Source organism: Gimesia sp. (genome assembly GCF_040219335.1).
GTDB lineage: Bacteria > Planctomycetota > Planctomycetia > Planctomycetales > Planctomycetaceae > Gimesia.
In genome coordinates, this window is record NZ_JAVJSQ010000004.1 from 173,015 (window position 1) to 230,685 (window position 57,671).

General features: G+C 51.0%; 39 protein-coding genes and 1 tRNA gene (1 of these 40 cut by a window edge). 26 read left to right on the forward strand and 14 right to left on the reverse strand.

Annotated features, from left to right (window positions below; all coding sequences use genetic code 11):
* From RID21_RS01800 to RID21_RS01865, 14 genes are all read left to right on the forward strand, one after another.
* Positions 1–274, forward strand: partial view of a hypothetical protein gene (locus tag RID21_RS01800; RefSeq protein ID WP_149345758.1) — the 3' portion only. 8 nt of this gene lie to the left of the window's left edge; the window shows 274 of its 282 coding nt (coding positions 9–282); its start codon lies beyond the left edge, outside the window; it ends in the stop codon at positions 272–274.
* Between the two features lie 283 nt (positions 275–557).
* Positions 558–4,076, forward strand: coding sequence for a DNA polymerase III subunit alpha (gene dnaE, locus RID21_RS01805; protein WP_350186909.1), 3,519 nt, complete (start codon positions 558–560; stop codon positions 4,074–4,076).
* 134 nt (positions 4,077–4,210) lie between these two features.
* Entirely contained in the window at positions 4,211–4,813 is a 603-nt protein-coding gene (locus tag RID21_RS01810; RefSeq protein WP_350186910.1) for a hypothetical protein, read from the forward strand.
* 264 nt (positions 4,814–5,077) lie between these two features.
* Entirely contained in the window at positions 5,078–6,136 is a 1,059-nt protein-coding gene (bioB, locus tag RID21_RS01815) for a biotin synthase BioB (protein WP_145440413.1), read from the forward strand.
* Positions 6,137–6,316: 180 nt separating this feature from the next.
* Positions 6,317–8,473, forward strand: a complete 2,157-nt coding sequence (locus tag RID21_RS01820) for a terpene cyclase/mutase family protein (RefSeq protein WP_350186911.1) — start codon at positions 6,317–6,319, stop codon at positions 8,471–8,473.
* Positions 8,474–8,834: 361 nt separating this feature from the next.
* Positions 8,835–9,800 (forward strand): DUF1559 domain-containing protein, encoded by a 966-nt coding sequence (locus tag RID21_RS01825; protein ID WP_145183883.1) that lies wholly within the window; start codon positions 8,835–8,837, stop codon positions 9,798–9,800.
* Between the two features lie 368 nt (positions 9,801–10,168).
* Entirely contained in the window at positions 10,169–12,793 is a 2,625-nt protein-coding gene (locus tag RID21_RS01830; RefSeq protein ID WP_350186912.1) for a tetratricopeptide repeat protein, read from the forward strand.
* 33 nt (positions 12,794–12,826) lie between these two features.
* Positions 12,827–13,633 (forward strand): DUF4159 domain-containing protein, encoded by an 807-nt coding sequence (locus RID21_RS01835; protein ID WP_350186913.1) that lies wholly within the window; start codon positions 12,827–12,829, stop codon positions 13,631–13,633.
* Between the two features lie 45 nt (positions 13,634–13,678).
* A complete protein-coding gene (locus RID21_RS01840) occupies positions 13,679–14,704 on the forward strand; it encodes an AAA family ATPase (RefSeq protein WP_228030474.1) in 1,026 nt (341 codons plus the stop codon).
* Between the two features lie 11 nt (positions 14,705–14,715).
* Positions 14,716–15,633 (forward strand): DUF58 domain-containing protein, encoded by a 918-nt coding sequence (locus RID21_RS01845; RefSeq protein WP_350186914.1) that lies wholly within the window; start codon positions 14,716–14,718, stop codon positions 15,631–15,633.
* Positions 15,634–15,660: 27 nt separating this feature from the next.
* The gene (locus RID21_RS01850) at positions 15,661–17,772 is read left to right on the forward strand and encodes a vWA domain-containing protein (RefSeq protein WP_350186915.1); all 2,112 of its coding nucleotides are present in this window, start codon (positions 15,661–15,663) and stop codon (positions 17,770–17,772) included.
* Between the two features lie 2 nt (positions 17,773–17,774).
* A complete protein-coding gene (locus RID21_RS01855) occupies positions 17,775–21,566 on the forward strand; it encodes a hypothetical protein (RefSeq protein ID WP_350186916.1) in 3,792 nt (1,263 codons plus the stop codon).
* Positions 21,563–23,902, forward strand: a complete 2,340-nt coding sequence (locus RID21_RS01860; RefSeq protein ID WP_350186917.1) for a hypothetical protein — start codon at positions 21,563–21,565, stop codon at positions 23,900–23,902. Before RID21_RS01855 ends, RID21_RS01860 begins: the two co-directional genes overlap by 4 nt.
* The gene (locus RID21_RS01865; RefSeq protein ID WP_350186918.1) at positions 23,902–24,957 is read left to right on the forward strand and encodes a hypothetical protein; all 1,056 of its coding nucleotides are present in this window, start codon (positions 23,902–23,904) and stop codon (positions 24,955–24,957) included. The genes RID21_RS01860 and RID21_RS01865 overlap by 1 nt, the downstream gene beginning before the upstream one ends.
* 46 nt (positions 24,958–25,003) lie before the next feature.
* On the opposite strand, the gene RID21_RS01870 is transcribed toward RID21_RS01865, so the two are convergent.
* The 3 genes from RID21_RS01870 to RID21_RS01880 all read right to left on the reverse strand — a co-directional run bounded on the left by RID21_RS01870 (position 25,004) and on the right by RID21_RS01880 (position 29,631).
* Positions 25,004–25,843, reverse strand: coding sequence for a sigma-70 family RNA polymerase sigma factor (locus tag RID21_RS01870; protein ID WP_145040100.1), 840 nt, complete (start codon positions 25,841–25,843; stop codon positions 25,004–25,006).
* A 482-nt stretch (positions 25,844–26,325) separates the two neighbouring features.
* The gene (gene rpsA / locus RID21_RS01875) at positions 26,326–28,146 is read right to left on the reverse strand and encodes a 30S ribosomal protein S1 (RefSeq protein WP_350186919.1); all 1,821 of its coding nucleotides are present in this window, start codon (positions 28,144–28,146) and stop codon (positions 26,326–26,328) included.
* 456 nt (positions 28,147–28,602) lie between these two features.
* Complete coding sequence (locus tag RID21_RS01880; protein WP_350186920.1) at positions 28,603–29,631, reverse strand: aldose 1-epimerase family protein; 1,029 nt, start codon at positions 29,629–29,631, stop codon at positions 28,603–28,605.
* 382 nt (positions 29,632–30,013) lie between these two features.
* Between RID21_RS01880 and RID21_RS01885 the strand changes: the two genes are divergently transcribed.
* The 3 genes from RID21_RS01885 (at position 30,014) to RID21_RS01895 (ending at position 34,469) form a co-directional block, all read left to right on the forward strand.
* Positions 30,014–30,871 (forward strand): glycosyltransferase family 2 protein, encoded by an 858-nt coding sequence (locus RID21_RS01885; protein WP_350186921.1) that lies wholly within the window; start codon positions 30,014–30,016, stop codon positions 30,869–30,871.
* 289 nt (positions 30,872–31,160) lie between these two features.
* Entirely contained in the window at positions 31,161–33,155 is a 1,995-nt protein-coding gene (gene ftsH / locus RID21_RS01890) for an ATP-dependent zinc metalloprotease FtsH (protein WP_145183852.1), read from the forward strand.
* Positions 33,156–33,221: 66 nt separating this feature from the next.
* On the forward strand, positions 33,222–34,469 hold the full coding sequence (locus tag RID21_RS01895) for a DEAD/DEAH box helicase (RefSeq protein ID WP_350186922.1): 1,248 nt from the start codon (positions 33,222–33,224) through the stop codon (positions 34,467–34,469).
* Between the two features lie 6 nt (positions 34,470–34,475).
* On the opposite strand, the gene RID21_RS01900 is transcribed toward RID21_RS01895, so the two are convergent.
* The 4 genes from RID21_RS01900 to RID21_RS01915 form a co-directional block, all read right to left on the reverse strand.
* Positions 34,476–35,354 (reverse strand): alpha/beta fold hydrolase, encoded by an 879-nt coding sequence (locus RID21_RS01900; protein ID WP_350186923.1) that lies wholly within the window; start codon positions 35,352–35,354, stop codon positions 34,476–34,478.
* A gap of 70 nt (positions 35,355–35,424) precedes the next feature.
* A complete protein-coding gene (gene bioF / locus RID21_RS01905) occupies positions 35,425–36,615 on the reverse strand; it encodes an 8-amino-7-oxononanoate synthase (RefSeq protein WP_350186924.1) in 1,191 nt (396 codons plus the stop codon).
* 39 nt (positions 36,616–36,654) lie between these two features.
* Positions 36,655–37,794 carry a M24 family metallopeptidase gene (locus tag RID21_RS01910; protein ID WP_350186925.1) on the reverse strand — a complete coding sequence of 380 codons (1,140 nt, stop codon included), beginning with the start codon at positions 37,792–37,794 and terminating at the stop codon, positions 36,655–36,657.
* Positions 37,795–37,851: 57 nt separating this feature from the next.
* Entirely contained in the window at positions 37,852–38,904 is a 1,053-nt protein-coding gene (locus tag RID21_RS01915; RefSeq protein ID WP_350186926.1) for an FAD-dependent oxidoreductase, read from the reverse strand.
* Positions 38,905–39,544: 640 nt separating this feature from the next.
* On the opposite strand from RID21_RS01915, the gene panB reads away from it, so the two are divergent.
* Positions 39,545–40,360 (forward strand): 3-methyl-2-oxobutanoate hydroxymethyltransferase, encoded by an 816-nt coding sequence (gene panB, locus RID21_RS01920; RefSeq protein WP_350186927.1) that lies wholly within the window; start codon positions 39,545–39,547, stop codon positions 40,358–40,360.
* A 15-nt stretch (positions 40,361–40,375) separates the two neighbouring features.
* Here the strand turns inward: panB and RID21_RS01925 are convergent, their stop codons facing one another.
* From RID21_RS01925 to RID21_RS01935, 3 genes are all read right to left on the reverse strand, one after another.
* Positions 40,376–41,137 (reverse strand): polyprenol monophosphomannose synthase, encoded by a 762-nt coding sequence (locus tag RID21_RS01925; RefSeq protein WP_350186928.1) that lies wholly within the window; start codon positions 41,135–41,137, stop codon positions 40,376–40,378.
* 33 nt (positions 41,138–41,170) lie between these two features.
* Positions 41,171–42,553: a tetratricopeptide repeat protein gene (locus RID21_RS01930; RefSeq protein WP_350186929.1), complete on the reverse strand. Its 1,383-nt coding sequence runs from the start codon at positions 42,551–42,553 to the stop codon at positions 41,171–41,173.
* Positions 42,554–43,836: 1,283 nt separating this feature from the next.
* Complete coding sequence (locus RID21_RS01935) at positions 43,837–44,058, reverse strand: hypothetical protein (RefSeq protein ID WP_187782284.1); 222 nt, start codon at positions 44,056–44,058, stop codon at positions 43,837–43,839.
* 85 nt (positions 44,059–44,143) lie between these two features.
* On the opposite strand from RID21_RS01935, the gene RID21_RS01940 reads away from it, so the two are divergent.
* From RID21_RS01940 to RID21_RS01950, 3 genes are all read left to right on the forward strand, one after another.
* Complete coding sequence (locus RID21_RS01940) at positions 44,144–44,584, forward strand: HEAT repeat domain-containing protein (RefSeq protein WP_232102274.1); 441 nt, start codon at positions 44,144–44,146, stop codon at positions 44,582–44,584.
* Positions 44,585–45,052: 468 nt separating this feature from the next.
* Positions 45,053–45,571: a QcrA and Rieske domain-containing protein gene (locus RID21_RS01945; protein ID WP_145040068.1), complete on the forward strand. Its 519-nt coding sequence runs from the start codon at positions 45,053–45,055 to the stop codon at positions 45,569–45,571.
* Between the two features lie 76 nt (positions 45,572–45,647).
* Positions 45,648–47,645, forward strand: a complete 1,998-nt coding sequence (locus RID21_RS01950; protein ID WP_350186930.1) for a cytochrome b N-terminal domain-containing protein — start codon at positions 45,648–45,650, stop codon at positions 47,643–47,645.
* Positions 47,646–47,662: 17 nt separating this feature from the next.
* Here the strand turns inward: RID21_RS01950 and RID21_RS01955 are convergent, their stop codons facing one another.
* The 4 genes from RID21_RS01955 to RID21_RS01970 all read right to left on the reverse strand — a co-directional run bounded on the left by RID21_RS01955 (position 47,663) and on the right by RID21_RS01970 (position 53,431).
* Positions 47,663–48,130 (reverse strand): S41 family peptidase, encoded by a 468-nt coding sequence (locus tag RID21_RS01955; protein ID WP_350186931.1) that lies wholly within the window; start codon positions 48,128–48,130, stop codon positions 47,663–47,665.
* Between the two features lie 151 nt (positions 48,131–48,281).
* The gene (locus RID21_RS01960) at positions 48,282–51,332 is read right to left on the reverse strand and encodes a PVC-type heme-binding CxxCH protein (protein WP_350186932.1); all 3,051 of its coding nucleotides are present in this window, start codon (positions 51,330–51,332) and stop codon (positions 48,282–48,284) included.
* Between the two features lie 124 nt (positions 51,333–51,456).
* Positions 51,457–52,464: a DHH family phosphoesterase gene (locus RID21_RS01965; protein ID WP_350186933.1), complete on the reverse strand. Its 1,008-nt coding sequence runs from the start codon at positions 52,462–52,464 to the stop codon at positions 51,457–51,459.
* A gap of 79 nt (positions 52,465–52,543) precedes the next feature.
* Entirely contained in the window at positions 52,544–53,431 is an 888-nt protein-coding gene (locus RID21_RS01970) for a bifunctional riboflavin kinase/FAD synthetase (RefSeq protein ID WP_350187286.1), read from the reverse strand.
* Between the two features lie 368 nt (positions 53,432–53,799).
* Between RID21_RS01970 and RID21_RS01975 the strand changes: the two genes are divergently transcribed.
* The 5 genes from RID21_RS01975 to RID21_RS01995 all read left to right on the forward strand — a co-directional run bounded on the left by RID21_RS01975 (position 53,800) and on the right by RID21_RS01995 (position 57,661).
* Positions 53,800–55,296 (forward strand): Gfo/Idh/MocA family oxidoreductase, encoded by a 1,497-nt coding sequence (locus RID21_RS01975; protein ID WP_350186934.1) that lies wholly within the window; start codon positions 53,800–53,802, stop codon positions 55,294–55,296.
* 124 nt (positions 55,297–55,420) lie between these two features.
* On the forward strand, positions 55,421–56,419 hold the full coding sequence (locus RID21_RS01980) for a DUF6807 family protein (protein ID WP_350186935.1): 999 nt from the start codon (positions 55,421–55,423) through the stop codon (positions 56,417–56,419).
* Positions 56,419–56,802 carry a CoA-binding protein gene (locus RID21_RS01985; RefSeq protein ID WP_350186936.1) on the forward strand — a complete coding sequence of 128 codons (384 nt, stop codon included), beginning with the start codon at positions 56,419–56,421 and terminating at the stop codon, positions 56,800–56,802. Before RID21_RS01980 ends, RID21_RS01985 begins: the two co-directional genes overlap by 1 nt.
* A 117-nt stretch (positions 56,803–56,919) precedes the next feature.
* Positions 56,920–57,444: a UvrB/UvrC motif-containing protein gene (locus RID21_RS01990; RefSeq protein ID WP_155362764.1), complete on the forward strand. Its 525-nt coding sequence runs from the start codon at positions 56,920–56,922 to the stop codon at positions 57,442–57,444.
* Between the two features lie 135 nt (positions 57,445–57,579).
* Positions 57,580–57,661, forward strand: a tRNA-Leu gene (locus RID21_RS01995).
* The last annotated feature ends 10 nt before the right edge of the window (positions 57,662–57,671 follow it).

Below are 57,671 nucleotides of genomic sequence, written 5' to 3' on the forward strand. Positions count from 1 at the left end.
TGAACTGACGTCTGCCCCCGATCTGCCAGAGACAGAAACAAATCTCCCCCAGCGGAGTCGGCGGCGGTATATCATCAGCTATCTGATTCAACTGGCTATTTTCCTGACGATATACATCCTTTCCATCGGTCCCTTGTTCTGGCAATGGTTTGCTTCGTACCACTCAATGAGTTCCCCATTCTTCGCCGCATTCTATATGCCACTCTTACTGGCCTGTGACCTCTGTCCGCCCCTCGCAGATGGCGTAAACTGGTACATCAATCTCTGGATCTAAGCCACCTGACGATTCAAGCCAGTCAAGCTTGCAGCACCTTTCAGGAACTGGCCGCCTGAAAAGAGACGCCCTGAATTCTCAGGTTTCCAACATCAAAGCTTGTCCATATCAAAAACCCAAACCTCAGTAGCGTAAGGTAGATTGACAAACCCAATATTCCAAATACACTCGTTAACTGGAGCACTGTCGTGGAATTCTCCCCAGTGTCAGGCCTTAGATATCTCTCACTGCGCAAGCCAAAAACTGCCTGGACGGCAGCCATCATACGGGAGCACGGAAACTCATGAGCGACACACGTCCTTTTGCTCACCTGCATTGTCACACTCATTTCAGCATGCTGGATGGCGCCAGCCGCATTCCGGAAATGGTCAGCAAGATCAAAGAAGCAGGCATGAACTCGCTGGCAATCACCGACCACGGCAACCTGTACGGAGCGATGGACTTTTATAGCCATTGCCGGAGTCAGGAAGTCAATCCGATCCTGGGTCTGGAAGCCTATATTGCCCCCCGCAGCCGTTTCGAAAAGGGGGCTTCTCGGATGAAAGAGGCCAGTTTTCACCTGACCTTGCTGGCCCAGAATCGTCAGGGGTTCGAAAACCTGATCAAACTCTCATCCATGTCTTACCTTGAAGGCTTTTATTATAAGCCGCGAATCGACAAGGAGATCCTAGAAGCCCACAGCGACGGACTGATCCTGCTGACAGGCTGTGCCGCAGGCGAACTGTCGCACCATATCCTGGGAGAAGACTGGGAAGAGGCAGAAAAACTATGCGCCTGGTATGAAAAAGTATTCGGCGATCGCGTGTATATGGAGATCCAGAATGCCGGTCTGGAGATTCAGCGGCAGTGTATGGAAGGCACAGTCGAACTGGCCAACAAAATGGGTCTGCCCCTGGTTGCCACCAACGACGCGCATTATGTCGAACAGGAAGATGCTGTTGCCCAGGACGTACTGCTCTGCGTGAGTACGCGTGCGGTCGTAAGTGATGAAAAACGGATGAAAATGACAGGAGACCAGTTCTTCGTCCGTACTCAGGAAGAAATGTATAACGCGTTCCCCGGCTTTGAGGATGCGGTTGCCCGCACACAGGAGGTTGCCGAGCGGGTCGACATTCAGATGTCAGACAAAAAATTCTACCCGGTATTCCAGCCACCGGATGGCATGACAGACACGCAGTATCTGCGCAAACTCTGTGAAGAACGTCTGCCCCTCAAGTACGGTGATGAACTGAGCCAGGCGCACTGGGATCGTCTTAACAAGGAACTGGGCGTCATCGAGCAAATGGGTTACTCCAGTTACTTCCTGATCGTGTGGGACTTTGTCGTCTTCGCTGAAAGTGAGAAGATCCCTTGCACGGCCCGTGGTTCGGCCTGTGGAGCCATTGTAGCTTTCCTCCTGGGAATGTCGCAGGTCTGCCCCCTGAAGTACGATCTCCTTTTTGAACGATTTCTCGACCCCAGCCGTACCGAACCGCCCGATATCGATATCGACTTCTGTCGTGACCGCCGTCAGTTGGTGATCGATTACACCAAAAAGAAATACGGCGAACGTAGCGTGGCCCAGATCGGAACGTTTGGTACACTCAAGGCCAAAGCCGCGATCCGTGACGTAGGCCGTGCGCTGGGCGTCCCCTTGGCCCGCGTCAACGAAATTGCCAAGATGGTTCCCGACTCACTGGGGATCAAGATCAAGGATGCCATCAAGGAAAGCCCCGATCTGCAAGCCGCCTACGACCAGGATATGGAAGTAAAACAGCTGCTTGATCTCGCTATGCAGCTGGAAGGTCTCTGCCGCAGTGCAGGAACCCACGCTGCGGGTGTGGTGGTCGCCGACTTGCCGCTTTCTGAAGTCGTCCCTCTGCAGACAATCACCGGCAAAACGGACATTATCACCCAGTGGGATGGTCCTACCGTGGAATCGGTGGGGCTGCTCAAGATGGACTTCCTCGGTCTGCGAAACCTCACGATTTTGGACAAAGCCGTTCAGAACGTGAAGAAGCACTGTGGGATTGAAATCGATCCGCACCATCTCCCTCTGGACGATGAAGAAACGTTCGCCCTGCTGCAACGCGGAGAAACAAAGGGCATTTTCCAGTTGGAAAGTGGCGGAATGCGTGACCTGCTGACCAAGATGAGGCCGGACAAGTTCCAGGATATCATCGCTACCTCGGCTCTGTATCGTCCGGGTCCTCTGGAAGGGGGGATGGTGATGCAGTACGTCGATGTGAAACACAACCGGATTCCGATCCCCAAAGTTCATCCGATCGTGGATGAAATTCTGGAAGAAACCTATGGCGTGATGGTTTACCAGGAACAGGTGATGCGAATTCTGAACCGCGTCGGAGGGATTGAACTTTCCGCTGCGTATCGTTGTATTAAAGCGATCAGTAAGAAGAAGCTCAAAATCATCGCAGAGTTCAAAGACCAGTACATCGCAGGTGCCAAAGAACGGGACATGGATGAAAAACTGGCGATCGAACTTTTCGACATGATCGAAAAATTTGCCGGTTACGGTTTCAATAAATCACACTCCACTGCTTATGGGGGTGTCGCCTACGCGACTGCGTACCTCAAAGCACATTATCCCAAAGAATTTATGGCCGCATTACTTTCCTGTGGGATGGAGAGCCATGAGCGAATCAACGAGCACGTCGATGACTGCCGCAGAATGAAAATTGAAGTTCTGCCTCCGGACATCAACCGGTCCGATGTGGAATTCAGTGTCGATGGCGAAAAGATTCGCTTTGGCATGGGCGCCATTAAGGGGGTCGGAGAGCAGGCCCTCGAAGAAGTAGTGAAAGAGCGGGAAGAAAACGGTCAATACAGCAGCCTGTATAACCTGTGCGAACGTGTCGACCCCAAATCGTTAAACCGCAGCACCTTGGAAACACTAATCAAAGCTGGTGCCTTGAACAGCCTGGGCGGCAATCAGGCACAATTAATGTTGACTGTAGAAAGAGCAGTGCAGTCGGCTCTTAAGATTCATAAGGACAGGGCACGTGGGCAGAAAAGCCTGTTCGGTGATGAGCCTGCCAGTGATGAACCCGATTCTGCAGATGAGGCACTGTTGCCAGAAGCAGAAGACTGGTCGCGAGCACAGAAACTCGCCGCTGAAAAGGAAGTATTTGGTTTTTACCTGACTTCACATCCCCTGGCTGAAATGGGTGATGCCTTGACCAAATACGCGCAGAATAGAACGAATGAACTCGCGGAAATGGAAGACCGGGACGAAGTCATTCTGGCCGGTATGGTCTCCTCCATTAAAAATGCTGCCACCAAAAAACCCAGTAAGAACGGTCACACCCGGTACGTGAACTTTGACTTTGAAGATCCGCACGGCCTGGTACGCTGCATTATGTGGCCCGAACAGTTCGCTCGCTTCGGGGAAAAGGTTAAGATGGAAGCTATGGTGATCATCAAGGGAAAGATAGACAAACGGGGCAGGGAGCCCAACGTGATTGTGGACCAGTTACTGACCCTCAACGACGCCCGCAAGCAGTTTACCGACCGGTTGGCGATCAACTTCAAACGGGGAGTCCACACGCGACAGGATATGGTGAATGTACATGATGTTTTGACGCAGTTTCCGGGGCAAACCGAGGTCATTCTGGTCGTCGATTCCGTGGACCAGGAGAAGCCGGATACGAGCTTGAGGTACGTCTTGAACCCGCCCGGTAATCTTCGCGTGTCCTGCAGCGAGGAGTTCGAAAACCGCCTGAAAGCCACGATTGGTGAAAGTCATATCCACTTTCACACTCCAGTTGTCAAGAAAAAAGCGATTGGCGGAAGTATCGGTCGCTAAGCCCGTTGCAGCGACAAACCGTTTAAAAGTGCTGTTTTCGACTGATTTTTAAGAAATCCGGGGCTCCAGACGAACCGAAAATAAGATATAGTTGCGCTACCGGTACGGTAAATTTGCACATTCAGGAAGAAAAAATGGTTAAAAAAACATCGGGAATACTTTTGCTGGCGCTGACAGGACTCTCAGCACCGTTCTGGTTTTCTGCAACCAGGGCAAACCAGCAGACAAGAGAATCCCGTCAGCCACTGCAAACACGTCAGGCCGTTCTGCAGCAGATTCCACCTCGTGTAAAACCAGAGTCTGTGAGAGCGAATCCCCCCCAAAAGACTTTATCACAGGCTCAAAAATCGGACGTCATTACTGGCGAAATGATTTCACAGTTGACTCCCGAAGAGATCCTCACCCGGCTCGTTGGACGATGGGAGCAGACCAAAAGCACCAGCAGACAGATCCTTACCATCGAAGAGAACGGCAAGGCAACGATGATCGTCGAACCCCAGGGACTCTGGACTGCTGTTCTGGGAGACCGTGTCACGATCAATATCGAGTGGAGCCTCAATCAGGGAAAACTGACACTGCGAACCGTTGGCGGAAGTCCAGAGAATAAATTAGATTATATCAAACAACTCTGGGGAGAAGAATTTGTCCGGGAGATTCATAGCATTGAGGACAAAATGTTCACACTGCGGGATGACTCCGGCGATGTAAATCAGAAATGGATCCGCACTTCCTACTGATCAAAACTTCCGTTTATCCCTTCAGTTACGCTTCGATGCTACTCCGAAACTTGTACTCTCATCTAATTCGCCTATCATAGAGGCATATGGCTCCTGCCTCTGATCTTCCGAATTCAGGCTGGACGCTCAAGATTCACCTTCTGTTGCATTTTCTCTATACAGAAATCCACAAACCGTAATTCAGGCGGGTGAAGAAGCGTAATTAAGAGGCTGGCACTTCAGCCAGTGACACCAACGTTTTTTACTACTGAAAGATCTTTTTTAATGAGCACTCAGGTTCCCACATCTTCTTCTCGCTGGCAGTCGCTGGCGGACCAGGTTTTATCCGGTTATCAGCTGACCCGTGAAGAGGGTCTGGAAATCTTAAATTCATCTGACGATGAGCTCCTGGAACTGCTGGCAGCCACCTATCGGGTACGGCAGAAATACTTCGGGAAACAGGTTCAGCTCTATTACCTTAAAAACGCCAAGAGCGGACTTTGTCCAGAAGACTGCGGTTACTGCTCACAGGCCCGCGGGTCCAAGGCAGACATTCCCAAGTACCGTATGCTGAATGAAGAGAAGCTGCTTGAGGGCGCCAAGGCCGCCGATGAAGCCAAAGCAGGTACTTACTGTATCGTCGCCAGTGGACGTGGCCCCACCGACAAAGAAGTGGAGCACGTTGCAAGTGTGGTAGAGAAAATCAAATCAGAATACGATCTCCGCATCTGCTGCTGCCTGGGACTGCTTAATGAAGAACAGGCACAGCGTCTGTCGCAGGCCGGCGTGAACCGGATCAATCACAACCTGAACACCAGCCGCGAATACTACGACAAGATCTGCTCCACCCATACCTATCAAGATCGGCTGAATACCCTGAAAGTAGCACGTGAAGCCGGAATGGAGCTCTGCAGCGGACTGATTGTCGGCATGGGAGAAACGCTGGAAGACATTGTTGATGCCACGTTTGAGCTGCGTACCCTGGAAACCAAATCGATCCCGGTCAACTTCCTGAATTCCATCGAGGGCACGTCACTGGAAGCAGTAGATGAGCTCGACCCCCGTCACTGCCTTAAGGCACTCTGCCTGTTCCGCATGGTTCATCCCTCAACGGAAATCCGGATTGCAGGCGGACGCGAAGTAAACCTGCGTTCGATGCAGGCCATGGGGCTTTATGCTGCGAATTCCATGTTCGTCAGCGATTACCTCACAACCAAAGGGCAGGCCGCAGAAGCCGATTATGAAATGATTTCTGATCTCGGATTCGAAGTCATTGTATCGGGCCACGAAATGGACGCATCCTCTGAAGCCCCCGAACTGGCAGGACAAACCGAGTCCCGCTGAGCCCGCTTTATTATCGGTCCAGGAGGGTTTTGTGAATTTCACAAAGCCCTTATCTGGATTGAGGTTGTAAGAATAACGCTCCCAACGTATGATTCCGCCTTCGGATTGAGTGCACGGCGTACAGACCTGCTCAATCTGCGGGAATGGAATCCATCATCTTAGAGTCAGGGAGCACCTGAAATGAATTCAGGCAGACTGCGTGCCAGCGATCTTTCCAACAGCTCGGCAGCCGAAAACGAAACCACCCCCACCTTCAAGATTTTTCCGAGTACGGAAGCAGCCCCCTTTGATCACCCCGATCAACTGCTGAAGGGCATCGCCCGCTCACGCGACTATCTGCTCTCCCTGCAGGATCCCGACGGCTACTGGTGCGGCGAACTGGAAGGAGACTCGATTCTCGAATCAGAGTACATTCTACTCCTCGCATTCCTCGGCAAACAGCACTGCGAAGAAGCGATCCAGTGTGCCAACTACCTGTTGGATATCCAGATGCCTGAGGGGGGCTGGAACATGTACCCCGAAGGCCCCATTGAAATCAGTGCTGCAGTTAAAGCCTATTTTGCCCTGAAACTGACGGGCCATTCACCCGACGCCGAGTACATGCAGCGGGCTCGTAAAGCAATTCTGGCAGCAGGCGGGGTCGAAGCCGTCAACAGCTTCACACGGTTTTACCTGGCACTTCTGGGGGTGATCCCCTATTCAAAATGCCCTGCTGTCCCTCCCGAACTGATGCTGATTCCACGCTGGATGCCTTTCAACATTTTTGAAATGTCAGCCTGGTCCCGCACCATTCTGGTTCCTCTCAGTATTCTCTGGGAATATCGTCCCTCGGTCACTTTACCGGAAGAGCAGGGGATCAACGAACTCTTTACCGGTTCCCCAGAGAACTACCCTCGGAACGTTCCGAAATCAGAGGCACTCGATTCCCTCAAGAAAAAAACCTGGTTCGACTGGCACCGCTTCTTTCAAGTCGTCGACCAGGGTTTCAAACTGGTCGAAAACCTGGGGATCAAGCCTTTTCGTAAGCGGGCAGTCAATAAAGCCTATCAATGGATGCAGGAGCGATTCGATCACAGTGATGGACTCGGAGCCATTTTTCCTCCAATCATCTGGACAGTGATCGCTTTAAAATGTCTTGGAGAGGATGAAAGCAGTCCTGATATCCAGCGTGCCTTGAAAGAACTCAAAAAACTACAGATCAAAGACGGCGACCGCATCCGCCTGCAGCCCTGTAAATCCCCCGTCTGGGATACCGCCATCAGCACGATCGCACTTCGGGAAGCAGGCGTCTCCAATCGTCATCCGGCCATCCGCCAGAGCGTAAAATGGCTGCTCTCCCAGGAAGCCAGAATTCCGGGCGACTGGGTCAATTCAAGCAAATCCCAGACTCCCGGAGGCTGGTACTTTGAATTCAACAACGAGTTTTACCCCGATGTCGATGACACAACGATGGTCATCATGGCCCTGCGTCGTTGCCTGCCCAAAACCCTCAAACAGGATCAATGGCTGACTGACTTCCTGGTTAATCCTGAATGGAACCCCTACGAAGAAGACCTGGACACAGAAGCGATTGTCGCAGGCAGGAGTGAGTCCCGCGAACAGGCCTTTGCCGATCTGGAACTGTTACAACCGATGATTGGCGCCATCCGCAGAGGCGTGCACTGGGTCCTGGGAATGCAGAACAAAGATGGCGGTTGGGGCGCATTTGACCGGGACAACGACCGGGAATTGTTTACACAGGTTCCCTTCGCAGATCACAATGCGATGGTGGATCCGAGTACCGCCGATTTAACGGCCCGGGTCCTGGAAGCATTCGCCGATGTCCAACTACCCATCAGCCACCCCGCTACGCAACGCGCGATTCAGTACGTCTGGAGCGAGCAGGAAGACGATCACTGCTGGTACGGACGCTGGGGAATCAACTACCTTTATGGTACCTGGCAATCGATTGTCGGTCTGGTTGAGATTGGAGTCCCCTCCGACGACCCTCGAATTGTCCGTGCAGTGGGCTGGTTAAAGTCAAAACAGCAACCCAGTGGTGGTTGGGGTGAGACAGCTGACAGCTATGCCGATCCATCCTTACGCGGACAGGGAGAGGCTACGCCTTCTCAGACCGCCTGGGCTCTAATGGGCCTGATGGCAGCAGGAGAAATCGATTCCGCTGCAGTTCGCCGAGGTATTCACTACCTGCTGGAAACACAGAAGAATGACGGTAACTGGGACGAAGAACCATTTACCGGGACAGGCTTCCCCAAGGTCTTCTATCTCAAATACCACCTGTACCGCACCTATTTTCCGCTAATGGCATTGGCCCGATTTGAACGCCTGCGTCGTTGAAAAAAATTGCATGCCAATATTTGCATAAATATAGGGTTCACCCCTATGCACAGAACTCCACGTTCGTCAAAAAAACAAATTTCCTGACAAAATTCTGCAAAATAAATGCCTGAAAAACAGGGACTTGCGGCCTCAAATTGCACACTTGACCACTGCCGGAAAAATATTTCAATTTTTTCTTAAACTAAGAACAAGCAGTGCTTGTTTCCTCTTCATCGCAGGTATATTTTTCTACTGCGATTGCTATCCATCCAGACTGTGAAGTCTACCAATTTGCTCGCAGATGGATTGGCAGTTCGACTGCACAGGCAGTTCAAGCAGGCGCCCTCTAAACCCAACCCTAAGACAAACTGGAGTTAAGATGAAGAGTCGTAAAGGAACCTCAAAGCGTGGGTTCACATTGATTGAGTTACTCGTTGTGATTGCCATTATCGCAATCCTGATTGCATTGCTTCTGCCCGCCGTACAGCAGGCCCGTGAAGCAGCTCGTCGTTCTACCTGCAAGAACAACCTGAAGCAGATCGGCATCGCTATTCACAACTACGCCGATACTCACACTGTTTTCCCGCTCGGTTATGTCAACCAGACCAGCAGCTCAACTGACTTTACCTGGGCTTGGTCTACCTTCCTGCTGCCATTTGTCGATCAGGCACCACTCTACAATTCACTCAACCCGAATGGTGGCCTGCTTCTTCCCGCAGCGAACACTACCTACAACGGTCAGCCCGCTTTACAAACAGCAATTCCTGTTTACCGCTGCCCTTCGTCTGTCGTACCTGTGATCAACAACCAGCGTACTGACAGCGTTCCCAGTGGCTACGGCTCTCTCAGCTACCCTGGCGTTTCTGGCCACGTAGCAGCTCTGACCGGAACTCCGGTTACCACCTACCAGGACAAGGGAACATTTTACCCCCGTAGTAGCGTCCGATTCCGTGATTTCACTGACGGAACATCCAACACAATTCTGGTTGGCGAACGTGCCTTCCAGTTCACTGGAACTGTCACTCAGCAGCCATACGCTGCCATCTGGGCCGGCGGACGTACCAACAACATCGGTACCAGCGGAATCATCACCAGCCTGAAAGAAGACAGCCTGGGCGTTGTTTCTGATGCAACTCGTATCAACCTGAAATCAGGTCCTGCTCATCGTGGATTCAGCAGCCAGCACGTAGGTGGTTGCCACTTCCTGCTGGGTGATGGTACTGTTCGCTTCATCAGCGAAAACATCAACTCTTCTGACTACAATTCATCCAATGGCCCCGCAGCCATGGGAACTTATCAGAAACTGGCGATCATCAATGATGGACAGGTTCTGGGCGAATTCTAATCGCGATAGTATTAGTCACCGTTGAGGTTTCCTCAACAGCACTGTTCATAAACAGGCAGGCTCTCAACCCGAATCAGGGAAGCGAGACCTGCCTGTTTTTTTATGGTTTCTCCAGTGCAACACTGAACAGGAATTGCAGGAAATTCCCTCCCCAAAATATTTTCTTGTTGCACAACTGGGAAAAATCAGATATCGTTTTCTTCTGACTCTGCTGCTCATGAATGACACCTGACGATTACTGCGATAGTCCACGAGTGATATACTTCCATGTTCGGGAGAGGAACTGTTTCTGTTCCTGGGCATAAGTATTACGTTTCAATAGTCGCGAGTCGCTCCGCGAATTGAACTTTCCCAGGGAAGGGGCGCTTATGCAACGAGTGCATCGTTTCCGAGTCTGGCCTGACGTTTCGTTATCGCTGCTGGTTCAGCTTCGCTCACTGGCTCTTCGCACTCGCCCTCTCTCTACCCTCTGCTTTCTACTCTGGTCCCTGACAATCGCGACTGAATTATCAGCGTCGGAACAGGAAGACTGTGAGCAACTTCTCCTGACCGGCCAGTATCAGGCTTGTATTCAAACATCTGCCCTCGCCATTGAAAAAAAGGCGTACGGCTCCGAATGGCCGCTGATCAAAGCACAGGCTGAACTTGCCGTCGGGCAATACGCTGAAGCCCAGCAGACGATAAACGCTGGCTTAAAACGGTATTCCTGGAGCCTGCCCCTACGATATCTTGCCTGGCAGATCTACCACCTGAATAATGAGCATGAAGCTGCAGACGCGTTTCTGAACAGCATTCATGAACTCGCCAGCCGTTCTGCCTGGCGCTATACCGATGCTGACAGTCTGGTGGCGCTGGGACAGGCTTCCCTGCAACGGGGAATGGATCCTGGTCAGGTACTCGAAACTTTTTTTGATCGTGCCATCCAGGAATATCCCGACCAGCGAGCTGCCTGGCTTGCCAGTGGGAATCTCGCTTTAGCTAAGCACGATTATGCCCTGGCCAACGAAACTTTCACAGCGGGACTGAAACAGGTCCCCAAGGATCCAGATCTCCTCTTCGGACTTTCACAGGCATTAGCACGTTCCGACTCTCAACGCGCTGCCGTGCTCGCCGCCGAAGTTCTGGAAATCAATCCCCGCCACATTCCAGCACGAATGATGCAGGTTGGCCAGCTGATTGATTCGGAACAGTATGAGGCGGCCAAAACCGAACTGAATCAGATCCTTTCGATCAATCCTCATCTGGCTTCTGCCTGGGCCAGCCTGGCTGCGATCGCCCATTTTGAAAATCGTCCTTCAGATGAAACCGCCTATTACTGGCAGGCCTTAAGTCATCACGATCAAAACCCGCATGTGGACTACCTGATCGGCAAAACACTCTCGGAACATTATCGATTTTCAGAGGGTGCCACCTACCAGAAACAGGCTCTGGAGAAAGAGGAAAAATATCTGCCGGCCCGGATTCAACTCGCCCAGGACCAGTTAAGGCTGGGACAGGAAGTCAGTGGCTGGGAGCATGCTCAACAGGCACACAACCAGGACGGTTATGATACGACTATATTTAACCTGCTGGAGCTGAAAGACCAGTTGGCTCGCTTTAGAACACTGGAAGATGATTCCTTCATCATTCGCATGGAAGCCAGAGAAGCAGCGATATACGGTGAGCAGGTCAAAGCTCTGCTCCATGAAGCCAAACAGTCGCTCTCTCGGAAATATGGACTCAAACTCAACCAGAAAATCACCGTCGAAATCTTTCCCGATCCGGATGATTTCGCCGTGCGTACGTTTGGTATGCCCGCTGTCTCAGGCTATCTGGGAGTCTGTTTTGGCAAAGTCATTACCGCCAACAGTCCCGCTTCGCAGGCCGATCACCCTGCTAACTGGCAGTCTGTGCTCTGGCATGAATTCTGCCATGTCGTCACCCTGGAACTCACCCACAATAAAATGCCCCGCTGGATCAGCGAGGGTATCTCAGTGTATGAAGAACGTCAGAAGAATGCGTACTGGGGCGAGACCATGACTCCCCAATATCGCGAAATGATCCTGCAGGGAGAAACCACCCCCATCAGCCAGCTGAGTAGCGCATTCATGAACCCCAAAAGCAGTCTGCATATTCAGTTTGCGTATTACCAGTCATCCATGGTCGTGGAATACCTGGTGAGGAACTTCGGTCTGGAAACCGTACGTGACATTCTGGGTGACCTGCAGGCGGGCATCCCCATCAACGTTGCTATCGAACGTCGCACAAAGATACTGGGAGAACTGGAAGAAGAGTACGCTGCCTGGCTGAAACAGCAGGCACACGATTTCGCTCCACGAGCAGACTGGTCCGAACAGGACCTGCGACCGCTACTCAATGACGATACCAAACGCTTCGATGACTGGATTCGGGAACATCCTGACCATTTCCGAGGTCTGATGGCCTATGCAACGATTCTTTCAGAAGAAAACCGCACAGTTGAACTCGAAACCATCCTTAAAAAACTGGTGGAAATCTATCCTGAATATACCGGAGCAGATAACGCTGCCCAACAATTGGCCCAACTTTACCAGAATCAGAAACGTTTCGCAGAGGAACAACAGATTCTGGAAGAGCATGCCCGCATCAATCCTGACGCATTGGTAGTCTACCAGAGGTTGATCGAACTCTATCAGCAGCAGGAAGACTGGTCTGCCGTTTATCAAACGGCCCATCTGGCCCATGCCGTGAATCCCCTGAATCAGGATTCACAACTCTCACTTGCCACCGCCTGTACCAGACTGGACCGGCGGCAGGAAGCGATCCAGGCCTACCGGGCGATTCTGGCATTAGATCCCCATAATAAAGCTGAAATACACTACCAGATAGCCCGTCTGCTGAAATCAGAGAACCAGCAGCAGGCAAAACGACACACACTGATCGCGCTCGAACAGGCCCCCCGTTTTCGGGCTGCCCACCTTTTACTCCTGGAATTGACAACAGAGAACACCACCCCACGCTCGCAACGGAACTGACATGTAAACACAGAGGCTCGGGAGGAGCCTGCCATGAACAAAACCCTGATTTCACTGGCAGCCACAGGCATTATACTGATCGTCGCCACGATCTGTATTGGACAGTACCGCTCCCGCATCCCCATGGACCGGAATGGTGTTCCGGAATGGAAAGTTGATCCCGAGTTCCAGCATGACGTCTTCACGTTCGTCCGCATCCGCTACAACTCACACCGGGGCTGGCGCCGCTGGGCTACCGATTATCCAGACAGTGATCTGAACTTCTCCTACCGTCTACAGCAATTAACTTCGCTGAAAGTCGATCCTGAAGGTCGAATCCTCGAACTGACTGATGAGGAGCTTTTCCATTACCCGTTTATTTATCTGATTGAGCCCGGCTCCCTTGAATTTACGGAAGAAGAAGTCACCGCCCTGCGACGTTACCTGACCAACGGTGGCTTCATGATGGTGGACGATTTCTGGGGAGAAGCCGAGTGGGATAATTTTGCCTGGGAAATGAAACGTGTTTTTCCGGACCGCGAACTGGTCGACATCCCTCTTGAACATCCCATTTTCCATTGTGTGTATGACCTCAAAGAAAAACCACAGGTCCCCAGTATCGGCGTCGCCCAGTGGGGACGCTCTGAAGGAATTACCTGGGAACGGGAAGATGCCCGGGAAGTGCATTATCGCGGCCTGTTCGACGATAGCGGCCGATTGATGGCGGTTGTCTGTCACAATACCGATCTGGGTGATGGCTGGGAACGGGAAGGGGAGGACAAATGGTACTTCCGTGAGTTCTCGGAAAAGAAAGCTTATCCCCTGGGGATTAACATTGTGTTTTATGCCATGACCCACTGAATACAGCGTCTCTGCTTTGACAGTTTTTTTATCAGGAGTCGAAACGTGAATTTGAAACTTGTCTCCCCCGATGTCAGCGACACTGACGAGCGCATCTTTGAAATGCTGCAGAACAGTCGACAGCAGATTGACCGCGAAATTTCTAAAGCAGTCATTGGGCAAAAAGAAATTATCGACCAGCTCCTGATTGCACTGTTTGCCGGCGGACATTGCCTGATTACAGGTGCTCCGGGCCTGGCAAAAACTCTGCTGGTTAATTCCCTCGCCCAGGTCTTCAAACTGAAATCTCAGCGTATTCAGTTTACTCCCGACCTGATGCCCGCCGACATCACCGGGACGGAAATTCTGGCAGGTGATACATCTGAATCACGGGCAATGAAGTTCGTTAAAGGCCCCGTCTTCACCAATATTCTGCTCGCAGATGAAATCAACCGCACGCCTCCCAAAACACAGGCTGCTCTGCTGGAAGCGATGCAGGAAAAACAGGTCACCGTCACGGGGATCAGATACGAACTGGAAAAGCCCTTTTTCGTGCTGGCAACTCAGAACCCGATCGAAATGGAAGGCACATACCCTTTACCAGAAGCACAATTGGACCGCTTCATGTTTAATCTGGTCATCGATTACCTCTCTGAAGATGATGAGGTCGCCGTTGTGACCCAGACGACAGCCCGCAATTCTGAACCGATCGAACCACTGTTTACCGGAAATGATATCCAGCAGTTCCATGGTTTTGTGCGTGAAGTACCTGTTGCCGAAGAGATTGTCCGTTACGCGGTTCAACTTTGTGCGGCTTCCCGGCCACACCAGGAGAATACTCCGGAATTTATCAATGAGTGGGTCAACTGGGGTGCCGGATTACGTGCAGCCCAGAGTCTGATTCTGGGCGCCAAAGCCCGGGCCGTTCTGCGGGGCCGAGTTCATGTCACCCAGGAAGATATTGAGGCCCTGCTGGCACCAGTCCTGCGTCACCGAGTTCTGATCAACTATCGCGCAGAAGCCGAGGGGGTCACCGTGGAACAGGTTGTGCAGAAATTGATAGAGACTATTCCCGCCCCCGTCAAAGGATGAATTGAAGCTGCATGAACACAAATACCACAGCCCGCCGTAATCAGAGACTGATGTCTCAACGCATTGACCCTGCCTGTCTGATGCGGATCAAATCTCTCGAATTACGTGCAAAAACCGTTGTTGAAGGAACCTGGAAAGGACTGCATCGCAGCCCCTACCACGGGTTCTCCGTTGAATTCACCGAATACCGCGAATATACGCCCGGAGATGACCCGCGCCATATCGACTGGAAACTGGCAGCTCGCTCCAACGAACACTACATTAAACGATTTGAGGAAGAGACCAACCTCTGCTGCCATATGTTGCTCGACCTCAGCACCTCGATGCAGTTTCAGAGCCTGGGCTATACCAAAGCCGAATACGCCAAAACCCTGGTTGCAACATTTGCCTATTTTCTAGCCCAGCAGCGCGATGCCACCGGACTGATCATTTTTGACGAGCAGGTAGAAACGGTCATCCCCGCTCGCTTTACGCGAGGCCAGCTCAGACGAATCCTGATCGAACTGGAGCGTCCCCCGCAAGGTTCACACACCAATCTGATCTCTCCATTGAAACATGCAGTAGAAACCATCAATAAACGAGGGCTCGTAGTCCTGATATCTGATCTGATGAGCCCCCTGGATGAGTTAAATACCCACCTCGGCTATCTTCGCGCACAAGGACACGAAGTCGCATTATTCCAGATTCTGGACCCAGCAGAAATTCACCTTAATTTCCACGAAACAGCCATCTTCGAAGATCTGGAAACTGGTGAGCGTATCGCCCTCAATCCCAAAGCAGCCCGGGATAATTATCAGCAACAGTTACAGGAACATCAGGCGGCGATTCAGTCGTTCTGCCGCAAACAGGGAGTTCATTACCATCAGTTAACCACAGATATGCCCCTTGAGCTGGGGCTTTCTGAATTCCTTACCGATCGCGCTGCCTGACAGTGCTATCTAATTAGAGGACCTGAGTTGAGTTTTTTAACCCCACTTTATTTAGTTGGTATCATCGCCGTCGGACTGCCGATTCTGCTGCATCTGGTTCGTCATCAGCCTAAGAACGTCCTCTATTTCAGCTCTCTCCGCTTTCTGGAACACAAGCCCCACCAGACTAATCGCAAAAATAAAATCGAGCACTGGCTGTTACTCTCATTACGCGCTTTGGCCGTGATTCTCCTCGTCGCCGCATTCGCCCGCCCTTTTTTCAAGAACCAGGATCTGAAGCTCGCCTCAACACAGCCCCAGAGCCAGACCATTCTACTGGTTGACACCAGTGCCAGTATGCAGCGGGATTCCCTCTGGGAAAAAGCATTATCCCAGGCAAATGAGATCATCAAAGAGACGCCACCGAATCAAATCTCAGTTTTTACGTTTGACACACAGCTCAAAGCAGTCAAACCGTTACGACAGTCTCAAGAAACACATTCAGCGAGTTCTCTCGAAAAAAAACAGAATCTATTAGGGGAATTGACTCCCGGCTGGAAAGCAACTGATCTGGGAACGGCCCTGGCGGAACTGGCGGCACTCCTCCAGGAACAGGCAATCTCTGATCCAACCGGGAGCATCCTGCGTCACACAAAAGTCGAACTGATTACGGATTTCCAGGCAGGATCAAGAACCGAAGCGCTCTCTGAGTTTTCCTGGCCGAAGGAGTTAAGTGTGCGGTTGCACCAGCTAAAAGCTGACAACTTAGATAACGCCGGCCTGCAGTTACTCACGCTCGATGCTGAGTCTCAACCGACAATTCGAATTGTGAATGCAGCTAACTCTCAACAGGAAAAATTCACAATCGCCTATGAAGTACAGCCAGGTAAACTCGAAAAGAGTCAGCAGGTCTATGTCCCTCGAGGCCAGTCTCGAGTTGTCCGTATGGCCGCCTGGCAACAGCCAGCCTCTGTTCCCAGAATTGTGCTCAGTGGCGATCAACAGAATTTTGATAACCACCTTTATCTTCAGCCCCCGGTCCGGCCCAATCTGACCATTGTGCATTATGGGACTCCTGCCGAAAACTCGATTGAGTCTGCGAATTACTTTGCCCGACGGGCCTTTCCCAGTACCAGCCAGCGTTCCATTGATTTTCAAACAATCGGCCCTGATTCACCACCACTGCTGCTCACCGCAACAGAGATCCATTTGATGTTGATCAGTCGGCAACTGGCACCAGATGAAACAGAACAGGTCCAACGTTATCTGGAGCAGGGGGGAGTAGTCCTTCTCACGCTGCACGATGATCAGTCCACTGATTCGCTGAATCAGCTGGCGACGCATAACGCAGACACCACAGCACTGATAGAAACAGTCTCCCCCGAAATCAACGGTTATGCCTTACTCACCGATATCAATTTCGAGCATCCCCTGTTTCAGATTTTTCAGGCTCCGGAATTCTCAGACTTCACCCGACTGAAATTCTGGAATTATCGCGGGCTCAAACTGCCGGAACAGATTCCACATCGGGTACTGGCCCGCTTCGATCATCAGGCTCCCGCGATACTGGAAATAACACGAAACAAAGGAAAACTGCTCGTAATGAGCTTTGGCTGGACGCCTCAGGAAAGCCAGTTCGCGCTATCAACAAAATTCGTCCCCATGTTAAATGCAATCCTGACTCTGAATGACCGAGCCCAGAATACCCCGGCGCAGTTCACGATCGGCCAGAAAGTCAATCTCCCCGCAGATCAACAGACGCGTCTGATCAGCACGCCTGATCGCTCCCAGATCAAACTTGCTTCCGATCAGCAGGATTTCACAGAAACGATTCTGCCCGGACTGTATCAGGTTGAAAGTGATACCCAGTTGCCCCCGACCAGGCAGTTTGCAGTAAATCTGGATATTAACGAAAGCCAGACAGAGCCTCTCGCGCGAGAGAAGCTGGAAGCACTTGGAGTCCACTTTATGGACTCCGATCTAGAATCGCAGGAGCATACTTCTCCCGCCGAACTTCAGCGTCAGGCACAGTTGCGAGAACTGGAACAGAAACAGCAGCTTTGGCGCTGGTTGATTATAGTGGCTCTTGCGTTACTGGGCCTGGAAACGGTGCTGGCCAGATGGTTGACCGGCAAATCTTCTGCGACAGGAAAGGCGTAAACATGGGCCTGCCCGATCTATTAAAACAGCTGAATCAGGTCATTTTTCGCCAGCAGATCAGTCTGAAGCTTAAGCGACTGACACTACTCTGGCTGGTTGCAGGCTGCCTGACCCTGCTGACGGTACTCCTGCTTCCCCCCGTCTCAGCACCTGCCGAACAGTACTTGTTATTGGGGGTTTTACTGGGAATCCCAACCTGTATCGCTGTCGGTATGCTGGTCCATCGCTCACGCAACCGCTACTCACCAGCCAGTCGGCATGCAGTGGCAAAACTGATCGAAGAAACTTATCCTGATCTCGACACCAGCCTCCTCGCAACACTGGAGCTGGAAAAGCAAAACTGGAATGATTCACCCACTTTTCTGCAGAAGCGTCTGCTGGCCCAGGTCATTTCACACGGCACAAGCCATGACTGGAGGCAGGCGATTTCCAACCGCAGGCTGATTCTACAGAGCACCACACACTTAACCTGCTTTACTGCCTGGTTGCTCTGCTGCCTGAGTTGCTGGAATCTGCTCCGGGCCGCTCCCACTCCCCAAAAAGCCGCTGTCGCTCTCATCAACCAGGCTCAACTGGAATACAAAGTTGAAATTCAACCCGGCTCTACCGAGGTGGAAAAAGGGCATCCTTTGCTGATCACCGCACGTTTCTCGGGAAAAGTCCCCGAGACTGCAACTCTGCATTTCAAAACTGCCAGTGGGACCACCACAGAACTTCCGCTGACCAAACAGCTGGACGACCCTATTTTTGCGGTTCGAATTCCTTCTGTAACAGAAGATTTGAGCTATCGAGTGCACTCAGCAGACTGGAAGTCAGATGTTTCACAGATAAAAGTCTATGTCCTGCCCGAACTGGTTCAGCTTGACAGCACTATCACGCCGCCCGACTATACAGGTCAACCAACGCAGCGCAATGAAGACAGTCTCACACTGAGTGCAATTGTTGGTTCCAAAATTCAATTCCACGCCCGCTTTAATAAGCCTGTCAAAACAGCTGAACTTAGAACCGATAACGGCAATTCGTTGCACATGGGAATCGATTCAAATGGATTATCGGGCCGTATGACATTGCAGGCAGAACAGGACCAGACCTGGAACCTGCACCTGAACGACAGCGATGGTCGTTCAAACCGCACACCGCCATTTATCGATCTGGCCGTGATCCCCAATCTTCCACCTGAAATCAAAATCACATTTCCAGCTCGCGACACCCGTGTCTCCCCACTCGAAGAAGCAATGGTTCAAGGCACCGTAGTAGACGACTTCGGCCTGCAACAGGTAGGTCTGGTTTACTCGATTCCTGGCCAGGAACCTCAAACTGTAGTACTCCGTGAAAGCGATAAAGCAGCAGTCGATTTCACAGCTGAGCACATTCTCTCCCTGGAACGTCTGCACGTGCAGCCCGACACCCTGATTTCCTATTACCTGTTTGCTGAGGATCTCGAAGCAGAGGGTCGCACGCGCAAAGTCCTCAGTGACATGTATTTCATGGAAGTCCGTCACTTTGAAGAGATATTCCGGGAAGGACGATCTCCCAGCGGCGCCTCACAGGCAGGAAAAAGTGGTGGCAACGCACAACAGGCCGAGAAGCTGGCAGAACAACAAAAACAGATAATAAATGCAACCTGGAAAGTCATCCGCCGCGAGATCAAGTCAACCGTTTCTGAACAGTTTTCCCCAGATCTCGAGACGCTCTCGCAAGCACAACAGTCGCTGGTAGCAGAATTGCGCAAGCTTTCCGAAAAAATCAAATCCCAAAAATCAAAAGCACTGATTGACTCCATCTCGCAAAGCATGCAGGAGGCCGCTACCTGCCTGGACTCCGCCAGGGAGGCGCAGTCTGTATCGACACTTTCAACGGCTCTGGCTGCAGAACAGACCAGTTATCAGATGCTGCTGAAACTGCGTGCCCGGGAACATAAAGTCTCCAAGAGTAAAAACGGCGGAGGCAGCAAGGGGGGAGGCAGCAGCCGTTCGCAGACTCAACTGCAGCAACTGGAACTGACCAATAAAAAACAGCGTTATGAAACAGAAAATCAGGCTTCTCAGCCCGCTGCTGCTCAACCAGATCGGGAATCACTTCAGATTCTAAATCGTCTGCGGGAACTGGCTGAGCGTCAGAAAGATCTGAATGAACAGCTCAAGGAGTTGGCCAATAAACAGCGGTTTGCCAAAACAGACGCAGAACGGGAAGAAATCGAACGACAGCTCAAACGCCTGCGGGAACGACAACGCGAACTGTTGCGTCAGGCGGATGAAGTGGCCCAGCGGATGGATCAGGCCAAACAACCCGATTCAATGAAATCACGTCGCGAACTGGAACAGACCCGCCAGCATCTTCAACAAAGTGCCCAGTCATTAAAAGAGGGGCAGGTTTCCCGGGCTCTGAACTCAGGCACCCGGGCACAGCAGAAACTGAATCAGCTTAAAAATGACTTCCGCAAAAAAACAGCCAACCAGTTCGCCGATGCCATGCGTTCGCTGAACCTGCAGGCAGAACAGCTTGATCAGCAACAGCAGGCTATCAACCAAGCGATTAATGACCAGGAACGGAAACCGGGGCCGGGAGCACGGCGTTCCCTGCGAAGCCATCGGGGCAATTCGGAGTTGGCAGATCAGTTACAACAACAGGAAGACCGCCTCCAAGAAATCATGGAACAGATGAAGCAGGTTGTACAGGAATCGGAACAGGCAGAGCCGCTGCTCTCACGACATCTGTATGACGCAATTCGTAAAACGAGACCCTTTCGCCCCGAAGAGGCATTGAAAGATGCGGCCAATTTCCTGAAAGAGGGAAATGGTAATCAGGCTCGTGAAGCAGAAGAACGTGCTTCACGCGGCATAGAGACCATGAAACAGGGAATTCAGCTCGCCGCTGAGAGCGTACTTGGCAATGATCTGGAATCATTAAAACGCGCTCGCCAGGCACTCAAATCGCTTTCTTCTGAAATACAACAGGAACAGCAGCAGGCAAGCAATTCTCCCCAACAAAAACCACCAGGCACTGGTTCGGGAAAACCTGGTCCCCCATCTCCACAACAAGCAGGCCAGCGTCCCACTGCAGCAGGTTCTCAGGGACAAAGTAAACCGGGTGAGAATAGACAAGCCCAGAACAGCCTGGCACAGAATCAGCCGATGCCTGGAAAATCAGGTCAAAATCCGTCCACAGCCGAACAGTCAAAGTCCGGTCAGCCTCAATCAGGACAACCACAGCAGGGACAACCAGGACAAAGTCAACCTGGAAAAAGCCAGTCCAATTCATCAGGACAGCCTTCCAGTCAGGGGCAGGGGCGAGTTCAGCTGACATCGGCCCAGCCAGGCAAAGGAAACGGTTCTCAGGCTAACTCCCCCAACGATTCTCAAACTTCACCCGCTCCCAAATCTCTTAAGGGTCAACGGGGACAGTCTCAGGGAGGACCTGGTAGTGGCCAGGGAGGCCCCGGCAGCCCACCCCCTGGACCTTTGACGGGAAACCAGTTCCGCGAATGGTCAGACCGGATGCGGGACGTGGAAGAAATGGTGGGGGATCCCGAACTACGTAGTCGAGTCGCTCAAATTCGTGAACGCGCACAGAGTATGCGTGCAGAGTTTAAACGTCACTCCAAATCACCAGAGGGAGACTTGATCAATGCACAAATCCTGGAACCGCTGGCTGAAATTCAAACAATTCTGTCAAACGAAATCAGTAAACGAGGTGCGCAAACATCGCTGGCACCGATTGACCGTGACCCGGTACCAGAAAAGTACTCAGACCTGGTCCGACGCTATTATGAAGAACTAGGGAACGGAAAATGATCAGTCTGGCTGAAATTCAATTTGGTGCTCCGGGCTGGAGCCTTTTTGTACCAGTAGCCATCATCGCAGGACTGGGGCTGTTGGTCTATGCGTACCGTTCGCTGACAGTTCAACGTGCCCTGTCAGGGGGGGCAGCCGGGCTGAAACTTCTGGCGATTGCAATCCTGGCTATCACTCTGACGGAGCCACTCTGTAGTGGCACACGTATGGCCCCCGGCACGAATCTTTTCGCAGTTCTGGTTGATGACTCGCAAAGCCTCGCCATTCAGGACCCGAAAACGGGCAAACCCCGTAGCGAACAGTTGAAACAGTTACTAGTATCAGCGGATGAACAGCAAACAGACACTCAAGCCCGCTGGCTCATCGATCTGGAACAGAATTTTTCCGTACGCAAGTACTCGCTCGACTCCCATGCCCATGCCCGCTCTGATCTGACACACCTGAAATTTGAGGGAACGTCTTCGAATTTGGTAACCAGTCTCAATGAACTCAATCAGCGATACCAGAAACTGCCCCTCGCGGGAATCCTGGTGCTGACGGATGGAATTTCAGCCAGTGATACGAGTCAGTTGAAAACCAGTGTCCCCATCTATCCGGTTCCCATCGGTCATGTCGCTCGGTCAACCGATCTGGCAATTACTAATACTGCAGTCAGTTATTCTCCTTTCGAAGATGCTCCGATACGCATCCTGGCCGATCTTTCAGCCACGCAATGCCAGCAGAAACAACTTACCGCCCAACTAATAGATCCGGCTGGAAAAGTCGTTGAAACCATCACACGCGAAGTCAGTCAACCCGAGCAGCAGTTCCAGATTCGCTTCCAGGTCAAACCGGCAGAGACCGGCGTTGCCTTCTATCGGATTAAAACCAGTGTCAATATTCCAGAGGGAGGCGAACTGACGCTCGCTAATAACCAGCGCACACTGAAGGTCGACCGGGGACGGAAAGCACACCGGGTTCTTTATGTCTCAGGGCGTCCAAACTGGGAATTTAAATTTCTGCGGCGTGCGATTCAGGAAGATGAGCATATTCAGCTGGTAGGACTGATTCGCATTGCCCAAAAAGAAACAAAGTTTGATTTCCGCAGTCGAGACGGAGAAGAGGGCAATGCCCTGTATCGCGGCTTTGATGAGAAAAACGAAAAGGACCTGGAACGCTATGATCAACCGGTGTTTGTCCGGATTAACACACAAACGCCGAATGAACTGAAGGATGGTTTCCCCAAAACCGAAGCCGAGCTGTTTCAGTATGAAACCGTAATCATTGATGACCTTGAAGCAGCATTTTTTACTCACGATCAGATCGAACTGCTGACCCGCTTTGTTTCAGAACGGGGCGGGGGGCTGGTAATGCTGGGAGGCCAGGAATCGTTTCAACAGGGGGGCTATGACAAAACCGACTTTAAGCGACTGCTGCCAATCTACTTTTCTCACGCTCCCAACACACAGATTTCCAGCGATGTCCAGTTTCAACTGACACGAGATGGCTGGCTGCAACCTTGGTTGCGTCACTATAAACAGGAACAGGACGAACAGAAACGACTGGCAGAAATGCCGGCGTTCAAAACCATTAACCGGGTAGACACTACCAAACCAGGCGCGATCCTGGCAGCCGAAGCGAAAAGCACATCACGCTCCTCTACCCCCGCAATCGCTTCACAACGTTATGGATTGGGCCGCGTCACAGCGGTAATGATTGGGGATCTGTGGCGCTGGCGTCTCCAGGAAGATTCTCCAGATCCGCAACTCTATAAAGCCTGGCGTCAGCTTTTGCGCTGGATGACTACCGACGTTCTGGAACCAGTCTCGCTGCAGGTTGTAGAATCTGAAGATGCCTCATCGGGTACAAAAATCAAGATTCTGGTCCGCGATCCCGAATTTCAGAAACGCAGTGATTACCAGGTCGCTTTAAAAATCACAACTCTCGACGAAGAAACACTTGAACTCACAGCTGAACCGCTCGCCAATCAGCCAGGAGAATACCAGACATTGTATCTGCCGCAACAATCAGGAGGTTTTACTGCCACCGCCACAATCACGGCTCCCGATGGTAAAACTCAAACTGTCACCAGCGGCTGGGTAAATGCTCCCGAGATCAGAGAGTTTCGCTCGGCCCAGCCTGATCTGGCATTACTTGAGCAGTTGGCACATGATTCTCAAGGTGAGGTCGTTCCCGCTACCAAATTACGACAATTTGTCAATTCGCTGGATCAACGCAAGTTACCTGTGATGGAAGAGGCTGTTACACCACTTTGGCATCATCCGGGGGTGTTGCTGCTTGTCCTGGGATGTCTTTTTGGAGAATGGTCTCTCAGACGCTGGAAAGGATTACCCTGATGCGAAGTTTCAGAATCACCATTATTCTGGCGGCGTGCTCTCTGATCTGTGGGAATCCGCTAGTACACCTTGCTGCCGCAGAATCACCTGACAGACCAGAACGTTTTATCCTCGTGCTTGGGGCTGAAGGAACAGACGAATATGCCATTCAATTTGCTGACTGGGCTGAGAACTGGAAACAACTCGCGGTTGGAAAACAGGCCGAGTTGACTGTGATTGGAGAAAGCCTCGATGCCCGCAATTCTGATCGAACTTTGATCGAACGAGAACTGCTGCGTGCCCCGGAATCCTACAGTGCGACCTGGTTGATCCTGATCGGGCATGGTACGTTTGATGGGAAATCAGCTCGCTTTAATCTCCGCGGCCCCGACCTGACTGCGGAACAACTGCAAGTCTGTTGTGATCAGATTACACATCCACTCGCAGTGTTGAACTGTTTTTCGGCCAGTGGTCCTTTCCTGCAGGCACTCTCAGGGGAGAATCGTGTGGTAATCTCTGCTACCAAAAATGGATTTGAGTTCTACTTTTCCCATTTCGGTAAGTTTTTGTCCGCAGCGGCTTCCGAGCCAGAGTCAGATCTGGATCATGACGGACAGGTCTCACTCCTGGAAGCTTATCTGGCCGCTTGTCGTCAGACAGAAGCTCATTACCTGGAGCAGGGCCAACTGGCCACTGAGCATGCATTGCTGGACGATAACGGCGATCAGCGGGGCTCAAGAGCTGATCAATTTAAGGGGTTGGATCATCTCCTCGAGCCAGGAGCAACAGCCAGCCTGCCAGACGGACATCGAGCTCAGCAGTTTGCCGTCTGTGCATTGCGACCAGTTTCCCAGATCACTGGAACTCAAAAGCAACGCCGTGATGCACTGGAAATCAATATTCTGGAACTCAAACAGCGAAAGACAGAATTTGAATCCGAAGACGATTACTATCAACAGTTGGAACCATTAATGATTCAACTGGCTGAGATCTATCGGCAAGCGGAGCGGGGTAACACTCCCACCATTCATGACCCGCTGGTGGTCCCTGTCAAAGCAGAACAGACCGGCGAATAACCGGTCTGTTTGCATAGTAGATTCAATTTTGACAAGGTAAACAATATTACTCGCCACTGATTTCCTTGGCCAGTTTTTTGAGAGCTTCACTCTCAATCTGACGGACTCGCTCTCGCGTCAGTCCCAGTGCCTGCCCAATCTCTTTGAGGGTCTTCGGTTCCTCACCATCGAGCCCAAACCGCATCCGCAGGATGTTGGCTTCGCGATCTGGAATTTCCTTCAACAGCCTGAAAACATGTTTGAGGTTGTCATTTTCAACCAGTTCATCATCGGGCCCTTTGAGACGGTCATCGGGAATCATTTCTCCCAGCGACCAGCCGGCGTCCTGTTGTTCTGACTGCGGCGAGGAATTGTAAAGCTGAATTGCTTTCTTGACGATTTTCAGTTTCTTGGGAGGAAGATCCAGTTCACGTGCAACTTCCTCAGTCGTCGGAGTTCGGTCCAGCGTATCCTGAAGCTGGGCAGTTGCCCGCCGCCACTTGGTCAACAGTTCGACCATGTAGGCAGGAATACGGATCGTTTTCGCAGAATTGACCAGAGCCCGTTTTATTGACTGCTTGATCCAGTAACTGGCATAGGTACTGAAACGGGTCCCCATATCCGGGTCGAAGCCTTCGACTGCCCGCAGGAGCCCCAGGTTGCCCTCTTCGATCAGGTCCTGGAGTGGCAGGCCTTTGCCGGAATAAGCACGAGCAATATTCACCACCAGTCGCAGATTCGCACGAACCATCCGGTCGCGTGCCTCTTTATCACCATGTTCAATGCGATTCGACAGCTCTCTCTCTTCTTCGGCAGAGAGCAGGGCGGTTTCATTGATCTCTTTAAGATATGTTTCTAATGGATTCTGTACGGCTGAAGAGGAACGCCGTCGAGCAGTTTTCTGCATGGAAAACCTGTTATCTGTTTCTGGTGACAAATGGAAAGGCCGTTCGTTATCCCTGGCTTTCCATTCGATTTGCAACCGTTCGCGGGAACTCGTTTCCTCTCGACACGATAATTCAATCACAGTCAGTCGGTTAGATATACCGACACCCTGTAGAATTTCTATCGGCAGGCAACATCGCTTTTCTGAAACAGGACTCGAAAAGCAGCCCGGGAAAACACGGTTCTACGGAATCTGTAACGGTTAAATCGACTGGATAAGATTAGCGAGCTAAAACCCAGCTATCACAGTACTTTTTCACAAATAGCCCACACTGACATTGCATTCAGCAACTTTGATCCATGTATATCACCAGTCAAAAAACCTTACCTACTTAAGTATCTGATGGAGCAATTGATAAAGTCTCTACGAAAAAAAACGGCGATCATTCCTGATCGCCGCTCTATTAGCAACTGACAGTCAGTGACTGAAAGAGTTATACAAGTTTACTCTTCGCTGGAATCTTCTTCTTTAGAAGTTTCCGTACTCTCTGAAGGCATGGTGAACAGCGGAGCATCGCCACCGGTTCCCCCCATGAGTTCCTTACGGGGAGTGGAAGTAGCTTCGCTACTATCACCAGCAGCAGCTTCTTCTTCAATCGGTTCTTCGAGTTTACGACTCAGGCCGATTTTACGATCGTCTGTGTCGACACGCAGGATTTTTACATCCAGGGTTTCGCCGACTTTGACGATGTCTTCCGGATTTTCAACCTTGTGGTCTGCCAGTTCAGAGATATGGAGCAGGCCTTCCAGTTCGTCTTCCAGCTCAACAAAGACACCGAAATTGGTGATCTTGGTAACCACACCCTGTACGATTGCACCTGGCTGGTATTTCTGGGGAATGTCGGTTTCCCAGGGATCTGAAGAAAGCTGCTTCAGGCCCAGAGCAATCCGCTTGCGCTCTTCGTCAACAGAAATTACCAGACACTCGATTTCATCGCCTTTCTTCATTACTTCACTGGCGTGTGAAATCTTACGGGTCCAGGACATGTCGCTCACGTGCAACAGACCGTCGACACCTTCTTCCAGTTCGATGAATGCACCGTAGTTGGTAAGGTTGCGAACAGTCCCTTTGACCTTGGCACCTTCGGGGTATTTCTTGGTGACTTCGTCCCAGGGATTGGACTGAGTCTGCTTCATACCCAGAGAGATTTCCTGCTTGTCTTTGTTGACGCCCAGAACCACAACTTCGACTTCGTCGCCAATATTGACCAGTTCGCTGGGGTGGTTGATGCGTTTGGTCCAGGACATTTCACTGATGTGGACCAGACCTTCAATGCCGTCTTCCAGCTTCACAAAGGCACCGTAAGACATGACATTGACAACTGTTCCAGTAACCTTGGTTCCCACGGGGTATTTGGATTCGACCAGTTCCCAGGGGCTCGGTGATTTCTGTTTGAGGCCCAAAGCGATCTTTTCTTTGTCGCGATCAACACTCAGGATCATGACTTCGATTTCGTCATCAATCTTAACGATCTCAGTCGGATGATTGATACGGCCCCAGCTCATGTCAGTAATGTGCAGTAGACCATCGATTCCACCCAGATCGACGAAGGCACCAAAGTCGGCGATGTTTTTGACAACCCCTTTGACGATCTGACCTTCTTCGATTTTGCTGAGCAGGTCCTGTTTGAGCTTTTCGCGTTTTTCTTCGATGAGCTTACGACGTGAAACTACGATGTTACGACGGGCTTCGTCGATTTTCAGGATTACACACTCAATTGTACGACCAATGTAGTTGGCGATATCAGAGGGACGACGAATATCAACCTGGCTGGCTGGCAGGAAGACGTTCACGCCGATGTTGATCAGCAAACCACCTTTGATTTTGCGAACCACAGTACCTGAAACCACATCGCCTTCGGCGTGGGTTGCGATGACTTTTTCCCATTCGCGAATCCGGTCGGCTTTGCGTTTGGAGAGCATGGTCAGGCCGAACTCATCTTCGACCTCTTCGAGCAGTACCTGTACTTTATCACCGGCCTTGGGAGGCTCTTCCTCTTCGGACCATTCGTCGATATGTACAACACCTTCGCTCTTGAATCCGATATCAACGAGAACCTCTTCACCGTCGACACTCAAGACTACCCCGTCGATGATCTGATTCACATCATAGGCAATGGAAACCGATGCGTAGACATCATCCAGCACCCAATCATTCTCATCACCTTCTTCACCCGCTTCAACTTCGGGCATGACCTCGGCGAATGCCGCATCCAGGTCTTCGTCAGAAATACCAAACTCTCGAATTAAGTTACGATCAACCATACTAAAAAAAATCCAACTACACTTTTGATTTCGAAATTCATATTACGACTGGAAGTCATGGTTTTCTGATGTCAGCGGAAACAGAGCAAGGTTCTATTTCACAAGCTTAAAAGCGTCTCTTTATTGACATCATCGCATCATATTTGACAGATGCGGGCCTCTACAGGGCTGTCAACTTGCCTTCAAACCGGAACCGACAATCTAAAAAAAAAGCGAAGAGATCAGAGAATCTCCCGCAACGTTCCAGTGAATACCAACTTCTCCAAAACCATCTGTCTGACTTCATGGTCAATGCCCAACGCATTAATCAAGGCACAAAGCAGATCAGTCCGGCAAATATATCAGAAGGTTTTCATTTAATTCCAGCCATATAGGAGGCAGAAAGTAATGAAATCGCTGATTTCTTCGATTTTTCACCAAAATTGAGCCGGAATTCAATTTCACCCTGATTTAATGTCAGGAAAACCGGGGATGTGGCGACTCGTGTATCACAGACGGACTCTGTTGACTTAGTTTCGTGATTTTCTGGCGGATGGCATCAACCGAATCTGAATTATTCAAAATGGAGATTTTGAACTCTGTCTCGTAACTCTCACCGGGCTGTAACGCCTTAAGCCGCCCCTGTTCCCGTTCGGTTGCACGGAAATTAGGGTAATTGATGCCAGGTTCCAGGCCAGTCACGTAGCCAGCGGCTTCGGGTTGAGTATTTTTCCAGAGTGTAAAACAGGGTAGTTTCGCCTGCACAAACTCAACCAGAACCCCTATTCCACCCTCTCTACCAGACAGCAGAGCAGGGGTAAGCCCCTGTTCGTCGGCGACGGGTTGAAAATAGTAGGCTTGCTCGGCATAACCTGGAGTCGGCCCCAGATAGGTTTGATATTCCGTAACACCTTCTGCAGCGCGAGGATCGCGTGGAGCCATTTCTTCGAAAGGGATCGAAAATTGAGCTCCCTCTTCCAGAAAAGGTGCCCCCACATTGATGTGATAAAGCAGTTCGGATTCTGCTTCACTGGCACCAACATTGATAACCCGGTCTTTGATTGTAAATGATTCAGAGCCTAATTGAGTCTTCAGGGTCGATTCCAGCTGCAACTGGCTGCCAAACAGCATGCCTTCTGTCATGCGTCCGGTAATTCGTATCCATCCCCCGTCTGCAGGATCCAGTTCGACTGAGACATAATGGGCAGGAGTATTCGCGATACGACCATGTAGAGTCAGTTCCGACTCAAGCGGGTTGCCACCATCATCTGTTCCAGGGGGGCCCATGGAAATCAGCCCGCATCGACAAATCAGTTCATTGAATCCACTTAGCCAGCCCAGGCCTCCTCGTTCAGAGAGGTTGACCAATGCAGGATTGACCGGGGCTTTGACAGGGGAATTCCACCCGAGAGGTAGTTCATCGAACATCCCGTTCCAGATGCCCATGCCCCTGGTAGGGATGATATTGAGCTTTAAACGCCCGTTATTAACTTCAATCAGATCCACTCCCTCAGATGGACCTCCATGCAATGGTCGTTTGTCGACAGACCATTCTGATTTCTTTGAAAACTCAGGGTGACTCTCTGAATTCAGAAAAACCTTCTCGATCCAGGTTTGAGAACTCACGTCAGTGAACAAAATCTGAGTTGGTTTCATTGGGGCGCCTCAATGCTGTGGGATCAGAAAATCGATACTTTCGTCATTACCGTCGCAATAATGAATTTCAGCCTGACGGTATGGATAATGTAAACCGCTCCATTTCACATATCCACCAGTGAATACGAAAACGAAACAGAAACTACTCTTGCAGATGCTATTTACGACTTATAATACAGAATAGAACTGATTAATCTCAAACCGACAACCCTTCTACGACTAAAAGTTGATCATGGAACCATCGTCTATCGCACGTTTTCCACAGTCTGATGAGCACGGCTACCCTTACACGACCGAATGGTACGACTCACTGAAATCGTCCCTGGGTGAAGCGGGCTGCCGTCAGTTAGGCTTCTATCCGATCCCGCCAGATTTTCTACTGTCGGTCGTGATCCCGATTTTCAATGAACAAAAGACGGTCGAGAACCTGATCAGCCAGGTCAAGGCAGTGCCCATTCGTAAGGAACTGGTACTCGTCGATGATGGCAGCACAGATGGCACTCGCGATATTCTCAAACGTCTCGAAGAACAGGCGCAGTCGGAACAGGATGCGTATAACGAAATCCGTGTCATTTTTCACGAGGTCAATCAGGGGAAGGGGGCAGCCGTCCGTACCGGTTTCCTGGAAGCGCAGGGGGATGTAATGCTGATCCAGGATGCTGACCTGGAATACGATCCCTCTGAGTACCCTCGTTTGCTACAGCCTATCATCGAAGGTCGTGCCGATGTCGTTTATGGCAGCCGATTTCTGGGAGATCAGCCGCATCGCGTTCTCTACTATTGGCACTACCTGGGAAACAGGTTTTTGACGACCCTCTCAAACTGTTTCACTAACCTCAACCTGACCGACATGGAGACCTGCTATAAGTTGTTCAAAAAGGATGTGATTAAGGAAATCGCTCCTGGACTCTGTCAGAACCGATTTGGTATCGAGCCGGAACTGACAGCAAAAGTGGCCCGACGTCGCTGTCGTATTTTCGAGATGTCGATCAGCTATGACGGCCGCACTTATGATCAGGGTAAAAAAATCGGCTGGAAAGACGGCGTCAAAGCACTCTGGTGTATCGTACGCTACGGTCTGAAGGATTAGTGACCAGCCTCAATCTGCAATAAGCTGGCTTAGCGGCTACACTTATTTTCACAACGGCTTGCCCGTTCCTTTCTAAAATCAGGTCTGCCACCATTGCCTGCGGGGCGGATTTTCCCATAGAATCAGCAAATAATATTTAATCTGGCAATGATACACATGTCTCCCCGCTCTTCGCAGGAAGAATTACCTGGTCAAACACGGATGTCTAACCAGAAGACAATGACACACCAGGATGATCCCAGCCATCAGCAACCAGTAAGAAGATCTTAAGCAACGAACGGAACAGCATATGGCCTCTCCGCAGGAGAATCCCCAACGAACCCCTCCTCCCGGCAAAGATCCCCAAAAGCCATCCAGCAAAGAAACTCAAGGTGCCCCTTCAACCGGCCCCTGGCTGATTATTCTGCTGATTCTGGTCATTGGCAGTCTGATGATGATGAAATCTTCGCCGGAGAATACCGGTTCGAAGGTCGATTACAGCTTTTTCATCGATGAGCTCAATAGGGGCAACGTCGATTCCGTCGAGTTCCATGGAGATATTCTGACCGGTAAATGGAAAGTCCGTCCGAAAAATCCGGATGATAAAGAAAAGAAGGGTGAAAAGCTTGCGGAAGAGTTTAATACCGTGCTCCCCTCTCACCCGGTTGAAGATCGTGACCTGGTTCCCGAACTGATTAAACAGAATGTAACCTTCAAAGCCGAGAGTACCAGTGTCGGTATTGGTACGTATATTTTACCCTGGCTGATTGGTCCCTTGCTGATCATCGGCTTCTTCTGGTTTATGCTCCGACGGTCGGCCGATCCCATGGGATCGGGAATGCTTGGTAATTTCACCAAGAGCCCGGCCAAACGATTCCGGCCTTCCGAGGAACAGACCACCTTCGACGACGTCGCTGCGATGGAACAGGCGAAGGCGGAACTGCAGGAAGTGGTTGAATTCCTGAAAACTCCGGCCAAATTTCAGCGTCTCGGTGCTCAGATCCCCAAGGGTGTGCTTTTGATGGGCTCTCCCGGTACCGGGAAAACTCTGCTGGCCCGTGCCACCGCAGGGGAAGCCGGCGTTCCCTTTTATTCGATTAACGGTTCGGAATTTATCCAGATGTTCGTTGGCGTCGGTGCCAGCCGGGTGCGTGACCTGTTCCGCAACGCCAAGGAAAATGCCCCCTGCATCATCTTCGTCGATGAAATCGATGCCGTTGGTCGAATTCGTGGTGCCGGACTGGGCGGGGGACACGATGAACGCGAACAGACCCTCAACCAGATGCTCAGTGAAATGGATGGCTTTCAACAGAATGAAGCCGTCATTGTGATCGCCGCAACCAATCGTCCCGATGTTCTGGACCCGGCACTGCTGCGTCCCGGGCGATTCGACCGGCATATCACCGTTGACCGTCCAACTAAAGAGGGCCGGGCGGCGATTCTAAAAGTACATTCGCGGAAAATCCCCCTCTCGGATGATGTCGATCTGGAAAAGATCGCTGCAGGAACAATCGGCTTTTCGGGAGCTGATTTGAAAAACCTGGTAAATGAAGCAGCCCTGTCCGCGACACGGCTCAATAAAGATCAGGTAGACAAAGAAGATTTTGACAATGCACGGGATCGTGTTTTAATGGGACCACCTCGTGAAGAGATTCTCAGTGAAAAAGAGCGGGAAATGACCGCTTACCACGAAGCAGGCCACGCGTTATTAGCCTGGTTGCTTCCGGAGATCGATCCTGTGCATAAAGTGACCGTCATTCCTCGCGGCAGAGCGTTGGGCGTGACACAACTGCTGCCCGATGAAGAGCGTTATAACATGGGTGAGAAACAACTCCACTCACAGTTAGCCTTTATGTTGGGTGGTCGTGCTGCAGAAGGGCTGGTGTTTGGTGAGCATACAGCCGGAGCAGCAGACGACATCAAGCGTGCCACACAGATCACACGTAAAATGGTCGGACAGTGGGGCATGAGTGGTGTAATTGGACCTGTGGCGTTTCGCCACTCAGATGAAAACCCGTTCCTGGGTAAAGAGATGAAATCTCAAGGCGAGTGCAGTGAAGAAACTGCACACGTCATTGACCAGGAAATGCAGCGGTTCTTAAACGCTGCTGAAGAACGGGCAGTGAAGATTTTAACAGAAAACAGGGAGAAACTTGACCTGCTGGCAAAAGCACTCGTAGAACAAGAGGCCATTGACAGTAATGACATCAAGCGTCTGATCGGAGTTTCGGTTCGGGAACAAGCGAATCTGGATAACGCGAAGCAGGCTGGTACTGATACAGAAAATGAACAGCCACCAGAATAATGCTCCGGCACAGGATGCCTCAGCGCAGAGCGAGATTTCTCCTGCCTCAGCAGGAATTTACAGGATATGAATCAGAAGAAGAAAAAAAAGACGACAACTGCCAGTTTTGATCAGTTAGGACTCAAAGACAAAATATTAAAAGACCTGAGTAAAGCAGGTTACGAAAAACCAAGCCCCATTCAGGCTGAGTTGATTCCGATTGCAGTCACCGGCAAAGACTGTATAGGTCAGGCACGTACTGGAACCGGTAAAACTGCGGCATTCTCGTTGCCGGTTCTGCAGCAGATTGACCTCAGACGCCCTGGAATCCAAGCCCTGATCCTTGCTCCGACCCGCGAGTTGAGCGAACAGGTCGCTGTGGAAATCCGTAAACTCTGTCCTTCGAAGTCACTCAGTCTGGCCGTTCTTGTGGGAGGTAAGCCGGTCCGTCCGCAGGAAAACCAACTGAAGAAAGGTGCCCAGATCGCCGTTGGTACCCCTGGTCGAGTTATCGACCATATCAACCGAGGTAATCTGAAGCTGAGCACCCTACGCTTTGCCGTTCTCGATGAAGCAGACCGCATGCTGGACATCGGCTTTCGACCAGACATTGAGAAGATTCTCCGCAAGTGTCCCAAAGAACGCCAGACATTGTTGCTCTCAGCAACACTGCCACCTCCCGTTGAGCGGTTGGCACAACGCTATATGAATGAGCCCGTGATGATCGATCTGTCTGAGAACAAAGTCAGCGTCGATGCCATCGATCAGTATTACATCACTGTCGATCCAGATCGAAAAATCAAACTACTCTCACGACTCTTATTCCAGGAACGTCCGAAACAGACCATCGTCTTCACGCGAACCAAACGGGGAGCCGACAAGCTGGATCGGATCTTCTCGAAAAAATTGAAGGACGTTGCCGCCATTCACGGGGACCTGCCTCAACCCAAACGGGACCGGGTACTGAAAAAATTCCGTGAAGGAAAAATCCGTCTGCTGATCGCCACCGATGTGATGGGACGAGGGATTGATGTCAGTGGGATTTCACACATCATCAATTTTGATATTCCTGAATTCAGTGATGACTATGTGCACCGTATTGGACGAGTTGGAAGACTCTCATCAGATCTGAAGGGGGCCGCATTCACCTTCGTCGCCCCCGATGAAGGTGATCAGTTAACCAATATTGAGAACCGGATTAACCACATGATTCAGGAATTCCGGGTGGATAAATTTGAAGCCTACCGCCCCAAAAAACCACGCAAGGAACTGGAACAGATTTCTCACTTGGGGAACACAGAGCACCTGATCAATCCTGAGTTCGGTGATTTTTAAGCTGCCTTAAGCCTGTTGCTGGAGAAACTGCTCAATGCGGGGCAGCATGATTTCATGGGCGTCTTCAAAGACGTAATGCCCCGCGTCCGGAATTCGCAGTGTCTCTGCCTGCGGAAACCGACGCTCGAATTCATCCAGAAAATTTGTAGTAAAGCACCAGTCTTTTTCTCCCCAGATTAACAGCATCGGCTGGTCTTTGAACTGTGCGAGTCCTTCCTCGACGTGCTTCAAAGTTTCATAACTGCGGTGAGAAGGTTTCAGCGGGATATCCTGCACGAAACGGTGCACAGCAACTCGATTCTGCCAGTTGTTGTATGGCCCCAAAAACCCGGTTTTGACATCTCTGGTCATCCGATCATGTTTCTCCACTGCCATCCGAATTGCAGCCCCGGAAAAGAGATTGAGACCACGCACACCCCAAGCCCCCAATACAGGGATTCTGCAGACTGCAATTCGCAGGGGAATTTCCTGCGAACGAAAGGCAGCAGTGTTCATCAGGACGAACTTCCCGAACCGCTCAGGAAGGTCGACCGCAGCCCCCATCCCGATGGCGCCGCCCCAGTCATGGGCAAACAGTGTGATATTCTTGAGATCCAGTTCTGTGATAAGTGTCTGCAGATTTGCAATATGTGTCGCAAGAGTATAAGAATAATCCTGGGGCTTATCAGAGAGCCCACATCCCATGTGATCGACGGCAATCACGCGATAAGAGCGGGAGAGCTGCTTCACCAGCCGCCGCCAGGCGAAGCTCCAGGTAGGATTTCCGTGCACCATCAGCAGAGGCTCTCCCTGGCCTTCATCCAGATAGTGATATTGATGTCCGTCAATCTTCAGCCAGTGCGAAGCAAACGGATATTCTTCTTGGATCTGTTCACGAAAATTCATGTGGGCTTCTTCAATCGTAGTCTCTGACAGCATTTCTAGCGATGGCTCTCTATTACTGGTTTTGCATACCTTATCGGGATTCCCCGTTTCTGGCGAGTGAACCATCCAGTGCTTTTAAAAACCGCTCCAGATCTTCCCTTTGATGGGCGCAGGTCAGGGAAATTCGTAATCGGGAAGTCCCCTGGGGAACGGTGGGGGGCCTGATCGCTCCCACCAGAAAACCATCTGACTGCAGATCCCTCGCCACCTGCATCGTTAAGTCAGGATCGGACAGGATCACAGGGATAATTGGCCCGGTGGAGGCGGGCACCGTCAGCTGAGAACGTTCCTTCAGGCCTGATCTCAGATAGCGGGACAGCTCATGCAGTCGAACGCGTCGCACAGATTCTGTCTGGATGATTTCCAGTGCAGCACAGGCAGCAGCACAGATAGACGGGGGCAGGGCAGTGGAATAAATCTGGGTTCGCACGCGGTTCCAGAGCCAGTTGATCAATGTTTCAGAACCAGAAACAAAGCCCCCCAGGCAGCCCACGGCTTTACTGAGTGTACCAATCCGAATGGCCACTCTGTCTTCAACCCCCAGCTCTTCAGCCAGACCGCGTCCTTTACCTCCGTACACACCGGTACCGTGCGCCTCATCAATGATTAGACTGGCCCCAAACTCCTCTGCCAGTTCACAGAGATCACGCAGAGGGGCGGAAAGGCCGTCCATACTGAATACGGAATCGGTAACAATGAACTTCCTGCCTGCTCCCGTGGGTTTCGCGAGCTCGCGTTTCAGTTTCTCCAGCTGATCATGTCGGTAGACACGAAACCGGGCTCCCGAAAATCGGCAACCATCAATCAGGCTGGCATGATTTAACCGATCACAGAAAATGGTATCTGCTTCCTGAGCGACCGCTGAGATCACCCCCAGGTTGGCTGCATAGCCACTGGGAAATAACAGAGCCGCCTCAGCCCCTTCAAACTTTGCCAGCTGCTCTTCGAGACGAGCATGCCAGCTGGTTCGACCACTCACCAGGGCACTTGCGCGAGCCCCGACTCCCAACTCAGACAGTGCGGCAGAAGCTGCAGAGACCAGCCGTGGATCCTGTGCCAGGTCAAGATAGTCATTACTGGAGAAATTGACCAGTGTCTGGCCATCAAGCAGACAACGTCCCCCTGCTAGAGGCTGAAACATTCTGCGCGAACGAAACAGCCCCGCCTCCCGGATCTGCTGGAGATCAGTTTCCATCCATTCCGGAAGTTCAGAGGACGTCATAAATTCGTCTACCTGACGGGAAGAACTACGAGAGTCCGACTACTTGAGTGCAATTACATGATTGCTGAGCCGCTCAAATCCATCTTCCGTGATCAGGTAATTATGCTCAATCCTCATGCCACCGATACCTTCCACATAGACACCAGGCTCTAGAGTCACCACGTCACCGGCCAAAAGAGTATCGATGCTCTCCGGCACGAGAATCGGTGCTTCCGGATGCCCCAGTCCCAGGCCATGTCCGGCGTGATGCTGGAAGTTTTCCTTATATCCAGCATCCCAGATTGGGGCTGCCGTTGCGGCATGCACATCAGCACATTTGGTTCCCGCTTTGAGAGTCGACTCCCCACCCTGCATAGCAGCTTGACAGAGACCAAACAGTTTTTCCTGCTCCGCACTCGGTTCGCCAACCGCAATCGTATTGGTAAAATCGCTGCGATATCCGTGAATCACGACCGAATAATCGAGAACGAACAGATCACCGTTGCCCAGAACATGACCGGAAGGTAGTCCGCCTGCCTTGGGGATCTCAAGCGTTGAAGCCCGGAAGTCACCATAAATAATCACTGGCAAACCTGCGGCCTGCAGTACTGCGGCTTGTACTTTGCGGAAAATATCGAACTCACTCTTACCAGCCTCGACAATTTCCCGGGCACAGGCGTGACCTGCGTCACAGGCTTGCATGCACTGTTTCAGCAATGCAATTTCGTCATCGTGCTTCTGACGGCGCAACTGACGCAGCACGCTACCCAATTCAAGTATGGCATCGGTCTGAGTAATTTCCAATTCCTGCAGTGCCCCAACCGGCAGCCATTCAGCTTCGATGGCACCAGAACGTCCTTTTAATTGCGGGACGACTGACGCAAGTGCTTTAAACAGGGCGTGATCTCGATTTTTGACTGAATGTTTGTGGTCGTACCAGGTTTCAACGGCCTCGTGATCTACATAGAACTCGGCAGCTGCAGACCGGAGTGTGAAATTATCTCCGATCAGGGTAACGCCTTTTTCCCGATCCAGCAGTAACAGAGCCCGTTCGCCCCGAGAGAAACTGCAGGGTTGCACCAGAAAATTCGAGAGATACAAGACGTGACGTGGATCTGCAACCAGAATCCATTCCAGATGATCGGGAACAGCATCCCACAATCGTTTCTGTCGCGCCTGACATCCTTCTTTTGTCAACATAACGATATAGCCCTTCAGACAGATTTAGTTTTCAGCGTTTTTTTCAAATCGGCTTCTTTATTCGTAACCGTTTGCAACCAGCCAGCGTTCCGCATCCAAGGCTGCCATACACCCACTACCAGCCGCGGTGATTGCCTGCTTGTAGTTGTCATCGGCCACATCACCGGCAGCGAACACGCCATCCACGTTAGTATTCGTGCGGAAGGGAACCTGCCACTGGATAAAGCCCTTGTCATTCAGGTCGATTTGACCTTTCAGAAAATTGACATTCGGCGTGTGCCCGATGGCTGCGAAGTAGCCGGTGGCTTCCAGCTCTTCGGTCTGACTCTCATCGACGGTGCTGCGAATCCGCACGCCGGTCACGCCCTGTTCGTCGTTCCCCAGAACTTCGTCGATGACCGAGTTCCATTTGACTTCGATCTTTTCATTCGCGAGTGCCCGGTCTGCCATGATTTTACTGGCCCGGAATTCATCACGGCGATGTATGATGTAGACTTTCGAGGCGAACTTGGTCAGGTAAGAAGCTTCTTCCATTGCACTGTCACCGCCGCCGACCACCACGAGAGGATGATTGCGGAAGCGGGGCATCGCTCCATCGCAGACAGCACAGGCGGAAACGCCCATGTTCTTAAAACGATTCTCTGAGTCCAGACCCAGGTAATTAGCCCGGGCACCTGTAGCGATAATTACCGCCAAGGCTTCTACGGGTTCTCCATTAGACGGGGTTACTTTGTAAGGATGAGAAGAGAGGTCGACGTCAACCACATCATCTGTGACAACCTTGGTACCAAAGTTTTTGGCTTGTTGCCGCATCAGTTCCATTAGTTCTGGACCGCTCACTCCATGACCAGTGTGGGGAGCCATGTATTTGCGTTTCGATTCCTCAATGGAATCATTCAGGTAAGACTCCAGATTACCCGCAGGAAACCCTGGATAATTCTCGACTTCGGTTGTTAAAGCCAACTGACCGAGGGGAAGTGTTCCCTGTAAACGGTTTTCTTCAGTCACTGCTCCTTCGAAGCACAATGGCTCGAGATTGGCACGAGATGTATAAATGCAGGCTGCCCAGGCAGCGGGCCCTGATCCGATCACGACAACTTTTTCTGGCACGATTGATATCCTCCTGAGATGCATTCTTCTTGACTGATGAGTTTGAGACAAACCTACAGTACATGAATCTGCCAGTGGAATGGAATTGGTAAATACAGCCAGCATACGAACCTGGCGTGTGTCACAATCCTACTGAAGTTGGGGCAGGAATTCCAGAAGCCGGGAGGACCGGTTTAGGTGCTGAGACGGAAAAGAGGAAACAAAAAAAGGTGCTCCAAAACACCGAAGTGAATGGAGCACCTTTTCTGTGCTGAATGGAGCAAGTGCGGGCCAACGCTTGCCACCATCGCTGCCATAAGTACATTGCACAAGCTGTACCACTCAATATTTTTCCCTCATTTTTATCCCTAAGATCCTGATATATAGTCTTTTAGAGTTTTAAATAATTTTTAGCCGTTTTGAGGCCATTCCTGAATCCGTTGCATAATGCAACATTAGTTGCAAAATCAAACAGTGCAAAATGCAACACACGCTGCTGCGGGGCACTTTTCCAAGATTTGGCGATCGGAGTCTTGCTATTCCGGAGCTGGTTTTCATATTGTGAACCACAAACTGACCTGATCGGTCTAGAATCATATAAGTAAATGACTTATCTCCTGGCCAGGTTGCCGGGACCGCTACATGTATCAAGGAGAGTACCGTGTCGAATGCGTCGCCAGCACGGCCGAAAAAGTTTACCGTCCCCCGTTTCATCGCCGCCAAACAGAAACAACAGAAAATTACGATGCTGACAGCCTACGATTATCTGTCCGCAAAAATTCTGGATGAAGCAGGATTAGACTGCCTCCTGGTAGGAGACACTTTAGGAATGGTCGTGCAGGGCAAGAGCACAACACTGCCCGTGACCGTCGATCAGATGATCTATCATGGTGAAATGGTGGTCCGAGCCGTTCAGCGGGCTATGGTGATCGTCGATATGCCTTTCATGTCGTTCCACGTTTCTCCCGCTCAGGCATTGGAGAATGCCGGCCGGATTCTTAAAGAGACCGGTGCTGACGCCGTCAAACTTGAAGGGGGCGTGAACCAGGCTAAAACGATTGAAGCGATTGCCGCCGCAGATATCCCTGTGATGGCTCACCTGGGACTGAAACCTCAATCAGTACGTGCCCTGGGAGGTATGGGGAAAATTCAACGGGACGAAGACCAGTTGATTGCTGATGCCCTGGCAGCAGAACGCGCAGGAGCGTTTGGGATTCTACTCGAAATGATTACGGCTCCCATTGCCAAACGCATCACAGAAACCGTCACAGTTCCCACCATCGGTATCGGATCCGGAGCAGGTTGCGACGGACAGGTGCTTGTCACTCCGGATATGCTGGGTATGAATGCCGAATTTCACCCGAGATTCCTCAAAAAATACGCGGATCTGGCATCAGATATCACGACAGCAGTGCAGGCTTATGCCAGTGAGGTTCGGGAAGGCACCTTCCCGGATGAATCACACAGCCATATCTGATATTTTTTAATCCATTTATTTAGTGGATTTAGCGGGTAAAACTTTTACCCGCTTTCCCAAAAGATTGTCGATCCCGAGCACGAACATGACCCAGAGAGCTGAAAAAGCTTCTTTCATATTAATTTTGGAACTGCCATACCGACGCTCTTCGAACGTGAAGGGAACTTCCTGAAAGGTACAGCCAACCCTGCGGCAGCGGTAAAGAATTTCTTCCTGAAATGCATATCCTTTAGCACGCAGCAGTTTAAAATCGATCTCAGCCAGTTTCGGAACGCGGTAACAGCGAAAACTGCCGCTGCAATCACGTGATTTCAAGCGTAGTAGCAGTCGAGCATACCAGTTGATGGCACCACTCATGAAATAACGCTTCGGCCCCCAACCCTCGATTTTTCCTCCGGGCACATACCGAGAGCCGATTGCTACATCTGCCTGTTCAGTTGCAGCCACGAGATCAGGCATAAATCGAGGAGGATGGCTGAAGTCGGCATCGAGATTCAGTACCAGATCATAGTGGTTTTCAATTGCATACTGAAAACCGGCAATCGTAGCAGTTCCCAGGCCCAGTTTGCCGCTGCGGTGAATCGAATGAATTCGCGAATCCATCTTCTTGAGCGATTTGACATAATCGCCTGTGCCATCCGGTGAGTTATCATCGATCACCAGAATGGCAGCATAGGGGAGATATTGATGAATCTCCGGAATCAACTGTTCCAGATTTTCCTTCTCATTGTAAGTACATAATGTCACCAGCAGGCGCGGAGTAGCAGATTCATTCATCGGTTTCAGAAGCCCAGCATTCAATCAGTCAAATCATTGGGGGGGAATCAGCAACGGTGTTTGTTGACTTGTAGCAGGCTCAGGAGCAGGAATCAACGGCGCACCCGGGGTATCTTCTGCCCGGGGAAGGGGAGGTAACCCAAGATTGTTGATCTCAGGAAGGGGTTTGGGTGCAGTTGTTTTGTTTTCAGACTCTTTGCGAGCGGGTTGCTGCTTTACAGCCGGAGGGGGCGGTAGCGTTCCAGATATAGGAGCCGAACGCCTTGGTCCCAGAGGTTGAGTCCGGCGTTGAGGCTCAGATTTCTTCGATTCAAATGCCGGGGGCCGCGTATTTGCCGGATTGACGATGTGACCACCGGAAGCTTGATTCTTCTGCGGGACCACCTGCTGACCGGCCTGCTGAACCTTAGGATCCAGAAAAGCGAGGAAGTGATCCCCCCGTCCAGCCAGTCGGGCTGCAGTCTCAAAAACATCATGTGCCTGTTCGGCCTGACCATTGAAATGCAATACAACGCCAAATACGAATAAGCGTTCCGGATCGCGAATATCTTCCTTTACCCAGTCCGCAACCTGGTGAACCAGGGAATCTCTGGCAATTGCGTTATCGGGACCAAAAAGTTCACTCAGGCTTTCTCCAGTCACAGGCCATGAGGGATCCAGAGCCAGGCCCTGCTTAAATTCATAGGCTGCTCGATCATACTGTTTCAGTGCCACCAGCGCAAAACCCTTTTTGAAATGCGGAGTGGCCAGATCTTTTGCCAATGAGGCAGCAAATTTGTAGCGTTCGTAAGCTCTACGATAATCCAGCTTCTGAAAGTACTCATCTCCCTTAACCTGATTACGGAGGCTCAGTTCTCGCGCATGCCGCGTGGAAGGGACGATATATTTTTGAATCTTGCGTGAGGGCTCGGGTAAATAGTCTGGATCATTCCACCGTTGAAGATCCTGTTGTAGTGCGTTATTGAGAGGCTGATTACTGACAGTTTCCGGATTGGTTAATGGCAGCGTCCCTGGAACATTACTGTAGGGATAGACCGTCGGCGGTGAAAATCCCTGACCGGGCAGGATCGGATACATACCGTTTAAGGAGTACCCATTGGAAAACAGCACAGGATTGCCAGCCACAAATGCATCAGTGCTGTAGTAACCGAAGCGGTTGTAAAAGTAAGGTCCCCAGGGATTTCCATAGTAAGTATTCCCGGGAAAAGCGAAATTGAAATGGACGCTACCATTATTCCCGCTGACCGACCAGCCGGGGCTGGCCCAGTTCCGGCCGTAATATCGAGGATAAGAATGGCTGTGACCGTGATGAGAATGATGATGCCCGTGCGCACCATGGTGTCGATTTTGCGCCCAGCCAGGAATGGCAAAACCTGAAAGCAGACAGGCCGCGCTCAATATGAGAAAGTATCGCATGCATTCTCTCCTGTGGCCCAGAAATAACGAGATGTCTTCATTATGGTTCCCCGTTTGCGGAAAAGCAAGAACGGTTCAATCACTATAAACGAAAGCCTCTGACAGAAAACTACCTCTGAAATCAGAACATGAGCCAGGGTCATAACTCATCAATGCGGGAGAATATCTTTTTCACGCACAATTCACACTGTAGAGGCAAACGAATCAGCAGGCAGACTGGAAAAATCAGTTGCGACCGGAGTCATCAGACCTGATCGATAAATTCACTCACAAACCAGGCTGGCTGGTTAAGTTTTAACGCTGAATTTTCGAGCAGCCTCGAGAGTCACCTGGTGCAAACCCTTCAATAAAAACAGCTCCCGGGAACAGGTCTCTCCGCACATTAGGCATAGCCGAAACGGTCAACTTCAACTTCTCTTCTAGCACACAGGCCTCCCAGTTTAACACTTTATAAGGGTAGTTCACCCGGATTTCACAGCATAAAACTACCCTAGATTATCCAACCGTTACGACGCACATAATCGTGTGTAAAAATGACGTAACCTTTTTATCTGATAATGACTTGAGACATTCAAGCGGTAATTACAGCACGCCGATAGATTGTACCAGTCGCAATGAGAATTCATATCTGAATGATCAAAACAAACAATTCGGATGTGAATCAGGACGGTGCTGGAGAGCATCGCCCGCAATCGAAATTACTAGAAGTTTATCGTAAGGGTATCTGACCTCGGAACGATGCCCTGAGAATCAAGCCAGCGCGAGTTGAAGATTTCAACTTGGACCAATAGGAACAAACCAAAATTCGCGCCGTAACCACTGTGATGTGACACAAGAGGCACATCAATCTGTCTATGATGGTCAGAAAACGACCCAAGAAGGAGACGCTGTTCTATGAAATGGATTAGTCTGTTCAGTGCATTTGTTGTGGCATTGGGGATGAATGCCGTTGCACAAGCAGATCTTTTTGACCTTTCGCTTAATTGCGGGGCTGCAAAGAGCTGTGAATGTGCCTCGACCTGTCAACCAGAATGCTGTAAACCCACTATTACCAAACCTTGTGAGCCTAACGTTTATACTTATCAGCGTCAGTGCTCTAACATTAAACCGCCTTGCTGCTGTGAATCTGCTCCAACCTGCTGCAAACCGCTTCGCAAGAAGCTGCGTGGCTGGTTCAAACGGAACTGCTGCAGCACCGATTCCTGCACTCAGGATAACTGCTGTGCACCAGCTCCCAAAGCATGTGCCGCACCAGCCCCTAAGGCTTGCTGTGCTCCTGCTCCTCAAGCATGTGCCGCTCCGGCCCCAAAAGCCTGCTGTGCTCCTGCTCCCAAAGCATGTGCCGCACCGGCTCCACAAGCCTGCTGTGCTCCTGCTCCTAAAGCATGTGCCGCACCGGCTCCTAAGGCTTGCTGTGCTCCAGCTCCCAAAAGCTGCTGCCCCGCTCCTAAGACCTGTGCTGCTCCGGCTGCAGATTCCTGCTGCAACGAACAGCCTTGCTGCAACGCTGATCCTTGCGAAATCGCTGAACTGATCTACCAGTCTCAGACTGCTTGCTACGCTAAACACCGTCGCAAAGCTATCCACAAACTGGGCGATAAGTTCCGCTGTGACTGCAACCCGGAAATCATGTGTGCCTTCATCTACGCTCTGAACGACGCTGACGAACGCGTTCGTGCTAAAGCTGCTGATGAAATCGGTGACCAGCTCCGCAAAAACTGCTGCTGCTGCTCTCCTGAGCTGACAGCTGCTCTGACCTGTGCTCTGGGTGACTGCGACAAGAAAGTTGTTCGCGAAGCTATCCAGGCTCTGGAACTTTGCGGATACGAAGTTGTTGAAGGTTGCTGCGAACAGCCTTGCTGCGACAATGGATGTGCTCCTGCCGGATGTGCTCCTTCTGCAGCTCCTGCTGCTCCTGCTCCAACTTCTGATCCTAAGGCTTACTTCCCAAGCCGTCTGCAGGATCAGCAGAAGCAGACTCGCCGCCTGAGCGGTAACAGCCTGTCAAACCTGTTCGGTCTGATTGACTAGTCTTCAATCAACCGGTCAGCTTGACCGATCTGAAAAACGAAAACGGCTCCTCTGGATTCAGGGGAGTCGTTTTTTTGTGTTTATAACCTGAATTCCTGTATTGAAACCTGGCCATTCTGGACAGTATAATCCAAAATACAATGATTGATTGCCTTAAAGACCTGAAGCAAATAGACTTAATTTATCGTTCGTATTCTATGACCTGATTTGTTAGGATACTTCTAAGAATCAGGATAACAATCAGAAGTCACGAACTGATGTCGGGCTTGAGCGATTGGAAATACCCACCAAACATGCGACTCAAAATATGGGTTGCATCCTGCCAACTATATCCTGCTGAAGACTACTGTCCGAGAGTAAAGAAACTTACCATGACCCTGTAAGTCACTCGTTGTCTGATTCCGGGAGCACTCCGATTCCTCGGACGGCTGATCTGAATCGACGATCCAGATTTGAAGGTTCACACCAATGCGACGTCGTAAATTCCTCAAATACTGCAGCGGTATCCTGGGATCTGTCTACGCCACCATTCTGGCGGTTCCCGCACTGGGCTTCCTGTTTTCAACACTGAAACGGGGCCGAAAGACTGAACAGACTTACCAGCTGTCCCGTCTGGACGATCTGGAACCCGGGGTGCCTCAGCGGTTCACTATTGTCGATCAGCGAGTTGATGCCTGGACGAAATACCCTTCCGGCCCGATCGGATCAGTCTGGATTACTAAGAGTCAAGATGGAAAAGTAACTGCATTCTCTTCGACCTGCCCCCACCTGGGTTGCGTGGTCGACTATGTGCCCGGCGACGAAGAATTCTTTTGTCCCTGCCATGCTGCTACATTCCAGACTGATGGTGCCGTAGTCAGTGGACCTGCCCCCCGCGGTATGGACGAATTGAAGACCTCGATAAAAAAAATTCGAGGCGAGCAGTGGGTTGAGGTCGAGTACCAGAAATTCGAAGCAGGAATCTCGGAAAAAGTTTCCATTGGCTGATTCAATACCATTAAGTTTTCACACTGCGACCATATCACCTGGATGAATTAATCTGTGTCCCTGGGGAGAGATTTCCGTGCTGTCAGAAAAAACAAAACAGTGGATCGATGAACGAACCGGATACAAGAATTTTTTCCATGCGATCTTCTTATTAAACTTTCCGACCAAACGACGCTCTCGCTGGCAGTTTATCTGGGGAGGAGCTCTGGTATTAATGATGCTGGTGGAAATCATCACCGGCGCACTTATGATGACCGTTTACAGCCCCTCTGAAGCCTCGGCCTGGGGAAGTGTGCATTATATGGAAACCCAGGTAGACCTGGGCTGGTTTGTCCGCGGATTACATCACTACACCGCTCATATGATGATTGTCGCGATCATCATCCATATATTCCTGGTGATTATCTCAGCTGGCTACCGTAAACCCAAAGAGTTCATCTACTGGACCAGCCTGCTGATTGGTGGGGTGATTATCGGTCTGACGATTACCGGGAACGCGCTTCCCTGGGACCAGAAAGGGTATTGGTCATATCAGATTGAAACCGGGATCGCCGGCACGATGCCGGTCATCGGTTCGACTTTGCGTTCTCTGGTAGTAGGCGGAAGTGAATTCGGCAATCTGACCCTGACTCGGCTTTACACTATTCATGTGATGGCACTGCCTGTTATTGCGATCATGCTGTTCGTATTTCACATGGCGTTGATCCGCCGCGAACGCCTGCGAACCGCTAAAGTAAAAGAAGCAAACGATGATCCTAATGTGGATTTTGAACTGGATGAAGACGATCCCGTCAAAGACGAGATTACGCAACCTTACTGGCCTTACCAGACGACTCGTACCCTGGTTCTGACTCTCATCCTGGTTGGAATCGTGATTCTGCAGATCGTTGCCTATCCTGCATTGAAAAACAAGCATCTGGACGTTGGCATCGGAGACTGGCAAGCAGATCTACCCGCCAGTGAAATTAAGCTTGAGGCTCCAGCAGACAGCGCAATCCCTTATATTGCACGTCCTGAATGGTTTGTTCGTTTTCTGTTCGAGTTACGACATATGGTTCCTAAGGAACTGGAAGTTCTCGTTACCGCAGTACTTCCGGGTGTGATCCTGGCGATTCTGGTTCTGGTTCCCTTCTATGAAAAAGTCTTCGGCGAGCGATGGGGGCAAAGACTGGCGATCGTGGTTTATGTCGGTGGTCTCCTGATTATTTCCGGTATCAGCTGGTACGGAATCCAGGCAGAACGCAGTGCACCGGATTATGAACTCAACCGATCACAGGAACTTGCATACGCAGCACGTGCTTCCTGGCTGGCCAGCAAAAATGGGGTTCCACCGGAAGGGCCTGCGTCTCTGCTGCGAAATGACCCCAAATCGATGGGGCCGATAATCTTTGCCCGGCACTGTGGTATCTGCCATACCTGGAACGGACATGACGGAACCGGGCATAACATCATGGAAATGAAGGATGGTAAAAAAGTCATCGCCACACCTCGTGCCTCTGATCTGGCTGGGTTCGCAACCACAAAATGGTTAACCGAATTTCTGCTGGATCCACGCTCTCCCAAATTCTTCGGGCACCTGGCTACCGTTAAGGGAGGGGATGCGATTCTGAATGGCGACATGAGCGACTGGGCAGACAGCTATGTCGGGCCGGAAGGGATCCTTACGAAAGAGGATGTTGAAGCGGTCGCAGCTCTCGTCGCGCGGGAAGCGAAACGACGTGACTACGTGAAACCTTCTCAAGAAGTTATTCAGCGAGGCATTTCCGTCTTTAGTGGGGTCGACTTTAAAGATAAGTCAGGTAAAGTCATAGAATTCTATGGCTACTGTGCTCAGTGTCACGCTATGAAGGCTGGCGATCCCAACGAAGAGGGTGGGGGAGCCGCACCAGACTTCAACGGCTATGGTTCTGAAAAGTGGCTGATTGACTTTATCCGTAAACCCGGAGCCGAGCATTTTTACGGCGAGAAAAATATCATGCCTTCCTTTGAAGAGTCCAAAATCTCAGAGCATGATATTAAACTGCTCGTCAAGTGGATGCGTGGCGAATGGCAGCGTCCGACAGAGGAAAAATAATAGAGACGCTCTCCCGCTTATTGTTGCCTGTTGTTTCCTGAGCGCGGAACGAGAATCGCATCTGATCTCTCAAAACCAGATGACTGCTTTCGTAAGCGTTTCAGGGCCGCACAGAGGACTGGATCAGCGGTTCTGGTAAACTCCTCGGAGGCTGCCTTTACGGCTAAGTCAGGTTGAATGCCAACAGTATCAAAGGATTTCCCGCTCGCATCCTGGGGAACCCAGCGGGGCAGGTTGACGATGATTTCCGCTCCCACATCCAACTGGCGGGGATTGCCGCTGGAGCCTGCTGTCCGGTCTCCCATCGTGGTAACATGCGGACAGGCCGCCAGCATCAATACAAAGGCCTCGGCGGAACTCATCGTTCGTTCTCCCTGCAACACGATTACGGGCCCCCGGTAATACCAGTTCTGATCGGGTGCGAAGATCCGCTTCTGCAGCGCCCCCAGATCGGTGGTACCGACCGGAATGGTTCGCGCTGACACCAGGCTCATTACCAAAACGGAACAGACCAGACGGAACGTCCAACGCCGGCAGGCGGTTACAGAATGAATCACAGTACCTCTTCTCAGACGAGAAAGGATTCCTGTTTAATGAACCAGGTGCCTGCACAGCGGGACGACCGCCGCTGATCCGTTATTTTGACTCGAGTGACTCAGGTAATTTCACTTGAGAATGGCCCGAGAGATAGGCAATCAAATCGGCTATCTGCTGTTCGCTCAGCTTATCCAATTGCCCCTCCGGCATCAGCGAGAGATTCGACTGACTCATCTCTTCGATCTGGCGGCGGTCCAGTACCATCAACTCTGTCTGTGTTTGCAATGTGAGCTGCTGATCAGTCTTGCGAACGACATTCCCATTCAATACCCGACCGTCTTCCAGGGCGACCACCACCATCTCGTATCCCTTGGGAATCAGAGCAGAGGGGTCTACCATGTTTTCGAGCAGATAATCCATATTGGTCCGGTTAGAGCCTGTTAGATCAGGTCCAATGTTACCTCCGCTACCGAAGAGACGATGGCATTTTGCACAAGTCTTCTCATAAAGTGTCCGCCCCTTCACACGATCCGCGTGCTGCAGACGCTCTGCCGTGAGAAGAGTTTTATAACCTTCAATCTGGGCTCGTTTTTTCTCAGGAGTTTCCCGAGTCAGTCCCCAGACCTGATTCAGTTTTGCCACTACCGCTTTGTCTTTAAAGTTGCGTAACTGACGCACATGAAATGCGGAGACATCTTCCTGGGGAACCTGTTTCTTGTCGATGGCAGCCAGGAGCAGTAGTACGTATTCCTTCCGACTGCAAAGCGTATCCATCAGAGCCAGACGCCCCTGATGTTTAATGTTGCGGTAACGACCCAGCATGCGTTCTACAGTTTTGGGATCATAGAAACGTGAGAGCCCCCGAAATGCCAGCACCTGCAATTCGGTCGTGTATGCAGCCTGCTGTATCACAGGCAGTAGATCTTTATCCTGAGAATTATTTAACAGGGATTCCAAAGCCTGATAGCGGCTCTTCATCGGCTGATCTTGATCCATCGCAATTTTCTTTAGTACTTCCATCGTCTGGCCATCACCAAAGACAACCGACAATCCGGTAACCAGTTCTCGCAGTTCTTTTGAATCCGTTTTCTTAGCCTGTTGTTTCAGCGCATTCCAGTTGCCAGGTGTTTCTGCCTTGAGGCGGCCTTCCAGTGCTGCCTGCATCCCGGTTAACAGGTCCTGTTTGACTTCAATGTCTTTCGTGTCAATCACCTGCTGAACCAGATTCTTGACATACTGAGGATGCTGATCAATGTCTTCGGTCAGCCTGCGGGCTACAAGTTGACGGACCAACGGACGAGTTGCGTGTTCCAAATAATGCAGCGCTGCGTCGCTGTCAGCCATTACAGCCGGTTCAATTCCGTACCAGAGCATCAGTGTAAAGTTTCGATCCTCTGTATCCTGGTGATGGGCATCCAGGGCTGATGCAATCTCCCAGCGATCAGACGCAGGCAGCGACTGTAGTGCAGAAGCCAGATAGAGCCGCACCAAGCCTGATTTTTCATCCTTCGCCAGTCGGGCAAATTCCTTCACAGCTGAAGCAGGTACCTGATCGTCATCGACCAGATATCGAATGGCCCAGATCCGCACGTGTTCGTTCGGATCCTGCAACTGTTTGGTTAGCCAGGCATCATTCACCTGATTCATACAAAAGAGAGTCCACATGGCACGCAAACGACGGGAGACATCTCTGTTGGTCTCAAAGATTTTCAATAGTTCGGCCTTGGCCTGGTTCCAGTTTTCCGATTCACCGGCACGCTCCATCAGAATGCGACGCGCATGGCGTACATACCAGTCGTTGGGATGCAGTTGCAGCTTAACCAGCTCGCTGTCGGAAAGTTTGTTGAGATCGATTTTTCCAGGAAAAGTCGGTTTCCCATAACTGACTTTATAAATACGCCCGCTGGTACGATGTACGCCATCATGGTCATGACATTCTCCCAGATCGGCCCAGTCCGTGAGGTAGACTGCACCATCCGGACCGTACTTCAATTCGATGCCACGAAACCAGTCTGAACCAGTTAACAGGAAATCAGGACGATGCGTCCCCCTGTAACCTGAACCTTCACGAACCAGCGCATCATTATTGACACGATGCCCATGTGTATTACACATGAAGATCGAGTTTCGATATTTGGACGGCCAGTTATCACCCAGGTAGATCATGCCGCCGCAGTGACTGTGCCCCCCCCCCAGTTGACCGTGAACCCCCGATGTATCACGTGAATCGGTCCACTTTCCAGAGGAGCTGTCCCAGTGATCATGATCGGCGCACTTCGTCATCAGTTCATACACGTAGGGGTTGGGATCGCTACCATGACCGGACATGCGAATATAGTGTGACCCGGGAATCATATGCCAGAGATGGCCGTTGACGTTGTTGGTAAAAAACATCTGGCCGTATTCATCATAGTCAAATCCCCAGGGATTGGTGGTACCGGAGCTGACTTCTTCGACAATCTTGCGATGAGGATGATATCGCCAGATCCCACAGTGGATCAGTGTTCGCCGGGAAGGTTCCGTTTCGGGAGTCCCAACCAACGATGAATCAGTAATACCGTGCCGACCGTAGAGCCAGCCGTCCGGTCCCCAGGTCAGTCCGCTGACAATATTGTGACGGACAGTTTTATAGTTCCAGCCTTCGAGTAGCACCTGCGGTTCACCATCGGGCACGTCATCGTGATTTTTATCTTCTATGTAAAGCAATTCACCACGGCACAAAGCCCAGGCGCCGTTAGATCCGACTGATACGCTGGTCAACGGCCCCTGTCCCTGCCAGAACACCTTCCGCTGATCCATCTGGCCATCACCGTCAGTATCTTCCAGAATGACAATTCGATCCTGATATTGATCCTGATAGACCCCATGGGCTTCATAGGTGAAACACTCCGCCACCCAGAGACGCCCCCGGTCATCGATGGCAAAGCCGATAGGCTGATGCACATCAGGTTCACTGGCAAACAGATCTACTTTAAAACCTTCAGGGACAGTCATATTTTTGACTGTCTGTTCGGCAGAAGTCGCCTGATCCTTGGGATCCTGAGTATTTTCTATTTTGAAGTCATCAGCTTTGAGCAGAGACTGAGAGCCCAGGAGCAGGGCAGAGACCAGGAAAATGAAACAATGGGGGCGTAGATCGAATAAGCGCATCGATAATCCTTATTAACTTCATGTCAGTGAGCATAGACAGTTAAAAATATGATTATCAATGCTATAGCAGGCTGGAAGCAAGAGCAATCAAATCGGGTTTCAGATCCCCGATTCTGTCAGAAAATCAGACTCGCGAATTTTCGCTTGTTTCAAACATCTCGCGAAATTTACCGAGCACCTTTGTAACCGCGGAAGAGAGGGGGCCATTCAGCATGGCACCAGAAGCCTGACGATGCCCACCACCGCCGAAGGATTCGGCAATCTTTGAGACATCCCAGTCAGTGCGACAGCGAAAACTGACTTTTACCTGTCGACTCCGTTGCTCCACTGCAATGAATGCTGCCTGCGTCCCGGCTAAGGTCAGACAGTAGTTAACCAGCCCTTCAGTGTCCACGGGAGTCGTCCCTGTGGCACTGAAATCTTCGCAGGTCACTACGGTGTAGGCCAGCAGTCCGTCAAAATCAGACTGGACTTTTCCCAGCACACGGCCCATCAGTTTTAATTGAGGCAGGTTGTTTTGTTCGTACAGATTTTCATAGATCCGATGCGGTTCTGCACCGGCCCGGATCAGTTCGCTGATAATCTGCATTGTGTAGGCAGTTGTGGAAGGGAATCTGAACCAGCCTGTGTCTGTGGCGATTGCAGCATAGAGAAATGTGGCGATTTCCGGGGTCAATTTACAGTTCAATGCCTGCCCCAGATCAAAAATCAGACAGCCGGTCGCGGGAGAGGTCACATCTTTGAACTCATCTGCCCCCAGAGAATCAGAGCTGACGTGATGGTCAATGATGACTTTTCGGGACTTTGTTTTACGATAAAAGTTCGCCAGTCCCGGTAATTGTGACCAGGCACTTGTATCCAGAATAATATGGATCTCTGCCCACTCGAAATCTTCGGTGGCGACCCCATCGCCGACATGGCGAATTTCATGATCTCCCACCAGAAAATCCATCCCCTTCGGTTGAACCGAAGGATTGATGATACGAACCTCTTTTCCTAATTGCCTGAGGAAACCGGCAAGGGCCAGTTCTGAGCCGAGTGCATCCGCATCAGGACGAACATGACACGAGAGGAGCACTTTCTGATGCGCACCGATCAGTTCACAGAGGGGGCTCCAGTCAATCTTGCTCATTCATGATTCCTGATCTAGTTGTTTGTTCCTGCTAATTACCTGAACTGACACCAGCTCAGCATCTGAACATCATAGAAGATTATTCCAGGCCCTTCCATTCAGTGGCCTGCTTTTTTGCTGATTCAACATCAATCGACAATTGTGTTTTGAGCGCCTCAACATCAGCAAAAGTTTGGACGTCTCTCAGTTTGTGTAGAAATTCTACTCGCAACCCCTGATCGTAAATCTCTCCTGTAAAACCAATCAAATGGACTTCGACTTTCGCGTCCTGGTTTTGAAAAGTTGGATTGCCTCCCAGATTGATTGCAGCGGGGAAACGTTTTCCCTCTGTGATGGCAAATCCACTGTAGACACCTTCCCCCGGAATTAATGTCGGCACTCCCGAAAGATTCGCGGTAGGAAAACCAAGCCCCCGTCCTCGGGCATCCCCATGACCGACTGTCCCCTTAATCTGATAGAGTCGCCCCAGCATCTCTGCTGCCAGGTCTACTTGTCCCGTCTGGATCGCTTTGCGAATTTCCGAAGAAGAAATCATCCGCTCAGCGCACATGCTGGGTTCAACAACCTTGAAAAACATACCCGCTTCTTCACAGAGAGCCTCCAGCAGCGTCACATCTCCTGCACGATCTTTACCAAAATAAAAGTTGGGACCTTCCACGAGCCCTCGAGCATTCAGTTGATCACACAGAATCTGCTGAAAAAACTCCTGTGGACTCAAATTCAGCAGTTCCCGGCTGGTGGGGTAGGCGATGACACAATCTACGCCCAGTTGTTCCAGAATCGCGGCACGTTCTTCAATTCCCATCAGTTCGGGAGGGGCGTGTTCGGGGCGGAGCAGGTGAATGGGATGGGGATCAAATGTGAAGACCATCGCCGGCAACTCCCTCTGGCGGGCATGATCGACCAGAGTCTGAATCATCTTCTGATGACCCCGGTGGACGCCATCAAAATTCCCGATTGAGATCATTCCGCCCCGACAGGCATCGAAACCTTCTGTACCACGTATTAACACCGCTGAACCCAATATTTATTTGTCTTTATTTAGTAATTCGCCTGGAGCGGGACAGATCGTCGGAAGTACCCCTTGAATCGACACGAATTCAGAAAATGTAGAGCGATAAGTACCATCTGCTCCCAAATATTGCTACTATTATGCGTAGGAAAGGTGTTTCCTCGCTCTCCCCGATCTGCGCCAGGTCTGGTTCCACATCTCTGGACCAACCTGCATCCGGAGGGTGCTCACCTGTTTTTTCAAGCATGCTTTTGGTATCTCAAAACTCGAGATGATACCATCCAGTAACAGATTCACTTTATTAAATAACTGGAGATAACGAAATGGATCAAAGCCCCATCAATCGTAGAGATTTCCTGAAAACCTCAGGAACCACCGCCGTCGCCGCCAGTGCGATTGCCGGACTGGCCACAGCCCCCGCCCTGGGAGCTGGAAACAGTAACGAAGCTATTCGCATCGGATTTATCGGCCCCGGTGGACGCGGTTTTGGTGCTCACGTCAAGAAACTCGTCCAGTTGAAAAAAGATGGAAAAAACATCGAGCTGGTTGCTGTCGCCGATGTCTATTCCGAACACCGTGACCGGACTGCCAACTACATCAAAAAAGAACTCGGCAACGATGTCGCGAAATACACTGACTACCGCGACATGATTGAGAAGGAAAAGCTGGATGCCGTCGCGATCGGAACTCCCGACCACTGGCATGCCAAGCAGACCATCGATTCCATGAATGCCGGCTTGAACGTTTACTGCGAAAAGCCGATGACGAAAAAGGTCGAAGAAGCCCTGGCAGTCGTTGATGCCTGGAAAAAAACCGGCAAAATCATGCAGGTTGGTGTGCAGTCTACCAGCCTCCCCGTCTGGGATGATGTTCGGGCTCGTCTGCAGGATGGCCAGTTAGGTAAGGTGCTCCAGTTCCAGACAGAATATTTCCGGAACTCTTCCATGGGACAGTGGCGTTACTACGCACTGAAAAAAGAAATGAACCCCACCAACATCGACTGGAAACTCTGGTTGGGTGTTGATGACGGTCTGGCCGAGTATCAGCCGTTCGACCGCGCTGTCTATGCACAGTGGCGTCGCTTCTGGCCATTTGGTTCCGGGATGTACACCGACCTCTTCGTTCATCGAACCACTTCCATGCTGAAAGCTACCGGACTCCGGTACCCCGGACGCGTCGTTGGTGCAGGGGGGCTGTATCTGGAATACGATGGTCGTGACGTACCCGATGTCGCTACTGTTGCTGCCGACTTTAATGAAGGTGTGCAGGGATTGATCAACGCCACCATGTGTAACCAGGAAACCCGGATCAAACAGATCATCCGCGGACATAATGGTTCCTTCGTATTTGGCAACGGAGAAGGTTTTGATGGGTACGACTTCATCCCTGAACGACCTCAGGTCACCCGAGACAGCTCGCTGAAGCAGCAGCGGATTGACGTTGCTCAGATCAAAGACACGACCTACGCTCACTTCAAAAACTGGATTGAAGCGATGGAAGCCAATGATCAGAGCAAGTGTAACAACCCACCTGATCTGGGTGCAGCTGCGATCGCCGTAGTGAACCTGGGCTCCAACAGCTACCGAAACGGTAAGGTTTACCACTTCGATGGCGAGACAGGTCAGATTTCAGATGGAGACGGCAGTTGGGCCAAGAAATGGGAAGCCATGTCCGAAGCGCGGCAGAAACCCAAGCACATCCCCGGCTGGAAAGCAGGAGATAAGGGTAGCGTTCTGGAAGAGCCCAGCTACATGGCCTTGGCAGGCCCCTGGATCGACGGAAAGCCCCCGAAGAACAATCCCAATAATAATGCCGGTTAACACTCCGGTTTTATTTTCTTAAATCCCGCGTTCCCTACTCGGAACGCGGGATTTTTTTTACACTGAGATTAAGAGTTAACCGACCTCAGACTTTGTATTCCTACTGACCAGACTGGAAATCAAGATGAAACAAATTACCTCTCAACTTGTCTGCTGTCTGTTTCTGATCATTTTCACTCAGTTGAATATTTCTGCCGCTGAGAAGAAAGGTTTCACCTGGAAAGATCACCCGGATCAGAAAGTAGCGGACCTGTACTATAACGGACAACCAGTGCTGCAGTATGTCTACCCTTTTGATAAATCTACCCCGGAAACATTTCACGACACTTATAAAGTCTTTCACCATGTTTACGGTCCCCAAAGTGGAGCGGTGATTACCAAGGGCCCCGGTGGGAAGTACACACATCATCGTGGATTATATGTCGGCTGGAATAAAACCAGCTTTGATGGCAAAACACTCGACTTCTGGCACTGTAAAAACGGAGCCCATCTACGTCATGACAAGTTCATCTCGATGCAGGGCGGCCCCGATGCGGGGACAATGACTGCGGAGATCCACTGGGAGGATGGCGACGGGAAGCCCGTGATTATTGAAACACGCAAAGTAACGGTTACCCCGATCAAGGTTTCCAGCTCTGAAGCACCAGCCTGGCAGATCGACTGGCAAACTATCTTACAAAGTAAACGCGGCGAAATTACTCTCGACGGTGATCGTCAACATGCCGGTTTCCAGTACCGTGCCGCCCAGCCAGTAGCCGAGTCCAATAATGCGACCTATGTTCGCCCCGAGGGATCGCCTCAGCAACCGGCTCCCTACCAGGTCTCAGACCGAACCGATCCCGACAAGCATGTGAATCTGGGCTGGCTTGCCATGTCATATGATATTGACGGCAAGCATTACAATGTGGAGTACATGGAAGATCCGAATGTACCGAAACCATCGCGATATTCCGAGCGCCCCTATGGTCGCTTTGGTGCCTTTTTCGATACAAAAATTGATGAAAGACATCCGCTTAAGATGAACTATCGATTGATTGTGAGTGAAGGGAAGACTCCTTCCCAGTCCGAGGTTCAGAAACGTTACGACCAGTTTGTCTCCTCGTTGAAGAAACAGGACTCCTGATGAGTAAACCGACAGTTGCAATCATTGGTGCCAGCACAGACCGCCAGAAATATGGAAACAAATCGGTCCGCGCACATTTGAGCCAGGGATACGAAGTTTATCCTATCCATCCCAGTGCAAATGAAATAGAAGGTTTGACCGCCTATCCCAGCCTGCAGGATGTACCTGCGGAGAATCTGGACCGAATCAGTGTCTATGTGCCACCTTCCGTTGGAATCCAGCTGCTGGAAGAAATCCAACAGAGAGGAGCTAAAGAGGTCTGGTTTAATCCGGGAAGCGAAAGCCCTGATCTGCTGGAGCGGGTACGGGAACTTGGATTGAATGTGATTCAGGCATGTAGCATCATCGCCATCGGTGAGTCCCCTGCGGATCATGCTGACTAAAGCGATCTCAAAATCGCGATTGAGCCTCGCAACTGGTTCGTATAGAATGAGATCAGGCACGCTGCAAAGCGGTCTGAATTGATTAACCCTCACTCGGTACGCAATGAAGCATCGATCATGAAAAAATGTAAAGTCTGTAACAAGCCGGCTGTCTATCACCTGACTGAGATTCAGAATGGTGAGGCACAGGCGCTGCATTTCTGTGAAGAACATTTTCAGGAATATATCAGTGGGCAGACATCGCAGGACGAATGGGAACCTCAGGATGATGCGACTCTGATTGAACTGAGTTCTCAGGAACTGCAGTTAGATGAAGAGATGGAATGTCCCAATTGCGGAATCACATTTCAGGAATTTCGCAGTGAAGGACGACTCGGCTGCCCGCATGACTACATCGCCTTTCGAGAACCATTGATTCAATTACTAGAAAACATCCACGGAGAGTGCGTGCACATTGGTAAATTCCCAAAGCGAGCACCTACTTCCAGTCAGCAGCAGTACAATTTAATCAAACTCCGGCGTGAGTTGACAGCGGCGATTGCAGAAGAAAATTACGAAGCGGCCGCCTCGCTACGAGACGAAATTTCCAAGCTGGAGCAGGAAGAACAGGAACAGTCGGAATCGGACACCTCTGCCGAGTAAGCCCTCAGCCCCTGTTTTGATGACTGAAATACTATAAATCTGGCTGAAACCCCGTAAAGTCACACTTTTTTCAGTCGGTCGATTTGTGTCTCCTCCTTGAAATCGTTAGTATTCCTGCAGATTCGTAATTCAACCGGGGATGTGGTGGAATTGGCAGACACGCTAGATTTAGGATCTAGTGCCGCAAGGCGTGCAGGTTCAAGTCCTGTCATCCCCACTCAAAAGCA

Excerpts from the sequence above, each read along its gene's own strand:
- dnaE (WP_350186909.1), top strand. The coding sequence starts at position 558 with ATGAGCGACACACGTCCTTTTGCTCACCTGCATTGTCACACTCATTTC.
- RID21_RS01810 (WP_350186910.1), top strand. The coding sequence starts at position 4,211 with ATGGTTAAAAAAACATCGGGAATACTTTTGCTGGCGCTGACAGGACTC.
- bioB (WP_145440413.1), top strand. The coding sequence starts at position 5,078 with ATGAGCACTCAGGTTCCCACATCTTCTTCTCGCTGGCAGTCGCTGGCG.
- RID21_RS01820 (WP_350186911.1), top strand. The coding sequence starts at position 6,317 with ATGAATTCAGGCAGACTGCGTGCCAGCGATCTTTCCAACAGCTCGGCA.
- RID21_RS01825 (WP_145183883.1), top strand. The coding sequence starts at position 8,835 with ATGAAGAGTCGTAAAGGAACCTCAAAGCGTGGGTTCACATTGATTGAG.
- RID21_RS01830 (WP_350186912.1), top strand. The coding sequence starts at position 10,169 with ATGCAACGAGTGCATCGTTTCCGAGTCTGGCCTGACGTTTCGTTATCG.
- RID21_RS01835 (WP_350186913.1), top strand. The coding sequence starts at position 12,827 with ATGAACAAAACCCTGATTTCACTGGCAGCCACAGGCATTATACTGATC.
- RID21_RS01845 (WP_350186914.1), top strand. The coding sequence starts at position 14,716 with ATGAACACAAATACCACAGCCCGCCGTAATCAGAGACTGATGTCTCAA.
- RID21_RS01855 (WP_350186916.1), top strand. The coding sequence starts at position 17,775 with ATGGGCCTGCCCGATCTATTAAAACAGCTGAATCAGGTCATTTTTCGC.
- RID21_RS01860 (WP_350186917.1), top strand. The coding sequence starts at position 21,563 with ATGATCAGTCTGGCTGAAATTCAATTTGGTGCTCCGGGCTGGAGCCTT.
- RID21_RS01865 (WP_350186918.1), top strand. The coding sequence starts at position 23,902 with ATGCGAAGTTTCAGAATCACCATTATTCTGGCGGCGTGCTCTCTGATC.
- RID21_RS01870 (WP_145040100.1), bottom strand. The coding sequence starts at position 25,843 with ATGCAGAAAACTGCTCGACGGCGTTCCTCTTCAGCCGTACAGAATCCA.
- rpsA (WP_350186919.1), bottom strand. The coding sequence starts at position 28,146 with ATGGTTGATCGTAACTTAATTCGAGAGTTTGGTATTTCTGACGAAGAC.
- RID21_RS01885 (WP_350186921.1), top strand. The coding sequence starts at position 30,014 with ATGGAACCATCGTCTATCGCACGTTTTCCACAGTCTGATGAGCACGGC.
- ftsH (WP_145183852.1), top strand. The coding sequence starts at position 31,161 with ATGGCCTCTCCGCAGGAGAATCCCCAACGAACCCCTCCTCCCGGCAAA.
- RID21_RS01895 (WP_350186922.1), top strand. The coding sequence starts at position 33,222 with ATGAATCAGAAGAAGAAAAAAAAGACGACAACTGCCAGTTTTGATCAG.
- RID21_RS01900 (WP_350186923.1), bottom strand. The coding sequence starts at position 35,354 with ATGAATTTTCGTGAACAGATCCAAGAAGAATATCCGTTTGCTTCGCAC.
- bioF (WP_350186924.1), bottom strand. The coding sequence starts at position 36,615 with ATGACGTCCTCTGAACTTCCGGAATGGATGGAAACTGATCTCCAGCAG.
- RID21_RS01910 (WP_350186925.1), bottom strand. The coding sequence starts at position 37,794 with ATGTTGACAAAAGAAGGATGTCAGGCGCGACAGAAACGATTGTGGGAT.
- RID21_RS01925 (WP_350186928.1), bottom strand. The coding sequence starts at position 41,137 with ATGAATGAATCTGCTACTCCGCGCCTGCTGGTGACATTATGTACTTAC.
- RID21_RS01930 (WP_350186929.1), bottom strand. The coding sequence starts at position 42,553 with ATGCGATACTTTCTCATATTGAGCGCGGCCTGTCTGCTTTCAGGTTTT.
- RID21_RS01945 (WP_145040068.1), top strand. The coding sequence starts at position 45,053 with ATGCGACGTCGTAAATTCCTCAAATACTGCAGCGGTATCCTGGGATCT.
- RID21_RS01960 (WP_350186932.1), bottom strand. The coding sequence starts at position 51,332 with ATGCGCTTATTCGATCTACGCCCCCATTGTTTCATTTTCCTGGTCTCT.
- RID21_RS01965 (WP_350186933.1), bottom strand. The coding sequence starts at position 52,464 with ATGAGCAAGATTGACTGGAGCCCCCTCTGTGAACTGATCGGTGCGCAT.
- RID21_RS01970 (WP_350187286.1), bottom strand. The coding sequence starts at position 53,431 with ATGATCTCAATCGGGAATTTTGATGGCGTCCACCGGGGTCATCAGAAG.
- RID21_RS01975 (WP_350186934.1), top strand. The coding sequence starts at position 53,800 with ATGGATCAAAGCCCCATCAATCGTAGAGATTTCCTGAAAACCTCAGGA.
- RID21_RS01980 (WP_350186935.1), top strand. The coding sequence starts at position 55,421 with ATGAAACAAATTACCTCTCAACTTGTCTGCTGTCTGTTTCTGATCATT.
- RID21_RS01985 (WP_350186936.1), top strand. The coding sequence starts at position 56,419 with ATGAGTAAACCGACAGTTGCAATCATTGGTGCCAGCACAGACCGCCAG.
- RID21_RS01990 (WP_155362764.1), top strand. The coding sequence starts at position 56,920 with ATGAAAAAATGTAAAGTCTGTAACAAGCCGGCTGTCTATCACCTGACT.